The following is a 56,526-nucleotide window of genomic DNA, read 5'->3' on the forward strand; positions in this document are numbered from 1 at the left end:
TGCGGGCAGGCCTGCAGGCGTTGGAAGCGGGCATCCCCAAAGGCTGGCCGGATTATGTGCTACACCAGATGGTCATGGTGACCCGCTCTGGCGTTGAGGTGAAACTCTCCAAGCGCGCCGGCAGCTATGTCACCCTGCGTGACCTGATTGACGAAGTCGGTCGTGATGCCACGCGGTTTTTCCTCGCTGCGCGCCGCGCCGACTCCCAATTAACATTTGATATTGATCTTGCCCGTTCTCAGTCGAACGAAAATCCGGTTTACTATGTGCAGTACGCCCATGCGCGCGTATGCAGCATGTTGCGCAAGACCGAGGCCGCCCAGCAGCCCTTTGATCATGACCTGGCGTTGGCCAACCTTGCCTTGCTCGACAGCGATCAGGAAAAGGCCGTCTTCAACCGCCTGGCACGCTTCCCTGAGGTTGTCGAGGTGGCCGCCAGAAACCGTGAGCCCCAACAGATCGCGCAATACCTGCTTGATCTGGCGGGTGATTTTCACACCTGTTACAACGCCGTCAAAGTCATGGTAGACGATGACACCCTGCGCAATACGCGCCTGGCATTGGGTCTGGCAACCCGCCAGGTGTTGCGCAACGGCCTCGACCTGATGGGTGTCCGTGCGCCAGAGGAGATGTAAGCAATGCCCAGCCCACGTAAACCCCCTTCCCGTCGCGGTGCTACCACGCAACGCAGCAGGACGACGAAAAAAACCTCTCCCAACGGCCGCCTGCCTGGCTGGCTGTGGGGGCTTGGTGGCCTTGTCGCGGGGTTTTTCCTGGCGCAGCAGCAACATGGCACTGCCCCCTGGCAGGATGCCAGCGACGCCCCCCAGGCAACCGTTATTTCCAAGGAACAGCCCGATGACGCGTCAGCGGAGGAGGGACAAGACGGTGAGGCGACGTCCACACCGACCTTTGAATTCTATACCCTGCTGCCGGAAACCGAGATCATTGCTTCCGATGGCGCGGTTCCCTCTCGCGTTACCCAGCCCGACCCGACGCCAACCGAAGAGACTGACACCGCTTCGGACAGCACCGCCAGTCAGCTGACGGCTGACGAACAGGTCGTTGCCCCGGAGGCCCCCATTGAAGAATCAACGCCGGTCAGCAACGATGACCCCATCGCCGAGCTGATCGCCGCCAATACAGAGACGTCAGACAGCGCAGAAACGTCTCCTTCGCCTGACGCCGCTCCTCAGGAGGAGCAAAAGCGCTTCATGCTTCAGGCAGCGTCGTTCCGCTCCGAAAGTGATGCCGGTGAGATGCGCGACCGGCTGCGTAACCTTAGCCTGCTGGCGCATATCAGCGAGGTCCAGGCCAATGGCGATACCTGGCATCGCGTTCAGGTTGGCCCTTACGATGACACGCGCGAGCTTAATCGTGCCCAGGACCTGATGGGCACACAGGGGATCGAGCCGCTGCTGATTCAGCTGCAGAATTGAGCGCCATTCACCTGTTTACAGCAACACTGGCCCTGCGGGCGGTTGATTTTTCATCAGCCGCCCGCATTCTGTTGTGAACATCCTTTTTCACCGGCTGCTGCATGGTAGCCGTATCGTCATCGGGAGCACGCCTCCCACAAGGAGCTCACTCCATGACTACGATTGTTTCTGTGCGTCGCGGCGACCAGGTCGCACTCGCCGGCGATGGCCAGGTCTCTCTGGGCAATACCGTGATGAAAGGCAACGCCAGCAAGGTACGCCGCCTGTATCGCGGCAAGGTGCTGGCCGGTTTCGCCGGGGGCACGGCCGATGCCTTTACGCTGTTCGAGCGTTTTGAAGCGCAGCTGGAGAAATACCAGGGCCATCTGACCAAGGCCGCCGTAGAGCTGGCCAAGGACTGGCGCACAGACCGCGCCCTGCGCCGTCTGGAGGCCTTGTTGGCGGTGGCTGACCACAGCGCCTCCCTGATCATTACGGGTAACGGCGATGTGGTGGAGCCCGAGCGCGGCATTATTGCCATCGGTTCAGGTGGTAATTACGCGCTGGCCAGCGCCCGGTCACTGCTGGAAAATACTGACCTTTCCGCGCGTGAAATCACCGAGAAGTCCCTGGAAATCGCCGGTGACATCTGCGTATTCACCAATCACCACGTCACCATGGAAGAGCTATAAACCATGACACAGATGACTCCCCGTGAGATTGTTCACGCCCTGGACCAGTACATTATCGGCCAGAAAGATGCCAAGCGAGCCGTGGCGATTGCCCTGCGTAACCGTTGGCGCCGCATGCAGCTGGACACCGACCTGCGCAGTGAAGTCACCCCCAAGAATATCCTGATGATAGGCCCGACGGGCGTCGGCAAGACCGAGATCGCCCGTCGCCTGGCGAAGCTGGCCAAGGCCCCTTTCATCAAGGTGGAAGCGACCAAGTTCACCGAGGTGGGCTATGTCGGGCGTGATGTGGAATCCATCATTCGTGATCTGATGGAAGCCGCCCTCAAGATGGTGCGCGAAGACGCCAAGGCAGAGGTCAGCCACCGGGCCGAGGACGCCGCCGAAGACCGCATTCTGGATGCGCTGCTCCCCCCGCCGCGTGGTCAGGAAGACAAGCCCCGCGAAGAGAATGCGACACGCCAGTCGTTCCGCAAGAAGCTGCGCGAAGGTGAGCTTGACGACAAGGAAATCGATATCGAGCTTTCCCAACAGGGTGCCAGCGTCGATATCATGACCCCGCCGGGCATGGAAGAAATGACCAATCAGCTGCAGAGTCTGTTTTCCAACATGGGGCAACAGAAACGCGAAACCCGCCGGATTGCCGTCAAGGACGCTTTTGGCCTGTTGCGTGATGAGGAAGCAGGCAAACTGGTCAATGAAGAAGATATCAAGGCCCGAGCGGTTGAAGCGGTGGAACAGCACGGCATCGTCTTCCTGGACGAAATCGACAAGGTGGCCAAGGGCAGTGGCCAGTCCAGCGGCGGCGAGGTCTCCCGCGAGGGCGTCCAGCGCGATCTGCTACCGCTGATCGAGGGCTCCACGGTGTCCACCAAGTATGGCATGGTCAAAACTGACCACATCCTGTTCATCGCTTCCGGTGCTTTCCATCTGTCGCGTCCCTCGGACCTGATTCCTGAGTTGCAGGGTCGCCTGCCGATCCGCGTCGAGCTGGATGCCCTGACCCCTGGCGACTTCAAGCGCATCCTGACCGAGCCATCCGCCTCGCTGACCCGTCAGTATCAGGCACTGCTGGCCACGGATGGCCTGGATGTCGAGTTCACCCCGGACGGCATCGAGCGGATAGCGGAGATTTCCTGGCAGGTTAACGAAGGTACCGAAAATATCGGCGCACGCCGTTTGCACACTGTCATGGAACGCCTGCTTGAAGAAGCCTCTTTCAAGGGCGGCGATCTTGACGGGCCGCTGGTCATTGACGCTGAGTACGTTAACGCCCAGCTGGGTGAGCTGGCGGTCGATGAGGATCTTTCCCGCTATATCCTCTAACAACGTGATGGATTATTGCCAGCTTGTCCGCGCTTGACGGACAGGCTGGCGTTGCATTTGCAGGAAAATCTTGCACGGTTATTGCGTGTCTGCGTATGGTAGCGATTACGCTGACATCCACATCTTCATGAGGCATCCCATGGACGCTCCCATTCCTACCCGCGTTCACTATCACCGCAAGGCCCGTGAGCTTGAGCTTGGCTATGCCAGCGGCGATACCTTTCTGTTACCCATCGAACTGCTGCGCGTTTACTCGCCCTCCGCGGAAGTGCGCGGCCATGGCGGAGACACCGCAGTCCTGCAGGTAGGCAAGAAATTTGTCGGTCTCCAGAACATTACCCAGGCGGGCAATTATGCACTCAAGCTGCATTTTGACGATGGCCACGACAGCGGCCTGTTCACCTGGAACTATTTATACGAGCTGGGCACTCATCAGGAGGCTTACTGGCGCGACTATCTGCAACGTATGGAAGAAGCGGGCGCATCCCGCGAACCCCTGGGGATTGAAATCAAACAGGTATAACCGACACCAGGCGCAGACAAGCCTGGCCTGACAAGGCTACAATAGCGGCAACTTTTTAACGACGGTTGCAGCCGTGCATTGACACACCGTCAGGCAGGCCTTCACCGTCTCGAATTCGGGAGCCGCCCCTCCATGAGCCCCACAGAAAAACATACGACTCACTTCGGTTACGAAGAAGTACCCGTTGATGAAAAAGCTTCCCGCGTCGCTGACGTCTTTCATTCCGTGGCTGCCCGCTACGATGTCATGAATGATCTTATGTCGATGGGCATTCATCGTCTCTGGAAACGCCTCACCATCGAGCGCTCTGGCGTTCGCCCTGGCCATCAGGTGCTTGACATTGCCGGTGGCACGGGCGACCTGACACTCAAGTTCTCACGCATGGTCGGGCCCCGCGGCAGGGTGGTATTGGCCGATATCAACGCTTCCATGCTGGGCGTCGGGCGCGACAAGCTGATGGATAATGGTGTCGGCAGTAATGTTGAATACGTTCAGGCCAATGCCGAATGTCTGCCCTTCCCGGATAACAGCTTCGACTGCATCACCATCGCCTTTGGCCTGCGCAACGTCACCGACCAGGATGCCGCCCTGCGCTCCATGCAGCGGGTGCTCAAACCCGGCGGACGTTTGTTGATACTGGAGTTCTCCAAGCCTGAAAACCCTTTATTATCAAAAGCTTATGACGAATACTCTTTTCGGCTACTGCCGCGTATGGGCCAGATAGTCGCAGGGGATGCTGAAAGTTATCGCTATCTGGCAGAATCCATCCGTATGCACCCTGATCAGGATACCCTCAAGGCGATGATGGAAGCCGCAGGCCTGGATCGTGTCGAGTACACCAACCTGACCGGTGGCATTGTCGCCCTACACCGTGGCATCAAACTATGAAGCAGGCCATTATCAAACACACAATGAGGTTGGCATGCTGGTAACCCCCGCCCTGCTGCTGGCAGGCTGCGAACGTATGCTCAACACCTTGCTGGCTCGCGACCCTGCCTCTCCGCAGCGTCTGGATGCCATGGCGGGCAGCCGCCTGCTAATTCGCTTTGAGCAACCCAGGCTGGCCCTGTTGATGGCCTTTCATCCGTCTGGCGTTGACCTGCTCCGCGGGGAAGATATCGACGAGACCAGCGCTGATGCCGTGGTTGAACTGTCGCCCGAAACCCTGTCGGAATGGGTCAGCGGCAGCTCTGTCGAGCGCTTGATGTTTGAAGGCAGGCTGTCGGTGCGCGGGCGCATTCAGCTGCTGGAAGCCACTCAGGCGCTTTTCACTGACCTGGATATTGACTGGGAAGGCGAGCTGGCCAACTGGCTTGGCGATATTCCAGCGCACTCGCTTGCCGAAGGTTTGCGCCGTGCCGGCCGCTGGGGGCTTCGCGCCAGCAACGAGCTGATGGCGGACGTTTCCGAATACGTGTTCGAGGAAGCCAAACTGCTTCCCGGTCGCCAACAGCGTGATGTATTGCGAGATCACCTCAGCGAGCTGGAAATATCCACCGACAGGCTGGAAGCACGACTGAACCGCCTCCACCGACGTCTGACCCAGCGCTTATCACAAGGAGATTCCGGCTCATGAGCCTGCGCCTGCTGCGCATTGGTTGGGTGATTGCCCGCTACCGCCTTGATACCCTGATCCCGGTGGCGCGCCTGCCCTGGTGGATGCGCCTGTTGATGAGCATTTCACCCCTCAGGCTGTTCCCTCTGGGCGAGCGCCCGCGCAGCGAACGGCTCCGGCTCGCGCTTGAAGCGCTTGGCCCCATCTTTGTCAAGTTTGGTCAGATGCTCTCAACACGCCGCGACCTGTTGCCAGCCGATATTGCTGATGAGCTACAGCGCCTTCAGGATCAGGTGCCGCCGTTTCCGGGTGACGCGGCTGTTGCCCGGGTAGAGCAAGAACTGGGCATGTCGCTGAGCGCTGCCTTTGCCAGCTTCAGCCGCACGCCTCTGGCATCGGCATCGATTGCTCAGGTGCATGTTGCCGAGTTGCACAGCGGTGAAGAAGTGGTGGTCAAGATTATCCGCCCGGGCATCGACAGGATCATGGGGCAGGACATGGCCCTGATGTATCAGTTGGCCAGATTGGTGAGCATTGTTCCCGAAGCTCGCCGCCTGCGGCCGGTGGAGGTAATCCGCGACTATGAAGCCACCTTGTTTGATGAGCTTGATCTCTACAAGGAGGCCGCCAGCACCTCTCAACTGAAACGTAACTTCAAGGATTCACCGCTGCTGTTCGTGCCGGCTATTTACTGGACCTATACCCGGCGCCATGTGATGGTTCAGGAACGTATTCGGGGTGTCCCTGTGGCCAATACCGATACCTTGCGCGCCCGGGGTACCAACCTGAAAAAACTTGCAGAACGTGGCGTTGAGATCTTTTTTACCCAGGTTTTTCGCGACAACTTTTTCCATGCCGACATGCACCCGGGGAATATCTTTGTTGATTGCGATGACCCGGAAAACCCGCAATATATCGCGATCGATTGCGGCATTGTCGGCAGCCTGACCCGGGAAGATCAGGATTATCTGGCGCGCAACCTGCTGGCTTTCTTCCGTCAGGATTATTACGAAGTTGCAGCGCTGCATATCGAGTCCGGCTGGGTGAGCGAAGATACGCGTGCCAACGAATTTGCCGCTGCCATCCGGACTGTATGCGAGCCCATTCTGGAAAAGCCGTTAAAGGACATCTCGTTCGGACAGGTGTTGCTGGGGCTGTTTCAGACGGCCCGGCGGTTCAATATGGAAGTGCAGCCCCAGCTGGTGCTGCTACAGAAAACCCTGCTCAATATTGAAGGGCTCGGGCGTCAGCTTTATCCGGACCTTGATCTGTGGAACACCGCCAGGCCGTTTCTGGAAAGCTGGATGAAGGAGCGCTCTGGCCCTCGTGGCGTATGGGACTCGCTCAAGCGCCAGGCACCCGAGCTGGCTCACCAGCTGCCTGAGCTGCCAGTGCTGGCGCACAAGACTCTTAGCCGGATGGAGAAAGAACAGCGCCAGCGCCACCATCAGGCCAATGCCATCACGATGATCCAGAAGACGCTGTCCCAGCAAAATAAACGCCATTACCGTCTCAAGCTCGGTCTGATCCTGCTTGCCATTGCCCTGACCTGGCAACCTCTCAGCCAGTGGGCCAGCGTACAGGACTGGCCGGTTCTGGTAGCAGCGGCCATCGGGCTTTTGCTATTGGTGTGGCACTAGACTCGCCAGGGAGCTTGCCTCTCTTTTCAGTGTCAAATCACAAGGACACATTATGACCAAGACGCCATTACCGGCCGTTGACGATACCGTCCTCGATGCCCTTTTCGAGGTACTCAGACAGCGTCGCCACGCAGCTCCGGACGACTCCTATGTGGCTTCCTTGCATTACAAGGGATTGAACAAGATACTTGAGAAAGTGGGCGAAGAAGCGACGGAGACCCTGCTTGCTGCCAAGGATGCAGAAAGTGGCGAGCCATCCAAACAACAGGCGCTTATCGCCGAAACGGCAGATTTGTGGTTTCATAGCCTTGTCATGCTTTCTCACCTGGGCCTGGATCACCAGGCTGTGATTAATGAACTGGCACAGCGCTTTGGCGTCTCGGGCCACGACGAAAAGGCCTCTCGCAACAAGGCCTGATTGTTATAACATCTATTTTCCGGTTGATTTGCCGAGCACACATGAGGACTCGCATATGTTAGGTGGCATCAGTATTTGGCAGTTGCTGATTGTTCTGGGGATTATCATCCTGATTTTCGGCACCAAGAAGCTGCGTAATGTCGGCACCGACCTGGGGGGCGCGGTGAAAGGCTTCAAGAAAGCCATGCATGATGAAGAAAAAGCCGATGGTTCAAAAGATGCTGACGAACCACAGGCCAAGGTCGGGCATGAAGAAAACGGCAATACCTATGACGTTCAGGCGCAGGAAAAGCCCACTGAACACAGCGAAGAGCGCAAATAAACCATGCTGGATATCGGTTTTCTTGAGCTCTTGATCATCGCCGTGGTTGGGTTGTTGGTACTTGGCCCTGAGCGCCTGCCCCGGGCTGCGCGTACCGCCGGGCTTTGGGTCGGCAAGATAAAGCGCTCGGTATCCGGCATGCAGCGTGAAATCAGCGCTCAGCTTGAATCTGAAGAACTGCGCCAGAAACTTAATGAACAGCAGAAAAAGCTCGACGACAGCCTCAGGAAAGCCAAGCAGGACGTTGAGAATATCGCTGAGGCTCCCAGCGCGTCCGACAGTGACAAGGCTTCACCCGACAAGGATCAGCGTCTGGCGGATGCATCGGCACGTATTGACGATGCCCTGGACACCGTGCGGGAAACCAGCACTTCAACTGCGGATTCAGGCCCCCAGGATGCATCAACGGCCGAGGCGTCTTCTTCACAGGCGTCCCCGTCCTCTTCCAGGACGTCGTCCCATACGACGTCGACTCAACAGGATAGCAATCCCCGATGAGCAGCGGTGACTCTCAGGATCAACAAGCCAAACAGGCACAAGCCCCCTTGATTGAACACCTGATCGAACTTCGCTCACGCTTGATGCGTGCCGTGGTCGTGGTGCTGGTGATCTTTCTTGGGCTGTACGCTTTTGCCAATGATATCTATACCTTTATGGCCCAACCGCTCATGGCGCTGCTACCCGAAGGGTCACAGATGATTGCCACCGAAGTGGCCTCCCCTTTTCTGGCGCCCTTCAAACTGACCCTGGTCGTGGCGGTATTTGCCGCCGTGCCCTTCATTCTTCATCAGGCATGGTCGTTTGTCGCACCCGGGCTTTATGATAATGAAAAGGCGCTGGCCATTCCGCTGCTGGTGTCAAGCGTGGGGCTTTTCTATGCTGGCGCCGCCTTTGCCTATTATGTGGTGTTTCCGTTACTGTTTGCCTTCTTCACCCAGACAGGGCCAGAAGACATTCAGATCATGACCGACATCAACCAGTATCTGAATTTTGTGTTGAAGCTGTTCTTTGCTTTCGGAGTAGCGTTTGAAATTCCGATTGCCACCTTCCTGCTGATCTATAGTGGCGCCACCAGCGTTGAAAGCCTTTCCAGAAAACGCCCCTACGTGATTCTCGGTTGCTTCGTGGTCGGCATGCTGCTGACACCCCCCGATGTTGTTTCGCAGAGCCTGCTGGCCGTTCCCATGTATCTGCTTTATGAGGTTGGCCTGCTGTTTGGACGACTGGTGCGCCGCAAGCCCGCCCAGGATGCAGATGACGAGCTCGGCGAGAACAGTTAACGTTTTCAGCGTCCTGTATCCGCGCCTGAAAACCCGGATACAGGACCCGTCATCAGCCCATCATTTCATCAATGCGCTCGACCAGCTTGAAAACCCCGGTAGCGGCTTCACTGATACGTGTCGCCAGCATATAGGCTGGAGTGGTGACCACGCGGTTTTCGAAGTCGACGACAATCTCTTCAACGCTGCAGCTACGGTGCAGGCCCCCCATGGCACTGATGGCACCGGCAACCCCCGGGTCATGGCCAACAGTGACGGCAATCCCTTCCCCCAGCAGGCGCGGTACCATGACCGGTGCAATACAGATCAGCCCGATTGGCTTACCATCTTCGCGGAAGGCATCAAGCACGTCCTTGAGGGGCGCCAGTACCTGCATGCTTTCCCCTTCAAGCGCAAAATCGCAGAGGTTCTGTGCGACGCCGAAGCCACCGGGTACAATAACACCATCAAAGTGTCCGGCATCCAGCTCGCTTAACGGGCTGATATCCCCTCGCGCCAGCCGGGCCGACTCTTCCAGCACGTTGCGCGTTTCGCCTTGAGAGGCTTGCTGGGTGACGTGATTGATCACCTGATGCTGATTCAGGTCCGGAGCAAAACAATGATAGCCGATGCCCAGCTGATCGAGGCGCAACAGCGTCAAGGTGGTTTCATAGATTTCAGAGCCGTCGTATACACCGCACCCGGCCAGAATGACTGCGACCTGTTTTGTCATGAGAAGTGACCTCTTTTATAGCGTTTTGTTAATAGCCGTCTACTTTAGGCAGTTTATGTGACAGTCACAAGCCAGCTTTCGCCCTATCACTGGATTGATATACTCTGAACAGATACTGATTGACCGTACTCACCCCGCTTCCCAGAGACGCAAGGAGAACAGCATTGACGACCAACACCCAGCGTCATTTTCCTGCCACACGCATGCGCCGCATGCGTCGTGACGCTTTTTCACGCCGCTTGATGCAGGAAAACAGCCTTTCTGCCGCTGACCTTATCCTGCCGGTGTTTGTACTGGAGGGTGAAAATCAGCGTCAGGCCATTCCGTCCATGCCCGGCGTTGAACGCCTGTCTCTGGATCTGCTGATCGAGCAGGCTCGGGAGGCTTATACGCTCGGCATTCCGGCCCTGGCGCTTTTTCCAGTGATCGGACCGGAGCAGAAAACCGAACTTGCCGAGGAAGCCTACAACTCGGCGGGGCTCGTGCAGCGCAGCGTGCGAGCGCTCAAGGCAGCCCTCCCCGAGCTTGGCATTATCACTGATGTTGCGCTCGACCCCTACACCAGCCATGGCCAGGACGGTATCATTGATGAGCAGGGCTATGTGATCAATGACCGCACGGTCGACACCCTGCTAAAGCAGGCGCTTTCTCATGCGGAAGCCGGTGCGGACGTGGTCGCTCCCTCGGATATGATGGATGGCCGCATTGGGTCGATACGCCAGGTACTCGAGCAGGAACACCTGCATAACGTCCGCATCATGGCCTACAGCGCCAAGTATGCCTCCCACTACTATGGCCCCTTCCGGGATGCCGTCGGCTCAGCCGGCAACCTGGGCAAGGCCGACAAGCGCACCTACCAGATGGACCCGACCAACAGTGACGAAGCGCTCCACGAAGTGGCTATGGACATTGCTGAAGGTGCCGATATGGTCATGGTCAAGCCGGGCATGCCCTATCTGGACGTGGTTCGGCGCGTAAAGCATGAGCTTCAGGTGCCCACCTTTGCCTATCAGGTCAGCGGCGAGTACGCCATGCATCGTGCCGCCTTTGATAACGGCTGGCTGGATGCCGACAGCGTTATTCTCGAGTCCCTGATGTGCTTCAAGCGCGCCGGTGCCGATGGCATTCTCAGCTACTTTGCACTCGACGCTGCACGGCTTCTGAAGGCCAATGGCTGAACTTGAACGGCTGTCCATTTTGCCCTGCTCACCAGATGACCCTTGGGTGACACCCATTTGTCATTTATATCGTCCATACTGAAATGCAGAATGGTCAATTTGAAGAATCAGGAGCAGTGATGGATACCACCGGTGGACAACAACCGCAGACAGGAACCGAATCCATGGCTGGAGAACAAGACACCCCTACCTTGCGTGTAAATCGCACGACAACCGGTGTACAGGCCAGGGACAGCCAGCTGGAAACCGATCTGGATGATCCTCAGCTGTATTTCAACCGTGAGCTTTCTCACTTGCAGTTCAATATCCGTGTGCTTGAGCAAGCCCTGGATGATGCACACCCGCTGCTGAACCGCTTGATGTTCCTGCTGATTTTCTCATCCAATATGGATGAGTTCTTCGAGATCCGGGTAGCCGGCCTGAAGCATCAGATCGCCCTGGGTGATGACACCACAGGGGCCGATGGCCGCCTGCCCAAAGCCGTGTTGAGCGAGATTTCACAGATTGCCCACGAGCAGATCGCCCGTCAGTACAAGATTCTCAACGATACCCTCTTGCCGGCCCTTGAGGCCCAGGGCCTGAGATTTCGGCGCCGCAGCCAGTGGACCCAGGCCCAGAAAGAATGGGTGCGGGCAATGTTCAACAATGAAATCATGCCGGTCATCAGCCCTATCGGGTTGGACCCGTCTCACCCCTTCCCACGTCTGGTCAACAAAAGCCTGAACTTTATTGTTGAGCTTGAAGGCAAGGACGCCTTTGGCCGCGCCGGGGGCATGGCCATTCTGCCTGCGCCGCGCTCGCTGCCGCGCCTGATGGCCTTGCCCAAAGAGCTGTGTGAAGAAGGCTATTCGGAATATGTCTTTCTGTCCTCGATGATTCACGCCCACGCCGAAGAACTGTTCCCCGGCATGCAGGTACGTGGCTGCTACCAGTTCCGCCTGACCCGCAACGCGGATATGACCGTCGACCCGGAAGAAGTGTCCGACCTGGCCTCTGCGCTGCGCGGAGAGCTGCTCGCCCGCCGCTATGGCAGCGGTGTGCGCCTGGAAGTGGCGGATAACTGCCCGGAAGACCTGATCAACTTCCTGCTGCGCCAGTTCAACCTGGAACAGGAAGATCTCTACCGGGTAGAAGGCCCGGTCAATTTGACCCGCATGATGGCCGTGCTGGGCGACGTTGACCGGCCAGAGCTGCTTTACCGCCCCTATACGCCCGGCGTTCCCAAGACACTCAAAAGTGGCAGTCTGTTTAACGCCATCCGTAAGAGCGATATTCTGCTTCATCATCCGTTCCAGTCATTCACCCCCATCGAAGATCTGCTCAGCGAAGCAGCCCGCGACCCGGATGTGCTGGCGATCAAGCAGACACTTTACCGCACGGGGGCAGAGTCTCCGATTGTCAGTGCCCTGGTGGATGCAGCAAGCCAGGGTAAGGAAGTGACCGTGGTCATTGAACTGCGCGCGCGCTTTGATGAAGCTGACAACCTGCAGCTTGCCTCGCGCCTGCAGGAAGCCGGGGCCATCGTCATCTATGGGGTCATGGCCTACAAGACCCATGCCAAGATGATGCATATCGTGCGGCGTGAAAAAGGCGCGCTGCGTCACTATGCGCATCTGGGCACCGGCAACTACCATTCCAAGACAGCCAAGCTTTACACCGACTATAGCCTGCTGACCGCTAACGAGGCCCTGTGTGCCGACGTTCACCGGGTGTTTCAGCAGCTCTCCGGCATGGGCCGGGCAAGACGCATTGATACCCTGCTACATGCACCCTTTACCCTGCATGAGCGGCTGTGCGAGATGATTGATCGTGAAGCCCAGAGTGCCCGCAAGGGCAAACGCGCCCATATCATCATCAAATGTAACTCATTGACTGAGCCAAAGCTGATCAAGGCCCTTTATCGCGCCTCACAGGCAGGGGTTGAGTGTGACCTGATCATCCGCGGCATGTGCTGTCTCAAACCGGGTATTGAAGGGGTCTCCGAGAATATTCGCGTGCGTTCGATCATTGGCCGTTTTCTGGAACATACCCGGGTATTCCATTTCCATAACGATGGTAAGCCGGAGACCTGGTGTTCCAGCGCTGATTTTATGGCGCGCAACATGTTTCATCGGGTGGAGACCTGCTTCCCACTGCTGGATAAGAAACTGGCCACCCGGGTACGCAAGGATCTGGAAACCTATCTGGTGGATAACTGCCAGAGCTGGCTTCTGCAACCGGACGGCAGTTACCAGCTTCAGGGCCATGGCGAGGGTGCACCCATCAGTGCACAGGAGACCTTGCTATACGCCTATGCGTCGAAAAGCTGATAAGCTGACCGTATGATCGAACTACGCCACCTACGCACCTTGCTGGCCTTGCGTGAAACAGGCTCTCTGGTAGAAGCAGCCGAGCGGGTGCATCTGACCCAGTCGGCCCTATCCCATCAGTTAAAAGACCTGGAAAACCGCCTGGAAGCGGCACTTTTTATACGCAAGACCCGGCCCGTAGAGTTTACGCGGGCAGGCCTGCGGCTGCTCCATCTGGCCGACAGTATCCTGCCGGAAGTGCGTCGTGCCGAGCGGGATATCGCCAAAATGGCGGGCGCGGAACAGGGGCGTCTGCACATGGCCATCGAATGCCACAGCTGTTTTCAGTGGCTGATGCCCACGGTGGATCATTTTCGAGACCATTGGCCTGAGGTGGAAATTGATATTCCCGGCGGCCACCATTTTGACCCGTTACCCGCTTTGGCCCGTGAACAGCTTGATCTGGTGATCACCGCCGACCCACAACCGTTGGAGGGTGTTCACTATGCGCCGCTGTTTCGCTATGAAGGCCTCCTGGCCGTTGCCCGCCAGCACACATTTGCACAGCAGCGCTTTGTCACGCCGGGGCAACTGGCCGATGAAACCCTGATCACCTATCCGGTTGAGCACACTCGTCTGGATGTGTTCAGCCATTTTCTGACCCCGGCCAATGTACGCCCCAAAGAGATTCGTACCGCGGAACTTACCCTGATGATGATGCAGCTGGTGGCCAGTGGACGCGGCGTTTGTGCGCTTCCCAACTGGGCGTTGACCGAGTATCTGCAGCGCGATTATGTCGTGGCCGTCAAGCTGGGCGAACAGGGCGTGTGGAACACCCTGTATGCGGCCATTCGCGAAGAAAGCCTGGAAATGCCCTGGATGGAGGATTTTCTGGATACCGCGCGCGCCACTTCCTTTGCCGTACTTACCGGGATCAAGCCAGCGAATCGCGACGTGGAATCAACAGCGTAAACCGCGCGCCTCCCAGGTTCGGGCTGGTATCCGCGGTAATACTCCCGCCATGTCTGATAATGATTTTCTGAACAATCGACAGCCCCAGGCCATAGCCACCCGAACTTCTCGCGCGACTGTCGTCAAGGCGGGTAAAGGGCTTGAAAATCTCTGTGCGCGAATCATCCGGCACCCCGGGGCCATCGTCTTCTACATCAATGCGCACCAGGTGTGATTCGTTCCAGATTCGCACCTCGACCCGAGTACACCCATGCCGACAAGCATTGCTGACCAGGTTCTGTAATGCTCGCTGTAAATAGCGCGGCTCAGCACTCAGCTCAGCATCCTGACCGGGCAACAGAGTCAGCGTCATGGTCTCGTGCAGTGGCGCCAGAGTATCCAACACGCGTTCCACCATGGCGCGACAGTCCACCAGTGACGTTTCCATCGCGGTCGCATTGACGGTATCACCGTCCAGGCGTGCATAGGTAAGAATCTCATCTACCAGCTTGTCAAGTTCGGCAATATCGGCGTCGATACCCTGCAGCTGACGCTGAACAACCGGCTTGTCATTCATGTCCTCTACCATCTGTACGGCAAAACGTATGCGTGCAATGGGCGTGCGAAGTTCATGGGAAACCGCACGAATCATTTCCTGCTGGCCACGCAAAAGGGTCTGCACCTGACTTGCCATGACGTTGAATGCCATACCCAGGCGTCCGAGAAAGTCCCCCTTGTGTACCTTGACACGCGTCTCCAGACGACCACTGGCAATTCGCGTGGCGGCCAGTTCCAGCCGCACCATTCGCGATTCGATATTGCGCATGATCTGATAGATCACCAGGGTAAGAATCATCATGACGCTTAATAGAAGCATCAGATACAGATGTAAGGGCAAAGGCTCTTCATCGACGACAAGCTCGGCTTCCAGCCATGGGGGCCTCAGCGGAGAAGTATCTGAAAGGGAGGTTAACAGAGTAATGTCGAGCCGCTCTCCGGCAAGACGCGTGACCACCTGACCGCTGACCAAGGCTTGCTGCTGCTGGACGGAAAGGGCTGACGGTAGCCGGTCAATCAGCTCCAGCGTCCAGCGCGTGCTGCTCAACGCCTCAAGACGTTCGGCACGGCGCGCGCCACTCAAGCCTGCCAGCCCTTCAGCAGCGAGTGCCACTGTCGACTGCCAATGCTGCTCTTGCCACTCATCCAGCGTCAGGCTGAGCAACCAGGGAGAATTATCCAGACGTTGGCGGAGCCGCCAGGGAGCAGCGTCAACCAGTATGGCGCCGCGATCCAGACGCTGCTGTTCAAGAAAAGTCAGGCTGGCGTCTGCCACCGGTACCAGATCAAGCGCGACCCCAGGCCCAAGCCGCTGGCTCAGCGACGGTAGACGCCGTTCACGTTCAGCCACTGACAGCGGCGCAAGTTCAGCCATCAGTACTGCCATGGGAAAATGCGCCAACTGCGCCCGGTAATCGTCGTGGCCAACTCTCTCGATGACAATACGTCCCAGCATTGCCATCAAGAAAATTACCAGCAACGTCAGCCCTAAAAGGATATAGAAGCGTAAAAAGGACCCACGTTGCTTAATCCTGTGCATAATCCACTCAACCTGCCCCTAGCTATCTTTTACAAACAGATAGCCTTTGCTGCGCACGGTCTTGATGCGGTGGGGCTGGTGTGGGTCGTCACCAATCTTTGGGCGGATGCGTGACACGCGCACATCGATCGAACGATCCTGGCCATCATATTTAATACCGCGCAGCTGGGTAAAAATTTCCTCGCGCGTCAGGACGTGGCCAGCATTGCTGGCGAGCAACCATAGCAGGTCAAACTCTGCGCTGGTCAGGTCAATGCGGTCTCCCGACAGCCAGGCCTCGCGGGTGGCGTTGTCGATTTCAAGATTTTCAAAACGCAGCCGCATTTCGCCGCTGGATGATGGTTGGTCAGCCCGACGCAACAGGGCACGCATCCTGGCCAGCAGCACCCGTGGCTGGACCGGTTTGGAGACGTAGTCGTCAGCGCCCATTTCCAGGCCAAGCACTTGATCCATATCATCGGTACGTGCTGTCATCATCATGATCGGGCCAGAGAAATTGGGCCTCACACGCCGACATATCGATAAGCCATCCTCACCGGGCAACATCAGATCCAGAAGCACCAGATCCGGCTGGAGTGTCAGAATACGGTCCACCCCTTTGGAACCATCGGCTTCGAGTGACACCTGAAAACCGTTCGCTTCCAGATATTCGCGGGTCAAATCGGCAAGGCGCTTATCATCTTCAATAATCAGCACATGATCCTGGTCGGGAAAATCAGGTGCCGCAGGCTCCTCATTCCCTAATGCTGCAAATTGCTTTTCTAAATCATCGACCATTTTTAGGTTATGCTCCACTTCATACGTTTGCGCTCCTTGGGAAGCCCGCCCAAGAAATATATATTTACAATATATCAGGATACCTCAAAAAGCCTATTACGCCTGCTTTAATCCACTTGAAACGAATATTTTTGTGCATTTCAGCCCTCATAGGTGGACTTGAAACACGTGCAACAGGCGACTAAGGTAGTTATGTCAAGAAATGTCAACCTGCGAGGAGACACCGACAATGCCTGACAGCAAACCGAAAAGCATCATCAAACGTGTCTATGTCCCCACTCAGATTTATGACTTACCGAACGGCGAGCGTCTGAAGGTTCCCGGACATTACAGAATGCCGGTAAAAGAGGAAAATAACGGTTAAGCGCTCAGGATGCAGAAGGTAACCATAAAGGTCCCTCTGACGAAAGCCTCTTTTTCAATCAGGCTGAGGCTGGCTAACCCTTAGGTCCCAGCAGCAACCAGGCAATAAGCCCCACCAGCGGGAAAAATAGAAGAATCAGGATCCATAGCAATTTGGATATGCCACCTGATTCACTTTTGGCCACCTTGATAATGGCCCAGATCAGAATAATCAACCAGATCAGGCCCAAGAGCCCGCCTATTTCAATACCCATTGTTCATCCCTCTTTTTTGTCCAACCTAAAAATATGAGCTCGATTCGTCTGTCTCAACGTGTTTGTAGCTATCACCTGCTACTCATCCGGACGGTAGAGTGTCATTTCCCCCCGCTGTATCTGGATGTTCAGCAAGCCAAGAAAGCTCATGCCCAGCAGCACGATGTCCTGCTCGCTTTCCGGGCTTATCGAGCCTTGCACATCCGCCATGTGAATCCCTCCCAGGCGCACTTCATCAAGATGCGTCAAGGCCCCTTCCACGCGACCATTGGCCGTGTGGAACCAGGTACTACGCCCAGGCTCGAGCTCCAGTTCATCCGCCAGATGTGCGGGCACAGCCACGTAGGTTGCCCCGGTATCCAGTAAAAAGGTGACTGCGTGTCCATTAATGAAACCAGGGGCTTCAAAGTGGCCAGCGCGGTTGCGTTTCAGCGTCAGCGGCTTGCCTGGCTCAGCGGTGTCCAGAATATGCGTATTAGGGTGCAGCATGGCTTGCCAGCCGCCGTGCACCCACCAGGTGCCTACCGCCATGAGCAGCACCCAGAACAACAGCATCATTATCAGACTAGTGCCATACTCACGCCATCGCATTCACTGTTTCTCCTGGCCGCTCGGGGTTTTCCGCCACTTGCAAATACGCGCGCAATTCAACGTCAACAGACCCTAATGACCTTGCCATTGCTGTGCCGCTTCACGGCCACGCGGCTCATTCACACTGATACATATCACCATGGCGAGCACAAACAGCAGCGCACACAGCAGAATAGCCCCCTGTAACCCTACAACGGCCTGCAAGCCGCCCAGCATCAAGATGCCGAACACACCCGCCAGCTTGTTGGCCAGCCCCCAGAAGCCAAAAAACTCTGCCGATTTGGAAAGCGGTGAAAACACCCCCACCAGGGCACGGCTGGCTGATTGGCTGGACCCCAGGCTCAAACCTGCCAGGGACCCGACTACCAGAAAGACATATTGTGCCTGCCATTGCCACCCGAACAGATGGTTAACCAGGGCCGTGACCTGTGGAGTCGCCCAGATAGCAATCACTGCCGACACCCACAACAGCAAGGTCAGCTGGTAAGTGCGCTTGGCGCCGATGCGATCCTGTACCCAACCCAACCCCATTGCGCCGACGGCCGCGGTTACCTGAACGATAATGAACATGATATTACGGACACTTTCGTCCCAACCAATCACCTGGGCGCCGTAGATAAACGCAAAAGCAATAATGATGTAGACCCCAGCCATGGAAAACAGCAAGGAAACAAGGAATCGGCTGAGATCCTGAAAACGATGGAGTTCATGCAGGGTAGTGGTCACCCGCCGCCAGGCAATCTGGTGATAGTTAGACACCACCGGCTGTGGCAGTCCGCGTTCTTTCAACCACACAAAGGTTGGAATAGCGGCAAGCAGGAAAAAACCTGCAGCAAAAGGGCCCACCCAGCGAATCCGCTCAAAGTTTTCAGCGCTGGCCTCGCCCAGCACCAGCAGGGTGAAGCCTGCCGCGCACAGGCCTCCGATGTAGCCCAGTGCCCAGCCAAAACCGGAAATCTTACCCAGAAATTCCGGCGGCCCAAGCGCTGGCAAAAAGGCGGCAATAAAGGACTCTCCCATGGAATAGGCGTAATTGGACACAATTATCAGCACCATACCCAGCCATACATAGCCAGGTTCCACAAAGAAAAGCAGCGCCGTGGCCACCACTGTGGCCAGGTAACTGGCAAACAGGAAGCGCTTCTTCTCGGCGCGATAATCCATTATCGCGCCGCACAGGGGAGCCGTTAGTACAACCAGCAGAAAACTCACTGCCAGCGCCAGGCTCCAGAGCAAGTTGGCAAAGCGAAAGTTATCGCCGCGATCACCGACAATGACGGTCGTGAACAGCTCACCAAAGACCACGGTAATGATCAGCAGGGTGAAGGCCTGATTGGCAAAGTCGAACATTGCCCAGCCAAGGATTTCACGCCGGGAGGCCAGGGGACGGCCCTGTGTCGGCAGGCTTCCAGCATCGGGGTCAGGGATCATAGAGTCAGCAGTCATGTCAAGGCGTCAGCAACAGATGCGCCAGCACCGCTATCAGGCCCACCAGCAGTGCCACCCCTACGGCAACACTGACCGCAAGGTTCAACCAGCGATCAAAAGCGCCAGAGGGTTGTGTTCGGCGGGTTGCGCCTCGTCGCAGCTGTCGCATCATCAATCTCCCAGGCGGTTACTTGTGTCATGCGGCCCGCACGTTTATCGCGACAAACCAGCGATCAGCATCCAACACCATCATATACAAGATCGACCTAAACAACAGCCGCGTGACACAAGGTGAACTTGCGCCTCAATTGATGTTCCAATGGGGCAAATGGCTAATCTGGAGACATCAATGCCACACAATGACCGCGAGCAACGCAACGCCGCCTGGCAGGCCGCCAATCAATGGCGGGCACGGGCCGCTCAAACGCGCCCCACTGGCCTGCTCGGTTCCATCAAGCTGTTTTTCATCTGGCTGGCGGTAGGCGCACTCATGCTGGTTGCCGTACTGCTCGGGCTAGTTTTCATGCTGGTCGGCTGGGCCATGATGCCGTTTTTACGCCGCAAGATGAATAAACGCATGGACGAAATACGCGCCCAACAGGCTCAGGATATCGGCAGCGGCAGTGCACAAAGTCAGGAGAAGACCTCCCAACACACCCTGGAAGGCCACTATGAAGTCAAAAGCGGCGACCGCCACAACTCAGACAAATCTTCGTAGTCTACCCAGCATGATGCCTGATAAGCGCGTTTGACCTGCGGGCTTTGAAAGCATCCAAACGACGCAAGCCTGGCAACACTTCACTGCAAAAAGTCATTATGGTATGAATAGCTAGCTACGTATGAGTATACATGGCGGTAGATTGGTAACGTCCATTATGAGGTGAGCATTGAACAATCCCCTCGGCCAGGCCCCCTTGTTGAGTATGTCACTGGGAGAAGTGAGGGAATCCACGTCTTCCACTGAGGTATCCCTACAAAAAACACTCCAAGCAATCCGCAAGCACCTTAATTTGGAGGTCGCTTTCATTTCCAGAATTGAGGGTAATCAACGCTCGCTGGAACTGGTCGACAAGGCCGATGACGACTTGCCTGTCAATGCCGGTGACAACGGCCCCTGCGAAGACAGTTATTGCCAACGCGTGATTGACGGGCGCTTGCCTGAGCTGATCCATAATGCACAACAGGTACCTGAAGCTTTACGCCTTGAAGCCACGCAACGTTTACCCATAGGGGCTCATCTCAGTGTGCCCATCCGTATGCCGGATGACAGCATCTACGGGACCTTATGCTGTTTCGACCGTCAACCTGACGCCACGCTGAACAGTCGTGACCTGGCCATGATGCATGTATTTGCCGAGTTTGCCGCCGATCAGCTGGCCCATCAGGACAAACAGCGCCAGGAAAACAGGGAACTCACATCGCGCATCAACCATGTGTTGGAGCACGGGCTTCTATCCTGTGTTTTTCAGCCGATGCATGACCTGCTCAATCAACGTATTGCCGGATATGAAGCGCTCACACGATTTAACACCACCCCTCAACGCTCCCCCGACAAGTGGTTCAAAGAAGCTGCCAGGGTCGGCCTGCAGGAAACTCTCGAAGTAACCGCCATACAGCATGCCCTTGAGCACTTCCCCTGTTTGCCGGATTCCACCTACCTGTCTCTCAATGCTTCACCGAGCACCATCCTATCTGACCGTCTACGTGAGGTATTAGCCCCCTATCCGCTGGATCGCCTGATGCTTGAGGTAACCGAACATGACGTTGTTGACGACTATACCAGCCTGTGTCAGGCGCTGAGTGACCTTCGCGCACAGGGGTTACGCGTAGCCATTGATGATGCGGGTGCCGGGTATGCCAGCTTTCGTCACATTCTCGAGCTGGCTCCTGACATCATCAAACTGGATAAGTCCCTGACTCGCGACATTGACTCACGCCCAGAGAATCAGGCCCTGGCTGCCGCCCTGGTCGGGTTTGCTTCCAAAACACGCAGCCGCTTGATTGCTGAAGGCGTGGAAACCCAGCAAGAACTCGACACCTTAAAACATATTGGCGTCCAGAAGGTGCAAGGCTACCTGCTGGGAAAACCCGGCCCCTTGCTTTATAGCGGCGCGTAGAACCATGCAAAGGCAGCCGCGAGAGTCAACGGCATGACGATCAGGCTACCCAGATTGCCAATCAGCACCAGAGACGCGACATGATGCGGCGACAGCTTGTACTGTTCGGCAACCAGATAATTCAATACAGCAGGCGGTAAGGCTGCAAATACCAGCAAAACGGCCAGTTGTAACGGCTCAAGCGGTAATAACCACATCAAGGGCAGGGCAATGACCAGCCCGGAAAGCGGACAAAGCAGCGCCCCCAGCATGCCGGTGCGCCAGTCGCTGAAATCAATTTCCAGCAGGCGAACCCCGAGGGCAAACAGCATAAGCGGAATACACACTCCCCCCAGCATATGCATGGCTTCCAGCAACCAGCCCGGTAGCGGCACACCCCCCATGTTGACCCCGAGCCCGAGCAGACTGGCAAACACTATCGGCATTTTCAGCAGACGCCACAGCGGGGTTCTTGGGTCCAGCATGTAAAGCCCGACCGAAAAATGCAGCAGCATTTCAACAATGAAGACCACGACGGCAGCCGGTAGCGCCTGTTCCCCAAAGGCCAGCACAATCAGCGGTACGCCCATGTTGCCGGAGTTGTTGAACATCATTGGTGGCAGGAACGTCTTCACATCCAGCTTCAACCATTTGACCAGCGGCCACAGCACCAGGCCGGAGCCCAGCACCACGCAGGCGGCGGCCAGGGCAAGCCAGGCATAATCCGCCAGCGGTGCCTGGCGGTCAGCCAGCACGGCAAATACCAGCAGTGGTACAAAAAGCTCCATATTGAGGGTATTGAGGCTACGGATATCCGGCGTCCGGAAACGTCCATAAGCAGCGCCGCATCCCGCTATCAGAAATACCGGCAGCAGGGTCGCCAGAATATGATTGAGCACTTAGTCTTCCTCGCCCATGAAGTGGATCCATAACTGCCTGACGGTTGCCCGCTCCTCGCTGAACGCGTTAGCGTCAAGTACGGCTTTTTCTCCCGTCAGGGCGGCGCGATGCGTGGTACTCCGGTAAGCCAGGTAGGCCTCTCGCAGCTGCACCGCTTGCTGACGGGGTAAGTAGTCACTTTCTTCCAGGGTTTCCAGAATACGGATATTGTCGCTATGGGCCAGCAAGGCGGGGACCTCATGGGCAAACGCCAGGACGGCGTATTGGCAGATAAATTCGATATCCACCATGCCACCGGCATCCTGCTTGAGGTTGAAGGTATCGGCTTTCTTGCTGGCCAGGTGATCACGCATCTTGTGACGCATCTTGACCACATCAGCGCACAGCGCCTCCCGGTCGCGAGGCTGAGCGAGGATGTCGCCGCGTAGCGCGTTGAACTTGGCGGCCAACTGCTCATTGCCTGCCACCACCCGCGCGCGCACCAGCGCCTGATGTTCCCAGGTCCAGGCGTTGTCGCGCTGGTAATCAGCAAAGGCGTCCAGAGAAGTCACCAGCAGCCCGGCGTTGCCGGATGGGCGCAGACGCATGTCCACTTCATACAGGCTGCCTGCTGGCGTCACCGCCGTCAGCAGATGGATGACCCGCTGCCCCAGACGCGTGAAAAACACGGGTGTATCAATCGGTCGTGGACCATCTGTCGCGCCCTTGCCGTCACTGTCGTGCAGGAACACCAGATCCAGATCAGAGCTGTAGCCAAGCTCGATTCCGCCCAGCTTGCCGTAGCCGACAATCAGAAAGTCCGGCACTTCCCGCTGCATCCCCTCAGGGGTACCGTGCTTGCGCGTCAGGTGCTTCCAGGCCATGGCCAGGACAGCATTCAGTATGACTTCGGCAATATAGGTCAGGTAGTCACTGACCTTCATCAGATGGCGGGTGCCCGCGATATCCGACGCTGCCACATGAAGCGTCTGGGCATGTTTGAACACCCGCAGCGCCTCCAGCAAGGCTTCCTCATCGTCTTCGGGAATACGGTTGAGCGTCTGGCGCAACTCATCGGCCAGACGCGTCTTGTCTGCGGGTGTGTAGAGCGATTCCGGGTTCAGCAATTCATCAAGCAGAATCGGGTAGCGTGCCAGGTGCTCGGCGATCCAGGGGCTGGCGGAGCACAGGTGCATCAAGTGTTCCAGTGCATGGGGATTTTCTCGTAACAACGCCAGGTAGGCGGTGCGCCGTAACACCGCTTCCAGCAGGGGCTGAACGCGCGGCAAGGCGGTGTCTGGGCGGTCACTTTGCGCCAGTGCATCCAGCAATAACGGCATCAGGGCATCCAGGCGCTCAAAACCGATCCGCTGCATATTCTGCACCTGACGGGAATGATACAACTGATGCAGCCGTTTCAGCGCATCCGCCGGTTGACTAAAGCCCGCCTCCGACAGTTTGGCCTCGGCGACGTCTTGGTCCAGCTCACCGCGCCACAGCAGGCGCCACTGTTCAAGCGCCTGGGCCTGGCTATCATGGGCATCTTCAATGTCATCTTCCGGGTCGGCAATCACGGCGTCAAAATGGCGGCGCACCCGGGCGCGGGTCTCATCCAGACGTGCCATCACGGCTGGCCAGTCCTCCATCTCCAGCGCCAGGGCAACCCGCTCACGGTCAAGGTCATTATCCGGCAGGCGCTGGGTCTGGCGGTCTTCCAGGCCCTGAAGGATGTGCTCAAGGTCACGCAGGAAAGCGTAGTCCGGCAGTAGTTCGTCCACCACCGGCTGGGGCAACAGGCCCAGATCCGGCAGGCGCTTGAGCGCTCGATGTAGTGAGGTGACCTGCAGCTCGGTATCACGCCCGCCGCGGATCAGTTGAAAGGCCTGAACCACAAACTCGACCTCACGGATACCGCCGGGGCCTAACTTGATGTTGCCTTCAATGCCCTTGCGCTTGACCTCCCGGTTGATCATTGCCTTGAGTTCGCGCAGCGATTCAATCGCGCCAAAATCCAGATACTTGCGGTAGACAAAAGGCCGCAGGCTGGCCAGCAGCTCGTCCCCGGCATCCCGCTCACCGGCTACCGGGCGGGCCTTGAGCATGGCATAACGCTCCCATTCGCGCCCCTGATCCTGATAGTAGGCGGAAAGCGCTGCAAAACTGCCCACCAGGGGGCCACCATCGCCCAGCGGGCGCAGGCGCATATCGACGCGAAAAGCAAAACCATCCGCTGTGACCGCATCCAGTGCGGCAATCAGCTTCTGCCCCAGCTTGGTAAAATATTCCTGATGTTCCAGTGATTTGCGCCCGCCCCGGGTCTCACCGTTTTCAGGGAACGCAAAAATCAGGTCGATATCCGAGGACAGGTTAAGCTCACCGGCGCCCAACTTTCCCATGCCCAGAACGACCAGCCGCTGTTCGCTGCCATCCGCGCGCAAAGCGGGATACCCCCAGCGAGGCGCCAGAAAGGTTTCCAGCCAGCCAAGCGCGGCCTCCAGGCAAATCTCCGCCAGGGTCGTCACTGCCGCAGCGGTATCCCACATGGTGTAACCTGCAGGACGATTCAGATCCCGCCACACAATACCCAGCATACGGGCGCGGCGAAATCGCCGGATGACACTGTGCATGGTCGCTTCGTCTTCGGCTTCATCGAGGCGCTCTGTCAGCCAGCTGACCTGAAGATCACGCGCCGGCGTGGCATCCAGCTCGCCTGCCGTATCCAGCTCAAACAGCACGTCAGGTGTCCGCGCCAGGGTATCCAGCGCAAACGTTGAAATGCTGATGACCCGCAAAAGCGCAGCCCAACGTTGCCTGGATAGCCCTGCCCAGTTTTCCGACGGCGGCTCCTGCCCTGTCATCGAGGCAATGTTGTCAGCCTGGGCAAGGGCTTCGTTCAGTCGCGTACGCGCCTGTTCAGCTGGCGACTGTAAAGGCGTTGGCAGTGTATCAATCGCTAGACAATGATCATCCAGTTGCATGTATTTCTCCTCAGGTCGACTTACCCGAAAAATTTCTGCCAGGCCAGCAGCCCCCAACACAGCCCGGCCAGCAACAGCGCCAGCATCACGGCTGCCGAGCCGATATCCTTGGCCCGCCCGGAAAGCTCGTGCTTTTCCGGGCCAATCCGGTCCACCACGCTTTCCACCGCACTGTTAAGCAACTCAGTGATCAGGACCAACAGACAGGAGCCCATCAGCATCAGCCAGCTAATCGGGTCATCGGCAATCCACCAGGCCAGAGGCAGTAATACGACGCTCAGCACCACTTCCTGGCGAAACGCGGCTTCATGGCGAAACGCCGCCCGCAACCCCTTGAGCGAATAGCGGGTCGAGTGCACCAGGTGCTTCAGGCCTGTTTGACTGGGTTTCATGGCGTTTCCTTGCGTCTCCTGACGGGTTTGGTTTTTTCAGTGACCGCTTGATCGGCATCAGTGCGTCAGAATCATGGCATCCAGATCCTGAGACAACGGCGCCAGCACATCCGACCAGCTTAAATAGGGCGTGCGGGCATTACCATTGACCAGCACACTGAACACCCCCCAGCGCCCAGAGGCCGTGCGGAAATAACCGGCAGCGGCGCGGACGGCAAACGGCTGGTTCAGGGTGCCGGTCTTGATCATGACATTGTTCTGGAACGTTTGCGGACCACGCCGGATAAAGCGCATGACACCGTTCACCGGCGACTGGAAAGCGGCGACAAAACTGGGAAAAAGGGCTGTTTCATGAAACATCGATTCCAGCATCACATTGACGCCGTGGGCACTGGTGCGGTTGCCGGTGGTCAAGCCACTGCCGCTTTCAAAGGTCGCCGAGCCATGGCCCGGCAGGCCCCTGGCAAAGCCTTCCAATGCCTGCCCTGCCTGATGCAACTCAGCCCGCGGCGTCTCCACCAGGGTCAGCGCCAGCACATCGGCCATATAGTTGTTGGAATAATTCATGGTCCGCAGCAGCAGTTCCTGAAGCGGCTTGCCCTCCACGACGGCGAGCGTTTGTGTCCATTGTGGCAGGCGTTCCGCACTGACCCGGGGCGCATCTGTCATGGCGATACCCGCCCGAGTGAGCATGGCATGTAGGGTCTGTGCGGTTTGGGCGGCACTGTCACTGGCACCACGATAGATATCCCGCGCCCTGGCGTTGGTCGAGATCTGCCCGCTGATGCGCATCAGATCGCCATTGGCGTCTGTTACACGCTCCACGCTTAGCTCGGTGCCACTGTTATCCGGTTTTGTGATGACGCGATTATCGACCCGCACCAGGGAAGACGGGCCATCGCAGTGAGTGATTCGGGCCGCTTGCCCTGAGCGGCTGGCAGGGGCCACATTCACACACCAGTTACCAAAGTTGACGCCTGCCGATGACAGGGGCGCGCTATAGCTGTTATCAACCCGGGTGCGAGCCTCACAGCGATCAGTGGTCAGGCATTGTACCGGCCCAAACCGCCACTGGTTGACTACCAGGGCACCACGCACCTCACGCACACCCGCCTGCTGCAGGCGTTGAACCAGACGCCAAAGGTCTTCACTGGTCAGGCCCGGGTCGCCACCTCCGTCAAAGATGAGGTCCCCCGAGAGTACGCCATTGTCATCCAGCTCAGCCAGACTTGCCAGGCGAGTGGTAAAACGGTGCTGAGGGCCAAAACGGCTTAGCGCCGCGGCCGCCAGGTACGCCTTGGTGACCGATGCCGGCGAGCGTAACGCCTGTGGATTGATCTGCCCAAGGGTGGCTTTGGGCGCATCGATCAGACGTGCTTCAGCGCTGATGACAAAGCCTTTCTGCTGCAACTGGGCAAGGCGTGAAAAATCTGCCAGCGCCAAGGGGCTAATCAGCATTGCGCTCATGGCCACCAGGGCGCCACCCATACCCAGGGCCCGCCAGCGGCTGAAAAATGGCTTGTCTGTGGTGTGCTGCTTGGCGAACCTGTGCGTCTTCATAGTAACGCCTGCCCTATAACGGTCGTCGGTGGATTGACTCAGTGCACGCTCATCTTTGAAAACACCTGCAGCACGACAACGCCGGAAACAATCAACCCAAGTCCCAGCACACCCGGCAGGTCCGGACGCTCACCAAATACCACCATACCGACAAGGGTCACCAGCACAATACCCAGACCTGCCCAGATCGCATAGGCCATCCCGACAGGGAGCACCCGCAGCGCCAGCCCCAACAGATAAAATGCCAGCCCATAGCCGAATACGACCAGAAGACTGGGCCACAGCCGGGTAAAACCATCCGAGGCTTTCAGCGCACTGGTCGCCACCACTTCAGCCACCACGGCCAATACAAGATAGATAAAGGTCATCGCGATTCCAATGCAACGGTGAGTCTCCACAGGGTCTGGCCACTGCGGGCGTACTTCGCCTCAAAGGGCGTGAGGTAGTCGTCATGCGGATCATGGCAAGCGATATCGGCCGACTGGCCGGTCACCTGCGCCACCGCCTGGGCAAATTCTTGCACGTATATCGACCAGTTGGAGCGCAGATCCAGGTGCCCGCCCAGGGCGAGCAGGGCGGGCAGTACCGGGTGGCCGTGCCAGCGCATTTTCAAATGAGCCGCCTTGGGATAAGGGTTAGGGTACAGCAGAAAGTGGCGTTGTGGTGCCCAACCTGCATCAAGCGCCAGTCGCCAGAAATCGACCAGATCCGCGCGTACCAGGCAGGCGTTATCCGGCACGGCCCCATGGTCACGCCCGAGCCGGTCCGCACTGCGGTCCACCCCGATAACGGCATGCTCTGGAAAGCGTTGCGCCAACCGCCGGGTAGACAGCCCCACCCCACAACCGGCATCCAGTATCAGCGGCGCAGCCTGAGACTGCAGCCACTGGTCGGCCTGCTCGAACGCTCGCCGGTTATGATCTGCCAAGGGCTTACGCAGCGGATGCTCAAGCGCTCGCGCCACCCTGCGACCCACGTCTTCATGCGGCCCTGTCTGATTGGAAATCACCGCGCGGGAAGCGTACTGCATGGCGATTCTGCCCCTGAATTGATAAAAAAAGGAAGATTATACCCGTCTGGCGGGGTTCCAGCATGACGCCATTGCATGCCCGGTGCTATGATCATAAGCCAGTCAATGACCAAGGTTATACAACAGACACTGATAAGATGCTGTGTCTGATGGCATAAACGGGTCACATCTTAACAATGTTTTTAATGACGTTCTTCATGACGTCTAAACAACTACCGCACCACGAGGAACCCGGATTGTCACACTTACCGGTGATTGTCGGCATGGGCGGCATCAATCCCGCCGGCAGAACCTCGGGCCATCAGGCCTTTCGCCGCACCGTACTTGATGCACTGCCTGCCGATCAGCAACGTCAGACGCTGCAGAGCCTGGCAGCCTTGATGCGTCTTGATACATCAGCCGACGGCACGCCGTTGCCAGATGCTGAACTGCGCGACGCTGTGCTGCGCCACACCTTGATACGCCGCAACGAAGACCCGCGCTTCAATGCACCAGGAATGCCGGCCAATCGGCGTGCATCGATGACATTGGATGCACCCTTGCGCGTCGAACTCAGGCGCCGCGAGCTACCTGATCACCTGCCTGCCTACTGGCAGGTGCGCGAGCTTGATTCCAGGCGCGTCGAAGTCAGCGTCCCGGCAGGTGATCTCAACGTGCTGCTGCCAGACAGGCAGATGCCCCGTGTCCGCGCGGCTGGCCAGTTGCCCAGCGGCTTTGATCCTGCCGCCCTGTATCGTAGCGTGCATCATCCACGCGGGCTCTCCATGACTATTTTCAGCGCCAGCGACTGTCTGGGCGCCAGTGGCTTCGAGTGGGAACAGCTGAGCCAGCAGCTGGACCCCGATCAGATTGCGGTGTATGCCGGCAATTCCATTGGCCAGCTGGATGAACAGGGCTGGGGTGGGCTGCTGAAGAGCCTGGTCAGCGGCCAGCGCGCCACCTCCAAACAGATGCCGCTGGGCTATGGCCAGATGCCCGCTGACTTCCTCAATGCCTATGTGCTGGGCAGTGTGGGCGGCACAGGTGCGGCGCTGGGCGCCTGCGCCAGCTTTCTGTACAACCTGCGCCTGGGCATTGACGATATTCGCGCTGGCCGGCGGCGGGTTGTCATGGTGGGCACTGCTGATGCTCCGATCACACCGGAAATCATCGAAGGCTTCCGCGCCATGGGTGCCCTGGCCGACGATGAGAGTCTCAAGGCGCTGGATGCCATCAGCCTGCTCAGCGATGCCGACTATCAGCGCGCCTGCCGCCCTTTCGCGCGCAATTGCGGTTTTACCATGGCGGAATCCAGCCAGTTTGTCATGCTGATGGATGACACCCTGGCGCTGGACACCGGCGCCGATATTCTCGGCGCGGTGCCCGAGGTATTTGTCAACGCGGACGGCTATAAACGCTCGATTTCGGCACCGGGTATCGGTAACTACATCACGCTGGGCAAAGCGGCCTCCCTGGTGCGTAGTATCCTGGGTGAACAGGCGCTGCAACAGCGTACTTACCTGCATGCCCACGGCACCAGCACACCCAAGAACCGCATTACTGAATCCCACGTCTTTGATGAGATAGCCCGAGCCAACAGCATTACCCAGTGGCCGGTGGTTGCCGTCAAGGCGTTTGTCGGCCATTCACAGGGGTCTGCCGCCGGTGACCAGCTGACCAGCGCCCTGGGCAGTTTTGCCCATGGCCTTCTGCCGGGCATTCCCACCCTGGATGCCGTCGCCGATGATGTGTATGCCGAACGTCTGGGCTTTTCATCCGCCAGCCAGGCATTCCAGGCGGATGCGGCCTTTATCAACGCCAAGGGCTTTGGTGGCAACAACGCGACCGGTGTGGTGCTGTCGCCAGAGGTTACCGAGCGACTGCTTGTCCAGCGCCATGGCAAGTCAGCGGTCAGCGCCTGGAAGGCTCGCCGTGACAGCGTGCGCCACACCGCCGCCCAGTACCTAAACCAGGCAGACCGTGGCCTTTACCAGCCACGCTACCAGTTTGGCGAACAGGTCCTGGAAGGGCCTGAGCTGGAGGTTCATGCCGACCACATTGCGATACCCGGCTATCGACAGGCCGTATCATTGAATGTTGATAATCCCTTCGGTCAACTGACAGATCCGTTTTTTGAAGACCCATCGCCAGAGGACGCGCCATCGTGATGAATATCGCCGTCTATCCAGGCACTTTCGACCCGATTACCAACGGCCACTTCGATCTGATCGAACGCGGTGCACGGATGTTCGACAAGATCGTTATCGCCGTTGCCGAAAGCCCCGGCAAGCGCCCCACGCTGGACCTGGAGATCCGCAAGTCGCTGACTGCCCAGGTGTGTGCAGGGCTTCATAACGTTGAAGTCATCGGCTTTTCCTCGCTATTAACCACCATGATGTACGAGCAGAAGGCCACCATCATCCTGCGTGGGTTGCGCGCGGTGTCAGACTTCGAATATGAGCTTCAGCTGGCCAATATGAACCGCGCCCAGAACCCTGAGCTGGAAAGCGTCTTTCTTACCCCAGCAGTGGAAAACTCGTATATTTCGTCGACTATCGTACGCGAGATTGCCAAACTCGGCGGAGATGTCTCACCCATGGTACATCCAGAGGTCGCACAGGCACTGTATAGGCACTACAATAGTTGACCATCAGTCTATTGTTGAGTAAAACACTCAGGTATATGCCATTGGACATACCAGTGGCAAAACCTTACGCGAGGTAACCCCATGGCCCTGATGATTACCGATGAGTGCATCAACTGCGATGTCTGCGAACCGGAATGCCCCAACGATGCCATCTCGCCCGGCGAGGAAATCTATGTGATCGACCCCAACCTGTGTACCGAATGCGTGGGTCATTACGATGAGCCGCAATGCCAGCAGGTATGCCCGGTGGACTGTATTCCTCTCGATCCCGACAAGCGCGAAACACACGATGAGCTGATGGAAAAGTACCACCAAATCACCGATAAATGAGCCATTGAGCGATGAAACTGCGTCTACCTGCTGTTGACTTTCACCCGATATGACCCTGTTTCTGACGTGACCAGCCGCTCATCCGCTCCACCGCGCCAGCGCATCTGGATGCTGGCGTGGCCAATCATCCTGTCCAATATTACGGTCCCCCTGCTGGGGTTGGTGGACACCGCTGTGGTGGGCCACCTGCCGGATGCCCGCTATCTGGCATCCGTCACCCTGGGGGCTACCCTGTTCAGCTTTCTTTACTGGGGATTCGGATTTCTGCGCATGGGCACCACAGGCTTGACGGCTCAGGCGGTGGGCCGGGAAAGCGACAGCGAGGTGCGCAACCTGCTGGGCCAGGCACTTATCCTGGCGATGGTTATCGGCACTTTACTGATTGTCTTTGCCACCCCCCTGGTATCTCTGGGCCTATGGCTTCTCGATGGCAGCGCAACCGCTACCCCGCTGGCACGCGAATATGCCCAGATCCGGATTTATTCAGCGCCAGCGGTGCTGGCCAATTACGCCATACTGGGCTGGTTTCTCGGCCAACAGAATTCACGCGTCACCCTGATGATTCTGGTGCTTACCAATAGTGTCAATATTGTGCTGGATATCTGGTTTGTGGTCGGGCTGGAAATGACGTCTGACGGCGTGGCCTGGGCCAGTGTGCTCGCCGACTATTCGGCGCTACTGCTGGGGATCTATCTGGTCAGCCGTCAACTCAAGCAGCTTGACGGGTATTTCCTGAAAAGCCAGCTACTCGCCTTAAGCGCTTACCGGGCGCTATTTCATGTCAATGCCCATCTTTTTGTACGCACCCTGGGGCTGCTGTTTGCCATGGCCTTTTTCACCGCTCAGGGTGCTCGCCAGGGCGACACCATACTGGCAGCCAATGCGGTCTTACTACAGTTTATCCTGCTGGTCAGCTATGCCTTGGACGGTTTTGCGCACGCCGCAGAATCACTGGTCGGGCGCGCCTTTGGCAAGCGCGACTGGGTGGCTTTTGCCACCACGATCAAGGCCGCCGCGCGTTTTTCCTTCTGGACGGCCCTGGCCGCTTCGCTGGCGTTTGCGCTGGGCGGCAACACCCTGATTGCCTTGCTCACTGGCCTGCCCGAAGTGCGTGAAACCGCCGCTGTTTACCTGCCCTGGATGGTAGTCATGCCGCTGTTGGCCGTCTGGAGCTACCTGCTGGACGGTGTGTTTATCGGTACCACAGCCGTGGTAGAAATGCGCAACAGCATTTTTATCGGCCTGGCGGTGTACCTGCCTGCCTGGTGGCTTTCCCAGCAGCTTGGAGATTGGCACAATCACGGCCTGTGGCTCGCCTTTACCCTGTTTACCCTGGTGCGCTCCGCCGTACTGCTTGGCTACTATCGCCATTACCGGCTGACCCGCTGGCACGACTGACCCCGGATTGACGATGGACAAGACAGACTCGCCTCGATTAACGTTAACGTCTTAATGATCATTAAACGTCGCGATACAACCTCGACCCCAATGTCCAATAACGAGAAGCGAGCACGCCATGTTGAAGTTTGTTTCAAAACCTGCCGTCAAGCTGGTGGAGCGTTATCTACCTGACCCTTACGTCTTTGTTCTGCTGCTCACCATTATCGCTGCCTTCGCGGCCATTGCCGTTGAGCGCCAGACGCCGTTGGACGTGTTGCGCATGTGGGGTGACGGTTTCTGGAACCTGCTGACCTTTTCCATGCAAATGTTGCTGGTGCTGGTCACCGGTTTCATGCTGGCCAATTCACCGCCTGTGAAGCGCTTGCTGCAAAGACTGGCCAACGTCGCCAGGACCCCTGGTGGCGCCATCATGCTGGTGACCTATGTGTCGCTGGCCGCCAGCTGGATCAACTGGGGGTTTGGCCTGGTCGTCGGCGCGCTGTTTGCCAAGGAACTGGCCAAGCTGATCCGCGTTGATTATCGCCTGCTGGTGGCCAGCGCCTATTCCGGCTTTGTGGTCTGGCATGGCGGCCTGGCGGGGTCAGTACCCTTGACCATTGCCACTGACGGCCATTTTACCGCTGACCAGATCGGCGTGATTGGCACCGGGTCAACCATTTTTGCCTTTTTCAACCTGGCCATCGTGGTGTGCATGTTTATCGCGATTCCGCTGGTCAACCGCTTGATGCTGCCCGATGACAAGGACAGCGTTTATGTCGACACCGAACGGCTTAATGATGATACCGATGCACAGCCGATGAGACTGACCCGCCCGGCAGAACGCCTGGAAAACAGCGTTACCCTGGCCTGGCTGGTCGGCATCCCGGGGCTTCTGTTCATGCTCGACCACTTTCTGCTGCGCGGTGGCGGTCTGAACCTCAACGTGGTGAATTTCCTCTTCCTGTTTCTTGCCATTGTGCTGCATCGCACGCCCCGCAGCCTGCTGAACAGCCTGAATGAGGCCATCAAGGGCGGGGCGGGCATCGTCATCCAGTTTCCGTTTTACGCCGGCATCATGGCGATCATGGTCCAATCCGGGCTGGCCACCAGCATGTCGGAATGGCTGGTTTCCTTCGCTACCGAGACGTCTCTGCCTTTCTGGACGTTCCTGAGCGCGGGCATTGTCAATCTTTTCGTCCCCTCCGGTGGCGGCCAGTGGGCCGTGCAGGCACCGGTGATGCTGCCCGCCGCTGAGGCACTGGGCGCCGATATTCCGCGCATTGCCATGGCGGTGGCCTGGGGGGATGCCTGGACCAATCTGCTGCAGCCCTTCTGGGCACTGCCGGTGCTTGCCATCGCGGGCCTGAAAGCCAAGGACATCATGGGCTTCTGCCTGATTCAGCTGTTTATCACCGGGGCGATCATTTCCGCCGGCCTGGTCTGGTTCTAGGGAGCCTGCGATGTCAACGCAAACATCCGCGCGGGAGGCACAGCCTCCCGGCCAGCGCGACCTATCAATGACAGTGCTGATGACGCCTGATATGGCCAACTTCAGCGGCAAGGTGCATGGCGGGGCTATCCTGAAAAAGCTTGATGAGGTTGCCTACGCCTGTGCCAGCCGCTATTCAGGCCACTATGTGGTCACCCTTTCCGTGGACCAGGTACTGTTCAAGCAGCCTATTCATGTGGGAGAGCTGGTCACTTTTCTGGCCTGCGTCAACTACGTTGGGCACTCCTCAATGGAAATTGGCGTCAAGGTGGTGGCCGAGGACATCCGCCACAAGGTCATTCGCCACACCAACAGCTGTTATCTGAGCATGGTGGCGGTTGACCCGCAGGGCAAGCCTGCTCGCGTCCCTCCACTCACCCTGGAAACCCCCTTGCAGAAACTGCGTTTTGAAAAAGCGGAATTGCGCAAGAAACTACGCAAACAGGCCGAACAGGAAGAAGCCCAAACCCACCGGAACCATCAGGCTGCCCAACCGTGATTGAAGTCCGCCGGCTTAGTCAGCCGCATCCTGCAGCACGCGTCCGCCTTCCTGCACATCCTGACCCACACCGGATACCGTGTTGCAGCCGCTCAAGGCACCCAGCAACACGAGTACCAGGGTACTGGCGAATAACGTTTTCCTACTCATCAATGATTGCATTGAACAGCCTCTATATTGTGAATGATTGTTTCTGACACGCGTTCAAGCGCGCCGTACCCCTTCAGCATAGAGCCTGTAGTGACCTGGGGCCAGAGACTGTTATGCTTGTGACGAATGTGCTGATAACCAAGGAGCTGTGATGAATGATATCGCCCTCGATGAACGGCTTGAAGCAGACACCTTTCCAGTGACTGAGCTACCGCTATGCCGCGTTCTGTTGATGAATGACACCCGCTTTACCTGGGTGATTCTGGTGCCACGTCTACCGGGGGTCAGCGAAGTATTTGATCTGGATGAGGAAAGCCAGCAGCAGCTCTGGCGAGAAGCATCAGCACTGGGAGCCGTCATGAAGGATGCCTTTGAGGGCGACAAGGTCAATATTGCCGCTTTGGGCAATGTTGTCAGCCAACTGCATGTTCACGTCATCGTACGCCATAAAAACGATATCGCCTGGCCGGGGCCTGTCTGGGGCATGGGTAACGCCGAGCCCTATACTGCCGATCAACAGGCCAGCGTGCGGGCCCAGCTATTGGCTGAAATTGACGTATTGAATCTGGCCTAGGGTCTGTGGACCGCCTGGCCGGTGAGTGGGTTGGCACCGCGCGTCGGTTCATTGAGCAGTGGCGACCCCACTGGCTGGGTGGCGCTAGTGGCAAACAGTGATAACCCGAGCACCACAATCACGCTGCCCCCGGCCAAGGCCAGCCACGCCGCCAGCCGCTGGCCCAGCTGGCGTTGCTGGCCTGCCAACCTGCGCCTGGCCCAATCGCGCGCAACAATGGTCGCCAGGGCCAGCAGGGAAACCGTCAACCCAGTACCCAACGACATCGCCAGCACGGCGGCCATGCCGAGCAGCACATTGCCCAGCAAGCTGGCAGCGCCCACCATCAGAACGGCGCCGCTGCAGGGGCGAATACCGATGGCCAATACCGTCATCAGGGCGGTGCGCTTGTCCAGCGCCTGCTCAGGCTCAATATGATGGGCACCATGGCAGCAGTGATGGTGGCCTTCTGACCCATGAGCATGGTCCGCTGGGGATGACGTATGCCGGGGCGCATAGGCAACCCGTAATTGACTGACGGCGCGCCAGCATAGCCAGCCGCCCAGGGTGGCCACCAGTAGAAAGCTTACATGCTCAACCGTTGCGACACTGCCCATGGCCTGGCGGGTCACCCAGCCCAGCAGGTAAACCAGCACCACCACCAGAAGAATCGCGGTTACCCCCTGCAACAGGGCAGCCGCAAACGACAACCCCAGTGCCCGGCGGACGGCACCGCCGTGAGAGGCAAGATAGGTGGCCAACACCGCCTTGCCATGCCCTGGCCCGGCGGCATGAAAAACCCCATAGCCAAAACTCACCCCCAGTAGCACGCCCCAGGTAGTGGCCGTTGGCGCCTGAGCAAGCTCGGTCATCGCCAGGGTCAGGGAGCGATGCAGATCACGCTGCCAGGCCAGCAGCTGGTAACTCAGCGTCTGAAAAGCATCGGTGGAAAGCGAGTATCCAAGCAGGCCAATACACACGATCAGCACGGCGAAAAGGGGGAAATAGCGAGATATTACCGGCATGGCAGCTTCCTGACAGTCAATCAGCACAATCGTTATATTATAACAAGAAAGCCATGATCACTCATCGTCAACAGGCCCTAGCGACAATCCATCAGACCGGTTTCAGCGAAATAGCGTCCCAGCCCCGGCTCGCCCTGCTCATCGACATCCAGCATTGCGGCACGCATCACCATCTCGGGATCCGGGTCGGCTGGCGTTACACTCACCGCGCACCCCGGCATTGGCTGCTGCAACGTCAGGGCATTATCGTTGATACGCTGCTGGGTATCCGCTTCGTGAACGACTTCAAGATAATAGGTCGGGTCAAATACCTGATAACTCAGTTGTGAACCTTCCAGCGGCTGGGGCTCGGCGAGCGGCAGGCGAAACATGAAAATCAGGCGGCCGTCGCCGATACGAGTGGTGTATTCGCTGACGTCACCTGTATCAACCGCGTTACCATCACGCTGTATCTCGGTAAAATAACCCATGGGTGCGAGATTATCGCGAATTTCGCGTCCCAGTTCTGCCAACCCTTGTTCCATACTGGCGCCTTCCACCTGACCCAACTCTTCCATCACGACCAGGCTATAGAAAGGATCCATGCGCCAACGTTGCTCAAGGGCGGTCACTCGGCCCTGCTTATCACTGATCACCTTGACGCTCAGATCAATCCAGCCATGGGGATGGCCCTGGGCAACCGAGCTCACCAGCAGCACGCTGACAAGCAGGCTCAGGCGAACGGCTCGCCTGATGATCATGCCCCTGTGAAAAATCTCGTGTCGGGTCATTCAGAAACCGTCCAGCATCAAATATTACTCATCAGCGCTTCAAGGCATCAGCGCCTGCTGCAGTGGCGCACAGAACGCGGTATTGCTGGCATTGTAAGCGTCACGCAATCGCCCCTGGCTATCAATAATGCGCACATCGCGGGTTATCTGCACAGCCATATCGTCCACCACAAGGCTGACATCTTCAATTTGCAGTGCATTGGCACGACGGTCGCCGCCCAATTGAGTACCGATCCCCAGCCCGAAGCGACTGCTTCCTCCCGAGCCGATACCACCAAATACGCTTAAACCGCTGAAAAACCCTCGCTCGTCGATGCGGTCGTCCTGCTTGTTCAGCGGGCGTTCGCGCCAGGCGCTGATAACCCCCAGGGCGCTATCAGTACTGCGCAGAGTGAACCCTTCTTCTTCCAGGACATTGATACTTTTGCGCATGATGGAGACCGTATCGGCTTGCCCATGAGCAAACCGGCATTCCATAGCAGGAACTGATACCGCTTGCGTCTGTTGGTCAGGAGATGTCTGACAGCCTGACAGTGCGACAATCAATAAACTGACTAATCCGATACGTTTCATGGCGTCTTCCTTGTCATGCGCTATGCAATGGTTGATCTCCCAACGAATATGGGCGTTACTCAGACACTGTCATCGCCTTACAGCCTACTCAACAGTGACCTGATCGGTAAGGACATCATGCATATCCTACTCTGCCCCGACAGCTACAAGGAAGCACTCAGTGCCGAACTTGCCGCCAATGCCATGGCGCGTGGCGTGCATAAAGCCGTTCCACACGCAGATATTATCCGTTGTCCCCTGGCCGATGGCGGTGAGGGGAGTCTTGAAGCACTACTTGCAGCCACGGGCGCCCAGCGCATGACCACTCAGGTTGAAGATGCCCTGGGTCGCCCTATTAACGCCCACTGGGGATGGCTCGATACTCAGCGCACCGCCTACATTGAGCTGGCCGAGGCCAGTGGCTTACAGCAACTCACACGGGCAGAACGGGACGCCCGTATCACGTCTACCCGTGGAGTGGGCGATTTGCTGCTGGCAGCGCTTGATCAGGGCGCTGAGAAAGCGTTATTGCTGCTGGGCGGCAGCGCCACCAATGACGCAGGCGCCGGTATGCTCTGCGCCCTGGGTGCCCGGCTTCTGGATAGCCAGGGCGACCCCCTTCCCCCGGGCGGCACCGCCCTGCAACGGCTTGCGACGCTTGATCTGAGCGGCCTGGACAGGCGTCTTGAAAGCCTGACAATAGACGCCGCCGTGGATGTCGACAACCCCTTACTGGGGCCACAGGGGGCCAGTGCCATCTTTGGCCCCCAGAAAGGCGCAACGCCCGAACAGGTTGAGACACTGGACAAGGCACTGGCCCGCTTTGCAGATATCAGCGCTGAACACCTGAGGTGCGACCTCCGCGCCCTGCCCGGCGCGGGCGCGGCCGGCGGCATGGGGTTCGCGACACGCGCCTTTCTGGGCGCTTCGTTAAAACCCGGCATTGAACTGATCATGGATCAGGCTGGCATGGCGGAACATCTGGCCTGGGCTGATCTGGTGGTGACCGGTGAAGGCCGCCTGGACGGCCAGAGCATGGCGGGCAAAACGCCGATCGGGGTCGCAAGGGCGGCCAAACAGGCAGGCAAACCGGTGATCGTCCTGGCAGGCAGCCTGGGTGACGGCTGGCAGGCAGCATACCCGCAGGGCGTGACTGCTGCCTTTGCCCTGGCGGACGGCCCAATGAATCTGGCCGATGCCATGGAGCAGAATGCCTCCCTGCTTGAAGACCGTTGCGAAAGCCTGCTGCGGCTGTGGGTCGCAGGCCCTTGAAAGTCCATTGATACGCCAGCATGTAAAGATGTAATAAGCATAAGACAGCTCTTACGCTCAATTGTCATCATTGCTTAAAAAAACGACCAAGGAGATACCATGAGCGATACCAACAGCATTGGCCTACATTCAGGAAACGCCAGCCAACTGGCAGAAAAACTCAACCACCTGCTGGCCAACTACCAAGTTTTTTATATGAACGTGCGTGGCTATCACTGGAACGTCAGAGGTACTGAGTTCTTTCAGCTACATGAGAAATTTGAAGAGCTTTACACTGACTTGCTGGTCAAGGTGGACGAGGTAGCCGAGCGCATCCTGACCCTCGGCCACCAGCCGGTGCATGCCTATTCCGATTACATGACGCTGTCCAGCATTCAGGAAGACAAGAACGTCAGCGACGGTCAGACCTGCGTCAAGGGCGTGCTCACCGGCTACCAGACGCTGATTGAGCTGCAGCGTGAAGTGCTGGCACTGGCCTCGGATGCCGACGATGAAGGCACCGCCGCCCAGGCCGGCGATTACATCCGCGAGCAGGAAAAAACCGTCTGGATGCTGGGGGCCTATCTGGGTAAGTGATTGATCCTGACAGCCCGATTATAAACCACGGCGTCTTTTAGGCGCCGTTTTCTGCCCGGAACTGATTGATTTTTTTGTCAAACGCTCTCGATCATGCTTCAGGCGCGATGCGTGAATACGCCTGAACACTTCGTGCTCCGGAATATTCTCACGCAGCGTTGTCAGCACCTCATCGGTCAACGACCTGAGCACGTGCAGCACATAACGTTTCGCTCCTGTGGCGTTAGCCAGCTCAATGGCTTACGATCCTGACTGCTCAGCAGGCGCTCGTAATACAGCGTGCTGATCTGGCGTTCCAATGCTCGTACACTCCATCCCTGCTGAATGGCTTCTTGCTGGTACCAAAGGCGCGCGCTGGCATTTTCGATGCGAGAAAGATGGTTATAATGTGACCCGCTCAATTTGCGAGACACTGTCTCTCGTTTTGAGAACGCCTCAGAGAACCGCCACATATTGCGCAAGTTAATAACATCAAAGCCCTTGCCAAACTCACGGGTCAGTTCGCCGGAGAGCCGCTGAAGCTGCTGTTTGCCATAGGCCGCGCGGGAGTCGCCTTGTTGCTCGTCTTCCACAATCAGGCGGCCAATCTGCCAGTAAGTCTGCACCATGGTACTGTTGACTGCCTGCACCACCTGCTGGCGGGCAGTGGCAACCAGCTCGCGGATCTCAGACACCAGCCGGAGGCTGAGATCGCCCTGTGGTTCCTTGTCGTGTTCAGGCAGCATAGTTCAACTCTTTTAAATGCCAGCTTCCTTTTTCATGATGACTTTATTCCTTTGCAGCAGCTTCCAGCAGCGAAGTGAGCAGTGCCCAGCATTCGGTGACGGCTTCGAGTTCGACGCGTTCATCCGGCGAGTGAGCGCCACGGATGGAGGGGCCAAATGACACCATGTCGAGGTGTGGGTACTTACTGGCGATAATCCCGCATTCAAGCCCGGCGTGAATGACTTTGACGTGAGGCTCGCAGCCTAAAAGCGCCTTATGTTGCGCATTGAACAGCGCCAGCATGGCGCCGTCAGGGTCTGGCACCCAGCCGGGGTAGCTGTTTTCTGCCTTGACCCGGGCGCCCATCAGGCCAAACAGGGCCCTGAAGCGGTCAATCATGGCGGTGGCAGCGCTGTCATGCAGCGAGCGCACCAGGGCGCACAGATGAAAGCGCCCGTCTTCCAGGCTGAGCACCCCCAGGTTGTTGGAGGTTTCCACCACACCGGGAACATCGGCACTCATTTTTTCCACCCCACAAGGCGCGGCGTGCAGAGTAGCCACCAGCATGGCGCTGGCATCATGACTCAGCGCTTCTCCATCCAGGTCAGTAGGTGCGGCTTTCAGGGTCACGCCAGGGTCGGCACTGCCCAGTTCACGCTTGAACACCTGTTCAAAGACTGCAACCTGTTCAAGAGCGTCATCCCAGGCGTCTTCGGGCAGGGCCAGGGTGGCAAAGGCTTCGCGGGGAATGGCATTGCGCAGGGTGCCGCCCTGATAGCTTTTCAGGCGGGCGCCGATTTCATCGAGTTCCCGCAGCACGCGCATCATCAGGCGGTTGGCATTGCCCAGCGGCTGGTGAATATCCATCCCTGAGTGGCCACCTTGCAGACCGGTCAGGGCAATGGCCAGTCCACACTCATCATCACGCAGCGGCGCGCCGGGCAGTTGAGCATCCACCACTACATCGCTGCCCCCGGCACAGCCAATATACACATCGCCGCGTTCTTCACTGTCCAGGTTGATCAGCCGCTGGCCGGTGAGCCAATCGGGCGCCAGGTTCAACGCACCGCCCATGGAGGTTTCCTCTTCCAGGGTGAAGAGCGCTTCCAGAGGGCCGTGCACCAGCTGGGTATCTTCGAGCACCGCCAGTATAGCGGCTACGCCCAGGCCATTATCAGCCCCCAGGGTAGTGCCATCGGCATGTAGCCAGCCGTCCTTGACGTAGGTGCTGATCGGGTCGCGGCTGAAGTCGTGGTTATGCCCGGCGTTTGCCTGGGCCACCATGTCCAGATGGCCCTGGAGGATAACCCCCTTGGCGCCTTCGTGGCCGGGCGAGGCGGGTTTGCAGATGCGCAGATTGCCGAAGCTGTCGCGGTCATGGGCAAGCCCCAGCGAATCCGCCCAGGCTTCCAGCAGGGCGACCAGAGCCGCTTCTTCCCCAGAAGGGCGCGGCGTATTGCACAGGGTACGGAAATGGCGCCATACCGGCGCTGGCGTCAATGCTTCCAGATGTTCGTTCATAAACACTCATCGTGAGATTAGTCGCGCTACTTTACACGTCCCTGAGGCATCAGGAAATGTTTCGGGACGTGCTCAAAAACAGGATCAGACATCCTTCAGCACGGCCGCGACGGCCTTGCGTAGGGCCGCCACCGAGGCTTTATGACTGCTGGCCAGCGGTTGATTCTGCAACGCCCAGCGCGCGAGCCCCTGCAAATCAGCGTGCCTGCTTTTTTCAACCCCCTGCTGAGCCGCATGAATAGCCAAGGCCTGCAAGGCGCCACGTGCCAGGCGTGGGTCTCGGTGAGCAAAGGCCAGGTCACTGATGTCCTCAAGGTGGTGACGTTCCAGGGGCCTGCTCGGCATATCGGCCAGCAAGGGCACCACAACATCCCCCGGCAGCTCGGAAAGCTCAAACGCCAGCATGGCCAACAGGCCGTCATGCAAACGTTGGCGCAGGCTGGCAATTACCTGCGCACCGTGGGGGGTTAATGCCTTGGCCACCATCAACGCCACCTCGCCTGTGGTGGTATCTCTGGAAATGCCTAGCCTTACCGGCGTAAACCCGGCCGCCTGCCAGAAAGCCAGTAATCCTGCTTCGGCGCCAAAGGTGGCCCCACACAGCGCGCGGCCATCGCGGCGCGCCTGGTCAACACTGTGTGCCAGCAGGCAGCTGGCCACCCCCTGGCGGCGCACCTCAGGGTGGGTGGCAATCCGGGTGACCCGCCGCCAGCTTGCCGTCAGCGCTTCACGGCAGCCGGCATGGGCCGCCAGCGACTGGGCCAGCAGATGCCCCTGAGGGCGACGCTCTCCGCGGGCCACCTGCTCGGCCAGATCAGCAGGAAAGCCGCCTTCATCGCGGGTGACTACCACGCCGCGTGGTGCCGTGGGATCGCCCTGCAGACCCAGCTGGGTGGCCGGGCCATCGAGCAGCTGGCGAATGTCGCTGGGCGTGGTGCGGTAGTGAGACTGCACCAACAGCCCGAACAGCGCTTCAAGCGCCGCGTCATCGCGCCCCAGTGCCGCCTGGGAAAGCCACTGGAATTGGCGATTCGCCGAACAGGGCGGCAGGTCGGCCTTGAGTAACAGAAGCTGGTTGAGAGTCGCTTCCAATGGGTCGCCAGGGTTCCAGCGCACCGGGGTTTCAAGGCTGATGTTCCGCCACTGTGGTGCGTGGCGCTTAAGCTGGTCACGAAAGCGCAGCGCAAAACCTCGCCCGGAGCCCTCGTACCCATGCACAGTGGTCGCAAAGGCAATGCGTGGAAAAGCATTGAGCCAACGTCCTAGCAGCGCGGCGGGAATGGCGGCGGCTTCATCCACAAACAGGTAGCTGCCATCCCCGCCCAGCTCGCCCTGGGTCACCGCCTCGGTCAGTGCATCGGGGGCAATGAACTGCACGCGCTGGCCGCTGGCTAACTGCAGGCTGTGCGCTGACGGCCAGCTTGCCTCAGGATAAAGCGCGGCCAGCCGTTCGAACACCGGCTGAACCGCCCCGGGCCGCGGGGCGGTGATACACAAATGCGCGACACCCTTGGCCAACAGGCGTCCGCAGGCAATGCCCAGAGCAGCACTTTTGCCCCGCCCCCGATCGGCGGTGATCACCAGGGGACGACGGCGTTTGAGATTGACCAGCGCGGCCACCGTCTGGGCCTGGTCTTGGGTCAGGCAGTCCAGATCAGCGGGGAGCGGTGTCTGCGCGCTCATTTCTGGCAGGCGAGGAAGCTCGATATGCGAGTCAGTCAACCATCGAATCACCTTGTCGTCATTGGAAAGCAGCCGTTTCAAGCGTGCCAGATAATGTGCACTCAGCCCTTGATAAGCATGAGGATAATCAGCAATACGACGATAATCCGGGTCGGGGGCTGTTGCCCAGTCGTCCTGCGTCAACAGCACCAGCAGCCCACCGGCGACCACTGTGCCCGCCAGAGCACCTACAGCATCCGGATCAAACCCTTGCCGGGTATCAATAATGATCAACTGGTGCTCCTGGCCCAGGCGCGTACGTGCCTGCCCGGCATTGATCGCCGGCTGGCAGGGCGCCGCTTGCCCAACCCACAAGGGCGCCTGCCACTCCTTTGCCTGCCATAATGCCACTGCTCGTTGCTCGACATCGTCGCCCGCTAGCCACAACCATTGTCGCCAGCGATACCTCTCCAGGCGTTGGCAATGCATCAAGAGGTCGTCCAGCGCCATTATTCGAGCGTTCTGCGTTCGCATCTCGGCTGCCCCCTTGAATGGCGATTTTCTACAACTTTCGTGTGGATTTTTGACGCTTTTCAACGCTGACAACGCCTCAGTTTACCAATAAGTCGTGTTATTCCTAACCTACCGATCGGGCCATGCTAACAACAAAGGCAAGGCACCAACCCGGGGCCATGTGGCCGCATACAAGCCTCGCCAGGCCTTCGACGGATGGAAAAAAACACGGGATATCCGCTGCGCACAGGCAGGCAGCGCCCAGGCGATAGCGTGAGGCATTGTGGCACCGGCCGCTGTTCGACAAAATAAGCCGCTTACGTTAACGTTAACTTGCAATATTTTTTTGCAGTTGTATTTTCCTGCTAGAGGCAGTCTGAATGCTGGAGACAAGCGCCCTGATGCGTATCGGGGTCACCTCCAGCGGTGTCGTAAAACAACAGCTACAACGCCAACACATATCAGGAAGCTAACAATGATCAAGATGACCAAAATGACCCAGTTTACCGTCACTGGACTCGCTGCTGGCATCGCCATGGCGGCCATGGCGACAACCGCTCATGCACAACAGCAGTGGACAATGACCACCACCTGGCCGGACAACCTGGATCTGATCAAGATCGATCAGCACTGGGTTGATATGGTGAACCAGCTGGCCGGTGACGACCTACAGATCAACTTCCGCGCCGGTGGCACCCTGATGCCTGGCACCGAAGTGTTTGATGCCACCGAAACCGGCGCCATCCAGGCCGCAGGCGACTGGCCAGGTTACTGGGCAGGCCGCAGTCCGGCTTTTTCGCCACTGGCCACCACCACCAGCCTGTTCAACGGCGTCGACTACCTGAACTGGATTCAGCAATGGGGTGGCTTTGACCTCTACCAGGAAGTCTATGGCGACTACAACATGGTTTACCTGCCCTACGGGATCACCAACAATGAGTCGGGGTTCATGGGTAACACGCCGATCGAAAGCATTGCCGACCTGGAAGGCAAGCGCCTGCGCCTTTCCGGCCGTGACCAGGGCCGGGTACTGGAGATGCTGGGTGGCTCTCAGGTCACGCTGGCGGGTGGCGAAGTCTATCAGGCCATTGAGCGTGGTGTGATCGATGCCGGTGAGTTCTCGACGCCCGGCGTTGATTACAATGCGGGCTTCTCCGAGGTAGCGGATTACTGGTCAACACCGGGCTGGCACCAGTCAGCAAGTGTGTTCGGCGTCATGATCAACAAGGACGCCTGGGATGAACTGTCCGAAGAAACCCAGGACATCCTGAAGATTGCTTCTGAGGCTACCATGGCCTGGTCGCTGGCCTGGTCGGAGCGGACCTCCACGGATGCGACTGTCAAATTCCAGGAAGATGGTGTTGAAATCACCAGCCTTTCCGAGGAAGACCTGGCGGAAATCCAGGATGCCACCAATGAAGTGATCTTACGCGGTGCCTGCGAAGACCCGATGCATGCCAAGGTCTACCATTCCATGATCAGCTACATGGAACATTACGCCAACTGGCGCGATGTTACCGTGCCCTTCAACATGAGCCGCGAGATCGACAACCTGCCATCACTTGAAGAAATTGAAGCCTGCCTGTAGGGCTCAGGGTATCCGCTCCGGTCATCTCCGGGGCGGATACTTTTGTCTGGCTGCCCTTCTTGCCACTATTTTGGAGATCTCCCCAGATGCTTGCGATCGCAAAAGCCATTGATGCACTCAATGAGCTACTAGGGCGGATTATCGCGCCACTTGTGGCGATCATTACCATTATTGTTCTCTATGACATCGCCATGCGGTTTTTTCTTGGCCGCCCCAGCGACTGGGCCTTTGACGTTACCAAGATGCTGTTTGGCGCCCACTTCATGCTGATGGCGGCCTACGGCCTGCGCCATCACGCGCACGTCGAAGTTGACGTGCTTAAGCGTCTGCTGTCGCGCCGAAAGCAGGCAGTGCTTGAAATATTGGGTTATGCCATTTTCTTTGTGCCTTTTATCTGGCTGCTTATCACCTACGGCTGGCACTTCTTTGAGCGCTCTCTCAGCCGCGGTGAAACGACCTATGGCATGGTATCCATCCCTGTTTATCCTGTGAAAGGCGTGATCGTATTTGCCGCCGTACTGATTCTTCTTCAGGCGCTGGCCATCGTGTTACGGGCTATCACTGAGTTACGCAAGGAGACACCCGCATGAGCGCTGAAATGCTGACGCTGCTGATGTTCAGCGGCCTGCTGGTCGGGCTTTTCATGGGTCATCCGCTGGCTTTTGTACTGGGTGGGGTTGCCGTGATCGGGGCCTACTTTGGGCCGGGGGTCAATACGCTGGGTATTATCATCAACAATGTATATGGCAACGCCATGGATAATTATGTCCTGGTGGCCATTCCGCTGTTTATTCTGATGGCGCGCTTTCTGAACGACTCCGGTGTTACCGAGAAGATGTTTGATGCCATGCGCCTGCTACTCGCCAACCTGCGCGGCGGCCTGGCGCTGACCGTGGTGATTGTGTCTGTCCTTCTGGCGGCGACCACCGGCATAGTCGGGGCCTCGATTGCTGTCATGGGCATGATTGCTCTGGTGCCCATGCTGAAATACGGCTATAACAAGGAACTGAGTACCGGTGTCATTATGGCAAGCGGTTGTCTGGGCATCCTGATCCCACCCAGCATCATGCTGATCCTGATGGCCAGCTATTCACCGGTGTCTGTGGGGGCTCTGTTTGCCGGTGCCCTGGTGCCTGGCCTGATGTTAGGCGCCATGTATGCTCTCTATGTGCTGATTATCTGCTTTATCAAACCGTCCTATGGCCCCAGGGTACCCGCTCAGGAACGTGCCGAGGTGAGCACCAGGCAACTGCTGATCATGCTGGCCAAGTATGTCTTGCCCCCCATGTCACTGATTCTGGGGGTACTGGGGGCACTGTTTACCGGCGTCGCCACGGCGACAGAAGCCTCGGCTATCGGGGTATTCATTGCCTTTTTACTCTTCATGATTTTTGGCGACCGCAAGCTGTCCACCTGCTTTCATACGCTGATTTCAGCCAGCAAGACCACCACCATGGTGATGATGGTGCTGGTGGGTGCCACGGCCTTTACCGGGGTGTTCTCGATTGGCGGCGGTATGACGGTCATCAGTGAGCTGGTGTTATCAATGCCGGGTGGCACCGTGGGCGCTCTGCTATTGATGCTTTTCCTGGTCTTCATCCTGGGCATGTTTCTCGACTGGACCGGCATCGTGTTGCTGAGCTTCCCGATCATGCTGCCTATCATTGAGTCCATGGGCATTGATGTGCTGTGGTTTGTAGTGATGGTGGCTGTGGTCCTGCAAACCTCATTTTTGACCCCTCCCTTTGGCTACGCCCTGTTCTACCTCAAAGGCGTTGCTCCTCCAGGAGTGGAAATTGTTGATCTTTACAAGGCGGTCATCCCCTTTGTTGCCATCATTCTTTTCGCCTGCCTGTTGATGGCTTTCTTTCCTGGCCTTGTCACCGGATTACCCGCCCTCTTGCTGGGCCGGTAGTCACTGGCTTGAAAATAGCGTCACATAACGCCTGCGCTGTTCCAGCGCAGGCGTTTTTGTTTTGAACGATGAAGAGCCGCACACTAAAAATTGGTAAGACCAATATGGCTTCTATTTCAGACAAATAATCATGCATCAGCCACTGATTAGACAAGTCGCCCTTCAAACCCATATTGGTCAGACCAATAAAGGCTTTTTTCAGACGGTAAGCTCATCAAGAAAAACTTCAAAAGCACTATCTATTAGTCTAAAGCCTGCGCGTATGCGCCGGCTCGGGATAGCCCCCAAACGACGCAATATAACAACATTTAGCCTATATTCAGTGTATTTATAACGCTTTTAATCGGCGTTTTAGCGAAGATCGTTAAAAATCCGCTTATCTCAATACGGGCAACAAGTTGAATAGTGTTGAAAACGTCACTTGAGCGTCTGCATCGCTCGCTATAGCCTCATCAAGGCAGTTTAGGGCCTGTTGACGTTTCATCACGGCCGCGACATAGGTCCTTTTGGTGCAGAGCAAGGCGTGAGGAGCGTGGTTGGGTGGCTCCCAATCAGCGACGAACAACGCAGGGCTGTGCCAAAAGGACCCTGTCCCTTCGGGTTGCGCGCCAAAGAACGCCATGCGGCGTTGCGCCACTCGGTAAGGGCACCACCATTGCCGTCGTGTCGCGCCTTGCCTGACGCCCTTTGGCGCAGCAACGCGGTTCGCGATGAAACGTCAACAGGCCCTAGCCTGTATACACAATAATCAGTACAAGCGGAGAAAGGTTCATGAAAATTATGACCCGCACCACAGCATCAATGCGTTTCAAACTCGCCGGCACCGCCGCCGCGGTCATCATGGCGACGGGCACAATGGCAACCGCAGCCAACGCGCAGGAAAGTGTTCGTTGGCAGGTACCCATTGCGTTCCCCTCCAACCTCGTTGGCTTGAGCACGCCGGTTGTGCATCTTTCTGAAAGCCTTGAGGCTGTATCCGGCGGCAATATCAACCTGCGCTACTACGAGCCAGGTGAATTGATTCCTCCGTTTGAAATTCTTGATGCCGTATCTGAAGGCCAGTACCCGGCCGGTTTTACCTGGGTGGGCTATGACCAGGGCAGCATTCCATCATTGCCGCTATATTCGGGCGCACCGTTCGGTATGGAACCTTCCTCTTATCTGGCCTGGCACTATCACGGTGATGGCCACGAGCTGCTCAAGGAAATCTACGAACCCTACAATGTGCACCCGCTGCTTTGCAGCATGATCGGCCCGGAAGCCGCTGGCTGGTTTGCCGATCCGGTTGAATCGCTTGACCAGATGGATGGGCTGCGTATTCGCTTTGCGGGCATCGGTGGCCGCGTCATGGAGCGCCTGGGTGCGTCCGTTACCATGCTGCCGGGTGGCGAGCTTTACCAGGCCATGGAACGTGGCACCATCGACGCTACCGAGTTCTCGGCCCCTGCGGTTGACCGCATTCTGGGCATGCAGGAAATCGTCAATAACTATTTAATGCCAGGTTGGCACCAGACGTTTACAACGGCTCACCTCTTGATCAACAAGGATTCCTGGGAAGGCCTGGAAGATGCCACCCGCGCCCAGATCGAGATGGGCTGCCGCTCAGCCACCCTGTTCGGCCTGTCTGAAAGCGAGTGGGAAAACCCGCTGGCATTGCAGGGCTTCGTAGAAGAAGGGGTTAACGCTCAGGTTCTGCCGGAAGAAGTCCTCCAGGAACTGCGCTCTATCACATATGAAGTCCAGCAGGAGATCGCAGAGGAAGACGAAATGTTCCGTCGCGTCCTCGATAGCCAGCAGGACTGGATGCGTATCCACGGCGAGTGGCGCACCAAAGGCTATCTGCCGAAAGAATATTACCTGCCCGAGAACATCCAGCAGCTGGACTAACCATCTGTGACACCAATGGCCGGGGCATCATCACGATGCTCCGGCTTTGTGCATGCTCAGACACATGGGACTGATACTATGTCGACGCCATCCCAGGATACGTCAAAGACGTTTCCCACCAATGCATTAAGTTTCCGGCTGGATTCGATGATTGCCTTTACCGGCAAGCTGCTTTCCTGGCTGTGGGTTGTCACCATCGTGGTCGTCCTGACCAACGTGTTCAGCCGTTTTATACTCGGGCGCGGCTCCATCGCGCTTGAAGAGCTTTCCTGGCATTTTTTTGGTGCCACCATGATCATGACCCTTTCCTATGCCATTGTGACTGATGATCACGTCCGTGTGGATGTTCTGCGAGAACGCTTTTCGCTGCGTCTGATGGCGTGGGTGGAATTGCTGGGTATCACGCTTTTGATGTTGCCACTGATGTATTTCATTACCGAACAGTTGATTGAATACGCTTATCGCTCCTTTGAACAGGGCGAAGCCTCCCAGTCACCCAGTGGCTTGCCTTACCGCTTCATCCTTAAAAGCACCCTGCCCATCGGCATGATACTGATTAGCGTTGCTTTGGTGTCGCGCCTTCTGCGCTGTACCACCTATCTGTTCAAGTTTCCTCGGGAAATGCGGCCAACGCACCCGACCGACTTCCGCTAACGCCTGATACCGGGGATTAATATGGGTATTGAAGAACTTCTCGTTCTTGGCATGTTTGCCAGTTTCATGGGGCTTTTGCTACTGGGTTTTCCGGTTGCCTGGTCGCTTGCCGGTATCGGCTTTCTGTTCGCTGTCATCGGCCACGTTATGGTCGAGTATTTCGACGCCAACCTGTGGTTTACCTGGGGGGGCACCATTGGTGTTCTGAGCCAGCGCTTTTACGGGGTCGTGGCCAATGAGCTGATGGTGGCACTGCCGCTGTTTATCTTCATGGGCATTATGCTGGACCGCTCCGGCATTGCCGAACGCCTCATGGATTCGCTGGTGCGCGTTATGGGCGGCCTGCGCGGTGGCTATGCCGTTACCGTGGTGATTGTGGGTATTCTGCTGGCGGCTTCAACCGGTATCGTCGGCGCCTCGGTCGTCCTGCTGGGGATGCTCTCCATCGGCCCGATGCTCAAGGCCAACTATAATAAATCGCTGGCGGTCGGCACAGCCTGTTCGGTCGGCACCCTGGGGATACTTGTACCGCCCAGCATCATGCTGGTGCTGATGGCGGATCGTCTGGGCACCTCAGAAGCCTCTGTCGGGCGTTTGTTCATGGGCGCACTGATTCCTGGGGTAATGCTCGGCGTCATGTATATCGCCTTTATCCTGATTGCCGCTTATCTCAAGAAAGACCTGGCCCCTGCCCCCAAGGATCGTGAACCTCTCAATGCGCGCGCATTGTGGGAAGTACTGATTGCTGTGCTGCCCCCCATGGCGTTGATCGTGGCAGTCCTCGGCTCGATTTTTACCGGCTTTGCTACTACAACGGAAGCGTCAGCCGTCGGGGCACTGGGGGCCACCTTGCTGGCGCTTAGTAGCCGCCGCCTCAATTTCAACGTCATGTCCAGTGCGCTTTATCAGACGACCCGCACCACAGCATTCATTTTCGGTATTTTCATTGGTGCGACCGTTTTTGCTGCCGTGCTGCGTGGCCTGGGTGGCGATGATGTGATCCGCGATGCCGTCACCGGTTTGCCGTTCGGTACCGCTGGCATCGTGCTGACCATCCTGTTCGTCGTCTTCTTGCTGGGCTTCTTCCTTGACTGGGTGGAGATCACCCTGATTATTTTGCCACTGGTCGCCCCTGTGGTATTCAGCCTGGGCGTTGAACCGGTATGGTTTGCGATTCTGTTCGCCATTTGCCTTCAGACCTCGTTTATCACCCCACCGGTCGGGTTTGCGCTCTTTTATATCAAGGGCGTCTGTCCGCCCTCAATTCAGACCATGGACATTTATAAAGGCGTCGCTCCTTACGTATTGTTGCAGCTTCTCGGCCTGATGCTGGTGTTCTTCTTTGAACCGCTGGCCACCTGGTTACCCAACCTGGTTTACAGCAGATAAGAAACCGCTATTGTCTGCACTTAGCCCCTTGCCCAGCAAGGGGCTTTTTACTTTCCGGAATATATCGATGGTAGGCTGTAGAATGCTTGGTGGCGGCATGTCGCATGGATTTCACATCGTTAAGTCAGGTGCTAGATGGTATGATTAGCATTTGATACTGGTTCGCATCGCCATTGCGGGTGCCCGCAGAATCTCTTACTGCCATTAATCGCCAGGGACTTTTTTGACGCCCACCAGAATCCACGTCTAGCGTCATTGTGTTCGCTGAGTCCGCGATAGTGACAGGCAAATGCCGACCCGTTTCACATCTTTATACCTTTAAGGAGATAACAGTTGTCTCAGACTGCCGATCGTGGATTCGACTCGCTACTCAAACGTCTGGTTAGCCGGCTGAATGTCTGGTCATTGATTCTGTTTGGCATTGCTCTGGTGGTGGCGCTACCCGTTATCATCATTTTTGCGCATATTTTCATGCCAACCGACGGGATATGGCAGCACCTGGCCAGCACCGTGCTGCCCCGCTATCTGACCAATACCTTCTGGCTGGTGCTGTTTGTGGGCACCGGTACCCTGCTGATCGGGACCGGTACCGCCTGGTTGGTGGTCATGTGCCGCTTTCCGGGTAAACGTATTTTCGAGTGGGCGCTGCTACTGCCACTGGCTGTGCCCACCTACGTGATTGCCTATGCCTATACCGATTTTCTGCAGTTTGCCGGCCCGTTACAGAGTCTGCTGCGCGAAATGTTTGGCTGGGAGTACGGTGACTATTACTTCCCCAATATACGTTCACTGGGCGGTGCGGCCACCCTGATCACGCTGGTGCTATATCCTTACGTCTACCTGCTGGCGAGGGCGTCGTTCCTTGAACAGTCGGTGTGTGTGCTGGACGTAGGCAGAACACTGGGACGCGGCCCCTGGCACCTGTTTACCAGTGTGGCAGTGCCGCTTTCGCGCCCCGCTCTGGTCGGGGGTGTTTCCCTGGTGCTGATGGAAACCCTTAACGAGTTCGGTGCCGTGCAGTTCTTTGGCGTGGATACCTTTACCACCGGTATTTACCGCACCTGGTTTGGCATGGGAGAACCCACTGCGGCGGCCCAGTTGGCAGCCTGCCTGCTGGCATTTGTCATAACGCTGGTGCTGCTTGAGCGCTGGTCCCGCGGCAAGCGGCGCTACTTTCATACTACCAACCGCTACCAGCAACTGCCTGAATATGTATTGCACGGCTGGCGAGCGGCCGCGGCAGTGTTATTTTGTTTTGTGCCCGTATTGATTGGCTTTTTGCTGCCGAGCGGCATACTGCTCGAAATGGCCATTACGGACGGCGACAGTCTGCTGGGCACGCGCTTTTTAGAATTTGCCTTCAATAGCCTGATACTGGCCTCACTGGCAGCTGTTCTGGCCGTCGGCATGGCCATGCTACTTAGCTACGGCGTGCGCATTCACAACACGCCGTTTGCCCGTTTCAGCTCTCGCATAGCCGCCATGGGTTATGCCATTCCTGGCTCGGTGGTGGCCGTGGGTATTCTGATTCCCTTTGCCTGGCTGGATAACACCATCAACCTGTGGACCCGGGATACGTATGGCGTCATTATCGGGCTGATTTTCAGCGGGTCAGCTTTCATCCTGATCTACGCCTATGTGGTGCGCTTTCTGGCGGTGTCTTTCAATGCTGTGGAAGCCAGCCTGGGGAAGGTCACGCCCAGCATGGATGCCGCCTCCCGCACGCTTGGCCAGACAGCCGGCGGTACCCTGCGACACATACATACCCCACTGATGCGCAGCAGCCTGCTGGCGGCGGGTATTCTGGTGTTTGTGGATGTCATGAAAGAGTTGCCGGCCACTATCATATTGCGCCCGTTCAACTTCGACACCCTGGCGGTGCGCGCACACAACCTGGCCGCCGATGAACGCCTGGCAGAAGCCTCCACGTCCTCATTGGCCATTGTTGTCGTCGGGATTATTCCGGTGATTCTGCTCAGTATGGCCATGCGCCGTGCCCGCCCCGGAAGCGGGCACTAGGCCGCACGACTCACGCTTCACGACTCACCAAGCATCGTTACTGAGGGAAAACAAACACCTGGGAGAGGTCGAGGTGAATATCCACCGGCTGACCTTCCCCGGGCAGGAAAAGCCCGGAGACCCGCGCATGCAGGTGCGCTTCATCGCCGATGTTATTGTGCGCACACAGGTGTATCAGGCTGGTACGTCCCAGCAGCTTGGCCATGATAACGTGGCTGTGATCATGCGGCTCTGCCGGCAGGTCGCGCTCAACAATGCGAAGCGCCTCCGGGCGGATCATCACCTTGGCGGGGCTCCCTTCAGGAACCCCCCCCGCTTCAACCTCACCAACCGGTGTTTGCACCTTGCCATCCTTGACCACCCCATCGAGCTCGTTGACCTCACCAAAAAAGGTCACCACAAAGGGGTCATTGGGTGAACAGTAAAGCTCCCTGGGCGTTCCGGTCTGAATGATCTGACCGTCACGCATCAGGGCAATACGGTCGGCCATGAACATGGCTTCTTCCGGATCATGGGTCACCAGAAGGGTTGCCGCCCCCACTTTCTTCAGCACGTGCAGGGTATCATCGCGGATCTGATCGCGCAGGCGCGCATCGAGACTGGAAAACGGCTCATCCAGGAGCATCAGCTGCGGGCCGGGCGCCATGGCACGTGCCAGCGCCACACGCTGCTGCTGACCGCCAGACAGCATATGCGGGTAGGTGTCGATGTAGTCCGCCATGCCCAGCTGCTCTAGCAGTTCAATCGCCCTGGGGCGGCGTTTTGCTGCAGGCAGCTGCTTCAGGCCAAAGGTGACGTTTTCCACCACACTCAGGTGTGGAAACAGCGCTGAATCCTGAAAGGCCAGCCCGACGCTGCGTTTTTCTGGTGGCAGGTGACGCATACCCGGCCGGGCAATGACCTGGCCGTTAAGCTCAACGCTGCCTTCCTGAAGGGCTTCCAACCCCGCCGCGATACGCAGCAAAGTCGTCTTGCCGCAGCCCGAAGGCCCCAGCAGGCAAACCACCTCTCCAGGCTCAACTTCAAGTTCCACGCCTTTGACAACCTGGTTGCCATCAAAGGAATGACGCACATCATGCAGCGCCAGGGCATTTGTCGGCGCGGCGATTTCTGCTGCTTTCACTGTTGCCGTCATGACTCTCCGCCATCGTGTTGAATGTAACGCCTGCAAAATGCAAAGGCGTATTAAAACTGAAAGTTATTCTCATTCTATTTTCTATCTGAACATAATGCACCTGCCAGATGCGCATATACAGCGGTTTATCTCCTAAAGCATAAGCCAGTCTATCCCTGTTGGCGGCAACAATCGTCAAAAGACAAAAACGGATGATTTTCTTTCTCATTTACTTGACGTCGCCACCCAGGACGCTTACATTGACGAAACTGGTAATGCAACTTATTATCATTCAGTAGTTATTAGGCATTGAATACGACCAATCGTTCCTTGCCCCGTTCACTGACAATCTGTTCACTGATAAGAGGAAGCTGATAGATGAAAACTGCTGGCGTAAAAACTGTTCGCGCTGTTGCCCCCTTGGCTGCCGTCATCGCAGGCAGTGCCTTCGCAAGCCAGGCACTGGCTGATGAAGTGAATATTTACTCTGCCCGCCACTATGATTCTGATGAAGCGCTCTATCAAGCCTTCACCGACGAAACCGGCATTGAGGTCAATGTGATCGAAGGCGGCTCCAGCCAACTGATTGAGCGTATCAAGAGTGAAGGCGTCGCCAGCCCGGCTGATGTGATGCTTACTGTTGACGCCGGTAACCTGTGGCGCGCGGAACAGGAAGGTATTTTCCAGAGCGTCGACTCTGACGTGCTCAATGATCGCCTGCCGGACAACATGCGTCATCCGGATGGCATGTGGTTCGGCTTCAGTGAGCGTGCCCGCGTTATCTACTACAGCCGCGACAACTTCGACCCCAGCCAGATCAGCACCTACGAAGAACTGGCAGACCCGCAGTTCGAAGGTCAGATCTGCATTCGCTCTTCCAACAACATCTACAACCAGTCGCTGATGGCTTCACTGATCGAGCATCACGGTGAAGAAGCTGCCCAGGAGTGGGCAGAGGGCGTCGTGAACAATATGGCACGTGACCCGGAAGGTGGCGACACCGACCAGATTCGTGGTGTTGCCAGCGGCGAGTGTGACCTGGCCGTGGGTAACCACTACTATTATGTTCGCCTGCTGCACTCTGATGATGAAGCTGATCGGGAAGTCGCGCGCAGTGTCGGTATTATCTTCCCGAACCAGGACGGCCGTGGTACCCACGTCAACATTGGCGGTGCCGGTGTCGCTGAAAATGCGCCTAACCGCGAAAATGCGGTTCGTCTGCTTGAGTTCCTGAGTTCTGACATGGCTCAGGAAGCCTTTGCAGAAGGCAACCACGAATTCCCGGTGGTTGAAGGCGTCAAGAAAAACCCGGTGCTTGATTCCTGGGGCGATTTCAATACAGATGATCTGAACGTCAACGTGCTGGGTGAAAACAACCCGGAAGCGATCCGCATCTTTGACCGCGCAGAATGGCGTTAACCTGTACGTAAGCTGACTTGGTAAATCAATCGCCCGCAGCTGAGGCTGCGGGCGGTTTTGTGTGCGGGGGTGGGATTGTCATTCGTGAACGGGGTAATCGGAAATTCACCTTGACCTTTGCCTGATGGCGCCCTGTGAGTGATGACGACGTAATCTTTATGGCGTCAGCGTCTCTACCTCAAACGCTACTATCTGCCGCTCGATGCTGGAAAACTCCACCCCAACCAGATGAATAGGCTTACCACTGGCCCGGTACTTGTCGGCATAGCCCTGTGCTTTGATCTGCTCCAGCGCCTTGCCTTGAGGCACCTGTTCCACGACCTTGAATTCAAACAGATAGAGGTGGCCACCGAAGTCGACACTCATGTCCACCTTGCCTTTATGGCTGGCATCTTCCACCGTCACGCCTACCCCCAGTGCGGCAAAATGGCTGTAGAAGACACTCGCGTAATGGCCTTCATAGCGGGCAATCGGGTTATTGCGATACCCGTCGTGGGGCAAGCCAGCAAAAAGCGCTTTCAGGTGGGTTTCCAGTGCACCAAGGTCATGATGTTGCAACGCACGAAACAGGGTCAGCCGTTCTCTGGCAGGCTCCTGAACACCCAAGGCAGGCAATAATGCCTGGTTAAGGCTGGTGGCCACTTCGTGATTGGGATAGCCAAGCGTGTAA

General features: G+C 57.5%; 58 protein-coding genes (2 of these 58 cut by a window edge). 35 read left to right on the forward strand and 23 right to left on the reverse strand.

Annotated elements, in window-relative coordinates; genetic code table 11:
* The 12 genes from argS to tatC all read left to right on the forward strand — a co-directional run.
* Positions 1-635: the end of an arginine--tRNA ligase gene (gene argS, locus LL947_RS12250; RefSeq protein ID WP_404414258.1), read on the forward strand. 1,051 nt of this gene lie to the left of the window's left edge; the window shows 635 of its 1,686 coding nt (coding positions 1,052-1,686); its start codon lies off the left edge, out of view; the stop codon is at positions 633-635.
* Positions 636-638: 3 nt separating this feature from the next.
* Positions 639-1,439: an SPOR domain-containing protein gene (locus LL947_RS12255; RefSeq protein ID WP_499833369.1), complete on the forward strand. Its 801-nt coding sequence runs from the start codon at positions 639-641 to the stop codon at positions 1,437-1,439.
* A gap of 152 nt (positions 1,440-1,591) precedes the next feature.
* A complete protein-coding gene (gene hslV, locus LL947_RS12260; protein ID WP_290821738.1) occupies positions 1,592-2,110 on the forward strand; it encodes an ATP-dependent protease subunit HslV in 519 nt (172 codons plus the stop codon).
* Positions 2,111-2,113: 3 nt separating this feature from the next.
* Positions 2,114-3,436: an ATP-dependent protease ATPase subunit HslU gene (gene hslU, locus LL947_RS12265; RefSeq protein ID WP_290821740.1), complete on the forward strand. Its 1,323-nt coding sequence runs from the start codon at positions 2,114-2,116 to the stop codon at positions 3,434-3,436.
* A 139-nt stretch (positions 3,437-3,575) separates the two neighbouring features.
* Positions 3,576-3,959, forward strand: coding sequence for a gamma-butyrobetaine hydroxylase family protein (locus LL947_RS12270; protein WP_404414262.1), 384 nt, complete (start codon positions 3,576-3,578; stop codon positions 3,957-3,959).
* A 132-nt stretch (positions 3,960-4,091) separates the two neighbouring features.
* Complete coding sequence (gene ubiE / locus LL947_RS12275; RefSeq protein WP_499833370.1) at positions 4,092-4,847, forward strand: bifunctional demethylmenaquinone methyltransferase/2-methoxy-6-polyprenyl-1,4-benzoquinol methylase UbiE; 756 nt, start codon at positions 4,092-4,094, stop codon at positions 4,845-4,847.
* A gap of 34 nt (positions 4,848-4,881) precedes the next feature.
* Positions 4,882-5,535 (forward strand): ubiquinone biosynthesis accessory factor UbiJ, encoded by a 654-nt coding sequence (locus tag LL947_RS12280; protein WP_290821746.1) that lies wholly within the window; start codon positions 4,882-4,884, stop codon positions 5,533-5,535.
* On the forward strand, positions 5,532-7,154 hold the full coding sequence (gene ubiB / locus LL947_RS12285; RefSeq protein WP_404414266.1) for a ubiquinone biosynthesis regulatory protein kinase UbiB: 1,623 nt from the start codon (positions 5,532-5,534) through the stop codon (positions 7,152-7,154). Before LL947_RS12280 ends, ubiB begins: the two co-directional genes overlap by 4 nt.
* Positions 7,155-7,206: 52 nt before the next feature.
* Entirely contained in the window at positions 7,207-7,572 is a 366-nt protein-coding gene (locus LL947_RS12290; RefSeq protein WP_290821750.1) for a phosphoribosyl-ATP diphosphatase, read from the forward strand.
* A gap of 55 nt (positions 7,573-7,627) precedes the next feature.
* Positions 7,628-7,894 (forward strand): Sec-independent protein translocase subunit TatA, encoded by a 267-nt coding sequence (gene tatA, locus LL947_RS12295; protein ID WP_290821752.1) that lies wholly within the window; start codon positions 7,628-7,630, stop codon positions 7,892-7,894.
* 3 nt (positions 7,895-7,897) lie between these two features.
* Complete coding sequence (gene tatB / locus LL947_RS12300) at positions 7,898-8,392, forward strand: Sec-independent protein translocase protein TatB (RefSeq protein ID WP_290821754.1); 495 nt, start codon at positions 7,898-7,900, stop codon at positions 8,390-8,392.
* Positions 8,389-9,174: a twin-arginine translocase subunit TatC gene (gene tatC / locus LL947_RS12305; RefSeq protein ID WP_499833371.1), complete on the forward strand. Its 786-nt coding sequence runs from the start codon at positions 8,389-8,391 to the stop codon at positions 9,172-9,174. The genes tatB and tatC overlap by 4 nt, the downstream gene beginning before the upstream one ends.
* A gap of 52 nt (positions 9,175-9,226) precedes the next feature.
* Here the strand turns inward: tatC and elbB are convergent, their stop codons facing one another.
* Complete coding sequence (elbB, locus tag LL947_RS12310) at positions 9,227-9,886, reverse strand: isoprenoid biosynthesis glyoxalase ElbB (RefSeq protein ID WP_499833372.1); 660 nt, start codon at positions 9,884-9,886, stop codon at positions 9,227-9,229.
* A 203-nt stretch (positions 9,887-10,089) separates the two neighbouring features.
* Between elbB and hemB the strand changes: the two genes are divergently transcribed.
* From hemB to LL947_RS12325, 3 genes are all read left to right on the forward strand, one after another.
* Positions 10,090-11,064: a porphobilinogen synthase gene (gene hemB / locus LL947_RS12315; protein ID WP_499834424.1), complete on the forward strand. Its 975-nt coding sequence runs from the start codon at positions 10,090-10,092 to the stop codon at positions 11,062-11,064.
* A 119-nt stretch (positions 11,065-11,183) separates the two neighbouring features.
* Entirely contained in the window at positions 11,184-13,373 is a 2,190-nt protein-coding gene (ppk1, locus tag LL947_RS12320; protein WP_404414271.1) for a polyphosphate kinase 1, read from the forward strand.
* Positions 13,374-13,385: 12 nt separating this feature from the next.
* Complete coding sequence (locus LL947_RS12325; protein ID WP_290821759.1) at positions 13,386-14,324, forward strand: LysR family transcriptional regulator; 939 nt, start codon at positions 13,386-13,388, stop codon at positions 14,322-14,324.
* Here LL947_RS12325 and LL947_RS12330 read toward each other — a convergent pair.
* Positions 14,287-15,822: an ATP-binding protein gene (locus tag LL947_RS12330; protein ID WP_499833373.1), complete on the reverse strand. Its 1,536-nt coding sequence runs from the start codon at positions 15,820-15,822 to the stop codon at positions 14,287-14,289. The two genes, LL947_RS12325 and LL947_RS12330, sit on opposite strands and share 38 nt — an antisense overlap.
* A 96-nt stretch (positions 15,823-15,918) precedes the next feature.
* Complete coding sequence (locus LL947_RS12335) at positions 15,919-16,677, reverse strand: response regulator (protein ID WP_290821761.1); 759 nt, start codon at positions 16,675-16,677, stop codon at positions 15,919-15,921.
* Positions 16,678-16,906: 229 nt separating this feature from the next.
* Between LL947_RS12335 and LL947_RS12340 the strand changes: the two genes are divergently transcribed.
* Complete coding sequence (locus LL947_RS12340; protein ID WP_404414277.1) at positions 16,907-17,041, forward strand: hypothetical protein; 135 nt, start codon at positions 16,907-16,909, stop codon at positions 17,039-17,041.
* A 73-nt stretch (positions 17,042-17,114) separates the two neighbouring features.
* Here the strand turns inward: LL947_RS12340 and LL947_RS12345 are convergent, their stop codons facing one another.
* The 4 genes from LL947_RS12345 to LL947_RS12360 form a co-directional block, all read right to left on the reverse strand.
* Positions 17,115-17,294, reverse strand: a complete 180-nt coding sequence (locus LL947_RS12345) for a PLDc N-terminal domain-containing protein (RefSeq protein ID WP_290821763.1) — start codon at positions 17,292-17,294, stop codon at positions 17,115-17,117.
* A gap of 78 nt (positions 17,295-17,372) precedes the next feature.
* The gene (locus LL947_RS12350) at positions 17,373-17,885 is read right to left on the reverse strand and encodes a retropepsin-like aspartic protease family protein (RefSeq protein ID WP_499833374.1); all 513 of its coding nucleotides are present in this window, start codon (positions 17,883-17,885) and stop codon (positions 17,373-17,375) included.
* A 72-nt stretch (positions 17,886-17,957) separates the two neighbouring features.
* Positions 17,958-19,235, reverse strand: coding sequence for an MFS transporter (locus tag LL947_RS12355; protein WP_290823452.1), 1,278 nt, complete (start codon positions 19,233-19,235; stop codon positions 17,958-17,960).
* A 97-nt stretch (positions 19,236-19,332) separates the two neighbouring features.
* Positions 19,333-19,485 carry a hypothetical protein gene (locus LL947_RS12360; protein WP_499833375.1) on the reverse strand — a complete coding sequence of 51 codons (153 nt, stop codon included), beginning with the start codon at positions 19,483-19,485 and terminating at the stop codon, positions 19,333-19,335.
* A gap of 177 nt (positions 19,486-19,662) precedes the next feature.
* On the opposite strand from LL947_RS12360, the gene LL947_RS12365 reads away from it, so the two are divergent.
* Both LL947_RS12365 and LL947_RS12370 read left to right on the forward strand, forming a co-directional pair.
* The gene (locus tag LL947_RS12365; RefSeq protein WP_499833376.1) at positions 19,663-20,031 is read left to right on the forward strand and encodes an NfeD family protein; all 369 of its coding nucleotides are present in this window, start codon (positions 19,663-19,665) and stop codon (positions 20,029-20,031) included.
* A 169-nt stretch (positions 20,032-20,200) separates the two neighbouring features.
* A complete protein-coding gene (locus LL947_RS12370) occupies positions 20,201-21,430 on the forward strand; it encodes a sensor domain-containing phosphodiesterase (protein ID WP_499833377.1) in 1,230 nt (409 codons plus the stop codon).
* Here LL947_RS12370 and LL947_RS12375 read toward each other — a convergent pair.
* From LL947_RS12375 to trmB, 6 genes are all read right to left on the reverse strand, one after another.
* On the reverse strand, positions 21,415-22,308 hold the full coding sequence (locus LL947_RS12375; protein WP_404414287.1) for an AEC family transporter: 894 nt from the start codon (positions 22,306-22,308) through the stop codon (positions 21,415-21,417). The genes LL947_RS12370 and LL947_RS12375 overlap by 16 nt on opposite strands.
* Positions 22,309-25,266 (reverse strand): bifunctional [glutamate--ammonia ligase]-adenylyl-L-tyrosine phosphorylase/[glutamate--ammonia-ligase] adenylyltransferase, encoded by a 2,958-nt coding sequence (gene glnE / locus LL947_RS12380; RefSeq protein ID WP_499833378.1) that lies wholly within the window; start codon positions 25,264-25,266, stop codon positions 22,309-22,311.
* Positions 25,267-25,286: 20 nt separating this feature from the next.
* Positions 25,287-25,658 carry a diacylglycerol kinase gene (locus LL947_RS12385; protein ID WP_404414291.1) on the reverse strand — a complete coding sequence of 124 codons (372 nt, stop codon included), beginning with the start codon at positions 25,656-25,658 and terminating at the stop codon, positions 25,287-25,289.
* Between the two features lie 57 nt (positions 25,659-25,715).
* Positions 25,716-27,146, reverse strand: coding sequence for a D-alanyl-D-alanine carboxypeptidase/D-alanyl-D-alanine endopeptidase (gene dacB / locus LL947_RS12390; RefSeq protein WP_499834425.1), 1,431 nt, complete (start codon positions 27,144-27,146; stop codon positions 25,716-25,718).
* Between the two features lie 110 nt (positions 27,147-27,256).
* On the reverse strand, positions 27,257-27,586 hold the full coding sequence (locus LL947_RS12395) for a DMT family transporter (RefSeq protein WP_404414293.1): 330 nt from the start codon (positions 27,584-27,586) through the stop codon (positions 27,257-27,259).
* Positions 27,583-28,248 (reverse strand): tRNA (guanine(46)-N(7))-methyltransferase TrmB, encoded by a 666-nt coding sequence (gene trmB, locus LL947_RS12400; RefSeq protein WP_499833379.1) that lies wholly within the window; start codon positions 28,246-28,248, stop codon positions 27,583-27,585. The genes LL947_RS12395 and trmB overlap by 4 nt, the downstream gene beginning before the upstream one ends.
* A 263-nt stretch (positions 28,249-28,511) precedes the next feature.
* Between trmB and LL947_RS12405 the strand changes: the two genes are divergently transcribed.
* The 6 genes from LL947_RS12405 (at position 28,512) to LL947_RS12430 (ending at position 34,572) form a co-directional block, all read left to right on the forward strand.
* Complete coding sequence (locus LL947_RS12405) at positions 28,512-30,395, forward strand: beta-ketoacyl synthase (protein ID WP_499834426.1); 1,884 nt, start codon at positions 28,512-28,514, stop codon at positions 30,393-30,395.
* The gene (gene coaD / locus LL947_RS12410) at positions 30,395-30,874 is read left to right on the forward strand and encodes a pantetheine-phosphate adenylyltransferase (protein ID WP_290823449.1); all 480 of its coding nucleotides are present in this window, start codon (positions 30,395-30,397) and stop codon (positions 30,872-30,874) included. The genes LL947_RS12405 and coaD overlap by 1 nt, the downstream gene beginning before the upstream one ends.
* 81 nt (positions 30,875-30,955) lie before the next feature.
* Positions 30,956-31,204, forward strand: coding sequence for a YfhL family 4Fe-4S dicluster ferredoxin (locus LL947_RS12415; protein WP_290823439.1), 249 nt, complete (start codon positions 30,956-30,958; stop codon positions 31,202-31,204).
* Between the two features lie 108 nt (positions 31,205-31,312).
* A complete protein-coding gene (locus LL947_RS12420) occupies positions 31,313-32,602 on the forward strand; it encodes an MATE family efflux transporter (protein ID WP_499834427.1) in 1,290 nt (429 codons plus the stop codon).
* Between the two features lie 118 nt (positions 32,603-32,720).
* Positions 32,721-34,034, forward strand: a complete 1,314-nt coding sequence (locus LL947_RS12425; RefSeq protein ID WP_290823438.1) for a short-chain fatty acid transporter — start codon at positions 32,721-32,723, stop codon at positions 34,032-34,034.
* A gap of 10 nt (positions 34,035-34,044) precedes the next feature.
* Positions 34,045-34,572, forward strand: a complete 528-nt coding sequence (locus tag LL947_RS12430; RefSeq protein WP_290823437.1) for an acyl-CoA thioesterase — start codon at positions 34,045-34,047, stop codon at positions 34,570-34,572.
* A gap of 15 nt (positions 34,573-34,587) precedes the next feature.
* On the opposite strand, the gene LL947_RS12435 is transcribed toward LL947_RS12430, so the two are convergent.
* Positions 34,588-34,722, reverse strand: a complete 135-nt coding sequence (locus tag LL947_RS12435) for an entericidin A/B family lipoprotein (protein WP_290823436.1) — start codon at positions 34,720-34,722, stop codon at positions 34,588-34,590.
* A 151-nt stretch (positions 34,723-34,873) separates the two neighbouring features.
* Between LL947_RS12435 and LL947_RS12440 the strand changes: the two genes are divergently transcribed.
* Positions 34,874-35,296, forward strand: a complete 423-nt coding sequence (locus LL947_RS12440; RefSeq protein ID WP_404414299.1) for an HIT domain-containing protein — start codon at positions 34,874-34,876, stop codon at positions 35,294-35,296.
* On the opposite strand, the gene LL947_RS12445 is transcribed toward LL947_RS12440, so the two are convergent.
* From LL947_RS12445 to LL947_RS12455, 3 genes are all read right to left on the reverse strand, one after another.
* Positions 35,293-36,300 (reverse strand): nickel/cobalt transporter, encoded by a 1,008-nt coding sequence (locus LL947_RS12445; RefSeq protein WP_499833380.1) that lies wholly within the window; start codon positions 36,298-36,300, stop codon positions 35,293-35,295. The two genes, LL947_RS12440 and LL947_RS12445, sit on opposite strands and share 4 nt — an antisense overlap.
* Before the next feature lie 77 nt (positions 36,301-36,377).
* Complete coding sequence (locus LL947_RS12450) at positions 36,378-37,070, reverse strand: DUF1007 family protein (RefSeq protein ID WP_499833381.1); 693 nt, start codon at positions 37,068-37,070, stop codon at positions 36,378-36,380.
* A gap of 39 nt (positions 37,071-37,109) precedes the next feature.
* Positions 37,110-37,643: a hypothetical protein gene (locus LL947_RS12455; RefSeq protein WP_290823837.1), complete on the reverse strand. Its 534-nt coding sequence runs from the start codon at positions 37,641-37,643 to the stop codon at positions 37,110-37,112.
* Positions 37,644-37,760: 117 nt separating this feature from the next.
* Between LL947_RS12455 and LL947_RS12460 the strand changes: the two genes are divergently transcribed.
* Together LL947_RS12460 and LL947_RS12465 are read left to right on the forward strand one after the other, a co-directional pair.
* On the forward strand, positions 37,761-38,894 hold the full coding sequence (locus tag LL947_RS12460) for a glycerate kinase (protein ID WP_499834428.1): 1,134 nt from the start codon (positions 37,761-37,763) through the stop codon (positions 38,892-38,894).
* Positions 38,895-38,993: 99 nt separating this feature from the next.
* On the forward strand, positions 38,994-39,470 hold the full coding sequence (locus LL947_RS12465; RefSeq protein ID WP_290823836.1) for a Dps family protein: 477 nt from the start codon (positions 38,994-38,996) through the stop codon (positions 39,468-39,470).
* Between the two features lie 176 nt (positions 39,471-39,646).
* Here LL947_RS12465 and LL947_RS12470 read toward each other — a convergent pair whose 3' ends face one another.
* The 3 genes from LL947_RS12470 to LL947_RS12480 form a co-directional block, all read right to left on the reverse strand.
* A complete protein-coding gene (locus tag LL947_RS12470) occupies positions 39,647-40,195 on the reverse strand; it encodes a DUF1016 N-terminal domain-containing protein (protein WP_499833382.1) in 549 nt (182 codons plus the stop codon).
* Positions 40,196-40,238: 43 nt separating this feature from the next.
* Positions 40,239-41,696, reverse strand: a complete 1,458-nt coding sequence (locus LL947_RS12475; protein WP_499833383.1) for an aminoacyl-histidine dipeptidase — start codon at positions 41,694-41,696, stop codon at positions 40,239-40,241.
* An 84-nt stretch (positions 41,697-41,780) separates the two neighbouring features.
* Complete coding sequence (locus tag LL947_RS12480) at positions 41,781-43,892, reverse strand: tRNA(Met) cytidine acetyltransferase TmcA (protein ID WP_499833384.1); 2,112 nt, start codon at positions 43,890-43,892, stop codon at positions 41,781-41,783.
* A gap of 463 nt (positions 43,893-44,355) precedes the next feature.
* On the opposite strand from LL947_RS12480, the gene dctP reads away from it, so the two are divergent.
* The 7 genes from dctP to LL947_RS12515 all read left to right on the forward strand — a co-directional run bounded on the left by dctP (position 44,356) and on the right by LL947_RS12515 (position 53,323).
* Complete coding sequence (dctP, locus tag LL947_RS12485; RefSeq protein ID WP_499834429.1) at positions 44,356-45,459, forward strand: TRAP transporter substrate-binding protein DctP; 1,104 nt, start codon at positions 44,356-44,358, stop codon at positions 45,457-45,459.
* Between the two features lie 86 nt (positions 45,460-45,545).
* Positions 45,546-46,049: a TRAP transporter small permease subunit gene (locus LL947_RS12490; RefSeq protein WP_499833385.1), complete on the forward strand. Its 504-nt coding sequence runs from the start codon at positions 45,546-45,548 to the stop codon at positions 46,047-46,049.
* Positions 46,046-47,374, forward strand: coding sequence for a TRAP transporter large permease (locus LL947_RS12495; RefSeq protein WP_499833387.1), 1,329 nt, complete (start codon positions 46,046-46,048; stop codon positions 47,372-47,374). The genes LL947_RS12490 and LL947_RS12495 overlap by 4 nt, the downstream gene beginning before the upstream one ends.
* A 771-nt stretch (positions 47,375-48,145) precedes the next feature.
* On the forward strand, positions 48,146-49,261 hold the full coding sequence (locus tag LL947_RS12500) for a TRAP transporter substrate-binding protein (protein WP_499833388.1): 1,116 nt from the start codon (positions 48,146-48,148) through the stop codon (positions 49,259-49,261).
* 78 nt (positions 49,262-49,339) lie between these two features.
* Positions 49,340-49,915: a TRAP transporter small permease subunit gene (locus LL947_RS12505; RefSeq protein WP_290823875.1), complete on the forward strand. Its 576-nt coding sequence runs from the start codon at positions 49,340-49,342 to the stop codon at positions 49,913-49,915.
* Between the two features lie 21 nt (positions 49,916-49,936).
* The gene (locus LL947_RS12510) at positions 49,937-51,304 is read left to right on the forward strand and encodes a TRAP transporter large permease (protein ID WP_404414331.1); all 1,368 of its coding nucleotides are present in this window, start codon (positions 49,937-49,939) and stop codon (positions 51,302-51,304) included.
* 333 nt (positions 51,305-51,637) lie between these two features.
* Positions 51,638-53,323 (forward strand): ABC transporter permease, encoded by a 1,686-nt coding sequence (locus LL947_RS12515; RefSeq protein ID WP_499833390.1) that lies wholly within the window; start codon positions 51,638-51,640, stop codon positions 53,321-53,323.
* 37 nt (positions 53,324-53,360) lie between these two features.
* Here LL947_RS12515 and LL947_RS12520 read toward each other — a convergent pair whose 3' ends face one another.
* Together LL947_RS12520 and LL947_RS12525 are read right to left on the reverse strand one after the other, a co-directional pair.
* The gene (locus tag LL947_RS12520) at positions 53,361-54,458 is read right to left on the reverse strand and encodes an ABC transporter ATP-binding protein (RefSeq protein ID WP_290823873.1); all 1,098 of its coding nucleotides are present in this window, start codon (positions 54,456-54,458) and stop codon (positions 53,361-53,363) included.
* On the reverse strand, positions 54,397-54,666 hold the full coding sequence (locus LL947_RS12525) for a hypothetical protein (RefSeq protein WP_499833392.1): 270 nt from the start codon (positions 54,664-54,666) through the stop codon (positions 54,397-54,399). The genes LL947_RS12520 and LL947_RS12525 overlap by 62 nt, the downstream gene beginning before the upstream one ends.
* A 149-nt stretch (positions 54,667-54,815) precedes the next feature.
* On the opposite strand from LL947_RS12525, the gene LL947_RS12530 reads away from it, so the two are divergent.
* A complete protein-coding gene (locus LL947_RS12530) occupies positions 54,816-55,856 on the forward strand; it encodes a Fe(3+) ABC transporter substrate-binding protein (RefSeq protein WP_499833393.1) in 1,041 nt (346 codons plus the stop codon).
* Positions 55,857-56,012: 156 nt separating this feature from the next.
* On the opposite strand, the gene LL947_RS12535 is transcribed toward LL947_RS12530, so the two are convergent.
* Positions 56,013-56,526: the final stretch of an ATP-binding protein gene (locus LL947_RS12535; protein WP_499833394.1), read on the reverse strand. It continues 1,055 nt past the right edge of the window; only the last 514 of its 1,569 coding nucleotides appear in the window; its start codon lies off the right edge, out of view; it ends in the stop codon at positions 56,013-56,015.

The organism is Halomonas sp. BLK-85 (genome assembly GCF_044792155.1).
Lineage (GTDB): Bacteria > Pseudomonadota > Gammaproteobacteria > Pseudomonadales > Halomonadaceae > Vreelandella.

Bases quoted from the DNA above. Each gene is read 5' to 3' on its own strand.
- LL947_RS12475 (WP_499833383.1), bottom strand. From the start codon at position 41,696: ATGAACGAACATCTGGAAGCATTGACGCCAGCGCCGGTATGGCGCCAT.
- LL947_RS12445 (WP_499833380.1), bottom strand. From the start codon at position 36,300: ATGCCGGTAATATCTCGCTATTTCCCCCTTTTCGCCGTGCTGATCGTG.
- LL947_RS12325 (WP_290821759.1), top strand. From the start codon at position 13,386: ATGATCGAACTACGCCACCTACGCACCTTGCTGGCCTTGCGTGAAACA.
- elbB (WP_499833372.1), bottom strand. From the start codon at position 9,886: ATGACAAAACAGGTCGCAGTCATTCTGGCCGGGTGCGGTGTATACGAC.
- LL947_RS12455 (WP_290823837.1), bottom strand. From the start codon at position 37,643: ATGAAACGTATCGGATTAGTCAGTTTATTGATTGTCGCACTGTCAGGC.
- LL947_RS12335 (WP_290821761.1), bottom strand. From the start codon at position 16,677: ATGGTCGATGATTTAGAAAAGCAATTTGCAGCATTAGGGAATGAGGAG.
- LL947_RS12420 (WP_499834427.1), top strand. From the start codon at position 31,313: ATGCTGGCGTGGCCAATCATCCTGTCCAATATTACGGTCCCCCTGCTG.
- LL947_RS12480 (WP_499833384.1), bottom strand. From the start codon at position 43,892: ATGCGAACGCAGAACGCTCGAATAATGGCGCTGGACGACCTCTTGATG.
- LL947_RS12510 (WP_404414331.1), top strand. From the start codon at position 49,937: ATGGGTATTGAAGAACTTCTCGTTCTTGGCATGTTTGCCAGTTTCATG.
- LL947_RS12385 (WP_404414291.1), bottom strand. From the start codon at position 25,658: ATGAAACCCAGTCAAACAGGCCTGAAGCACCTGGTGCACTCGACCCGC.
- LL947_RS12490 (WP_499833385.1), top strand. From the start codon at position 45,546: ATGCTTGCGATCGCAAAAGCCATTGATGCACTCAATGAGCTACTAGGG.
- LL947_RS12430 (WP_290823437.1), top strand. From the start codon at position 34,045: ATGTCAACGCAAACATCCGCGCGGGAGGCACAGCCTCCCGGCCAGCGC.
- hslU (WP_290821740.1), top strand. From the start codon at position 2,114: ATGACACAGATGACTCCCCGTGAGATTGTTCACGCCCTGGACCAGTAC.
- LL947_RS12495 (WP_499833387.1), top strand. From the start codon at position 46,046: ATGAGCGCTGAAATGCTGACGCTGCTGATGTTCAGCGGCCTGCTGGTC.
- LL947_RS12340 (WP_404414277.1), top strand. From the start codon at position 16,907: ATGCCTGACAGCAAACCGAAAAGCATCATCAAACGTGTCTATGTCCCC.
- ubiB (WP_404414266.1), top strand. From the start codon at position 5,532: ATGAGCCTGCGCCTGCTGCGCATTGGTTGGGTGATTGCCCGCTACCGC.
- LL947_RS12270 (WP_404414262.1), top strand. From the start codon at position 3,576: ATGGACGCTCCCATTCCTACCCGCGTTCACTATCACCGCAAGGCCCGT.
- dacB (WP_499834425.1), bottom strand. From the start codon at position 27,146: ATGGGTGGCGCCCTGGTGGCCATGAGCGCAATGCTGATTAGCCCCTTG.
- tatB (WP_290821754.1), top strand. From the start codon at position 7,898: ATGCTGGATATCGGTTTTCTTGAGCTCTTGATCATCGCCGTGGTTGGG.
- LL947_RS12470 (WP_499833382.1), bottom strand. From the start codon at position 40,195: ATGCTGCCTGAACACGACAAGGAACCACAGGGCGATCTCAGCCTCCGG.
- ppk1 (WP_404414271.1), top strand. From the start codon at position 11,184: ATGGATACCACCGGTGGACAACAACCGCAGACAGGAACCGAATCCATG.
- tatC (WP_499833371.1), top strand. From the start codon at position 8,389: ATGAGCAGCGGTGACTCTCAGGATCAACAAGCCAAACAGGCACAAGCC.
- LL947_RS12440 (WP_404414299.1), top strand. From the start codon at position 34,874: ATGAATGATATCGCCCTCGATGAACGGCTTGAAGCAGACACCTTTCCA.
- LL947_RS12330 (WP_499833373.1), bottom strand. From the start codon at position 15,822: ATGGCAATGCTGGGACGTATTGTCATCGAGAGAGTTGGCCACGACGAT.
- LL947_RS12435 (WP_290823436.1), bottom strand. From the start codon at position 34,722: ATGAGTAGGAAAACGTTATTCGCCAGTACCCTGGTACTCGTGTTGCTG.
- LL947_RS12255 (WP_499833369.1), top strand. From the start codon at position 639: ATGCCCAGCCCACGTAAACCCCCTTCCCGTCGCGGTGCTACCACGCAA.
- LL947_RS12460 (WP_499834428.1), top strand. From the start codon at position 37,761: ATGCATATCCTACTCTGCCCCGACAGCTACAAGGAAGCACTCAGTGCC.
- hemB (WP_499834424.1), top strand. From the start codon at position 10,090: ATGCGCCGCATGCGTCGTGACGCTTTTTCACGCCGCTTGATGCAGGAA.
- LL947_RS12345 (WP_290821763.1), bottom strand. From the start codon at position 17,294: ATGGGTATTGAAATAGGCGGGCTCTTGGGCCTGATCTGGTTGATTATT.
- dctP (WP_499834429.1), top strand. From the start codon at position 44,356: ATGACCAAAATGACCCAGTTTACCGTCACTGGACTCGCTGCTGGCATC.
- hslV (WP_290821738.1), top strand. From the start codon at position 1,592: ATGACTACGATTGTTTCTGTGCGTCGCGGCGACCAGGTCGCACTCGCC.
- LL947_RS12465 (WP_290823836.1), top strand. From the start codon at position 38,994: ATGAGCGATACCAACAGCATTGGCCTACATTCAGGAAACGCCAGCCAA.
- LL947_RS12450 (WP_499833381.1), bottom strand. From the start codon at position 37,070: ATGACCCGACACGAGATTTTTCACAGGGGCATGATCATCAGGCGAGCC.
- LL947_RS12500 (WP_499833388.1), top strand. From the start codon at position 48,146: ATGAAAATTATGACCCGCACCACAGCATCAATGCGTTTCAAACTCGCC.
- coaD (WP_290823449.1), top strand. From the start codon at position 30,395: ATGAATATCGCCGTCTATCCAGGCACTTTCGACCCGATTACCAACGGC.
- tatA (WP_290821752.1), top strand. From the start codon at position 7,628: ATGTTAGGTGGCATCAGTATTTGGCAGTTGCTGATTGTTCTGGGGATT.
- LL947_RS12355 (WP_290823452.1), bottom strand. From the start codon at position 19,235: ATGTTCGACTTTGCCAATCAGGCCTTCACCCTGCTGATCATTACCGTG.
- LL947_RS12290 (WP_290821750.1), top strand. From the start codon at position 7,207: ATGACCAAGACGCCATTACCGGCCGTTGACGATACCGTCCTCGATGCC.
- LL947_RS12350 (WP_499833374.1), bottom strand. From the start codon at position 17,885: ATGCGATGGCGTGAGTATGGCACTAGTCTGATAATGATGCTGTTGTTC.
- LL947_RS12415 (WP_290823439.1), top strand. From the start codon at position 30,956: ATGGCCCTGATGATTACCGATGAGTGCATCAACTGCGATGTCTGCGAA.
- LL947_RS12505 (WP_290823875.1), top strand. From the start codon at position 49,340: ATGTCGACGCCATCCCAGGATACGTCAAAGACGTTTCCCACCAATGCA.
- LL947_RS12360 (WP_499833375.1), bottom strand. From the start codon at position 19,485: ATGATGCGACAGCTGCGACGAGGCGCAACCCGCCGAACACAACCCTCT.
- LL947_RS12395 (WP_404414293.1), bottom strand. From the start codon at position 27,586: ATGACCTTTATCTATCTTGTATTGGCCGTGGTGGCTGAAGTGGTGGCG.
- glnE (WP_499833378.1), bottom strand. From the start codon at position 25,266: ATGCAACTGGATGATCATTGTCTAGCGATTGATACACTGCCAACGCCT.
- LL947_RS12525 (WP_499833392.1), bottom strand. From the start codon at position 54,666: ATGAGAAAGAAAATCATCCGTTTTTGTCTTTTGACGATTGTTGCCGCC.
- LL947_RS12365 (WP_499833376.1), top strand. From the start codon at position 19,663: ATGCCACACAATGACCGCGAGCAACGCAACGCCGCCTGGCAGGCCGCC.
- trmB (WP_499833379.1), bottom strand. From the start codon at position 28,248: ATGCAGTACGCTTCCCGCGCGGTGATTTCCAATCAGACAGGGCCGCAT.
- LL947_RS12530 (WP_499833393.1), top strand. From the start codon at position 54,816: ATGAAAACTGCTGGCGTAAAAACTGTTCGCGCTGTTGCCCCCTTGGCT.
- LL947_RS12425 (WP_290823438.1), top strand. From the start codon at position 32,721: ATGTTGAAGTTTGTTTCAAAACCTGCCGTCAAGCTGGTGGAGCGTTAT.
- ubiE (WP_499833370.1), top strand. From the start codon at position 4,092: ATGAGCCCCACAGAAAAACATACGACTCACTTCGGTTACGAAGAAGTA.
- LL947_RS12405 (WP_499834426.1), top strand. From the start codon at position 28,512: ATGGGCGGCATCAATCCCGCCGGCAGAACCTCGGGCCATCAGGCCTTT.
- LL947_RS12520 (WP_290823873.1), bottom strand. From the start codon at position 54,458: ATGACGGCAACAGTGAAAGCAGCAGAAATCGCCGCGCCGACAAATGCC.
- LL947_RS12280 (WP_290821746.1), top strand. From the start codon at position 4,882: ATGCTGGTAACCCCCGCCCTGCTGCTGGCAGGCTGCGAACGTATGCTC.